63 protein-coding genes (1 of these 63 running past the window's edge) are annotated in these 57,671 nt (G+C 35.9%); 13 read left to right on the top strand and 50 right to left on the bottom strand.

Annotated elements, in window-relative coordinates; all coding sequences use genetic code 11:
* From rpmG to folA, 5 genes are all read right to left on the bottom strand, one after another.
* On the bottom strand, positions 1-22 hold the start of the coding sequence (gene rpmG / locus BJ095_RS12905; RefSeq protein ID WP_107935677.1) for a 50S ribosomal protein L33. The gene continues 128 nt to the left of window position 1, outside the view; the window shows 22 of its 150 coding nt (coding positions 1-22); its start codon is at positions 20-22; the stop codon falls past the left edge of the window.
* 218 nt (positions 23-240) lie between these two features.
* Positions 241-636, bottom strand: coding sequence for a potassium channel family protein (locus BJ095_RS12900; protein WP_107935675.1), 396 nt, complete (start codon positions 634-636; stop codon positions 241-243).
* Between the two features lie 118 nt (positions 637-754).
* On the bottom strand, positions 755-2,266 hold the full coding sequence (locus tag BJ095_RS12895; RefSeq protein WP_107935673.1) for a flotillin family protein: 1,512 nt from the start codon (positions 2,264-2,266) through the stop codon (positions 755-757).
* A gap of 11 nt (positions 2,267-2,277) precedes the next feature.
* A complete protein-coding gene (locus BJ095_RS12890; protein ID WP_107935671.1) occupies positions 2,278-2,817 on the bottom strand; it encodes a hypothetical protein in 540 nt (179 codons plus the stop codon).
* Between the two features lie 134 nt (positions 2,818-2,951).
* Positions 2,952-3,431: a type 3 dihydrofolate reductase gene (gene folA, locus BJ095_RS12885; RefSeq protein WP_107935669.1), complete on the bottom strand. Its 480-nt coding sequence runs from the start codon at positions 3,429-3,431 to the stop codon at positions 2,952-2,954.
* A 139-nt stretch (positions 3,432-3,570) separates the two neighbouring features.
* On the opposite strand from folA, the gene BJ095_RS12880 reads away from it, so the two are divergent.
* The 3 genes from BJ095_RS12880 (at position 3,571) to BJ095_RS12870 (ending at position 5,938) form a co-directional block, all read left to right on the top strand.
* Positions 3,571-4,377 carry a hypothetical protein gene (locus BJ095_RS12880; RefSeq protein WP_107935667.1) on the top strand — a complete coding sequence of 269 codons (807 nt, stop codon included), beginning with the start codon at positions 3,571-3,573 and terminating at the stop codon, positions 4,375-4,377.
* A gap of 133 nt (positions 4,378-4,510) precedes the next feature.
* Complete coding sequence (locus BJ095_RS12875) at positions 4,511-4,966, top strand: branched-chain amino acid aminotransferase (RefSeq protein ID WP_107935665.1); 456 nt, start codon at positions 4,511-4,513, stop codon at positions 4,964-4,966.
* 18 nt (positions 4,967-4,984) lie between these two features.
* Positions 4,985-5,938, top strand: coding sequence for a TRM11 family SAM-dependent methyltransferase (locus BJ095_RS12870; RefSeq protein ID WP_146223218.1), 954 nt, complete (start codon positions 4,985-4,987; stop codon positions 5,936-5,938).
* 49 nt (positions 5,939-5,987) lie between these two features.
* On the opposite strand, the gene BJ095_RS12865 is transcribed toward BJ095_RS12870, so the two are convergent.
* Positions 5,988-6,506 (bottom strand): GNAT family N-acetyltransferase, encoded by a 519-nt coding sequence (locus BJ095_RS12865; protein WP_107935663.1) that lies wholly within the window; start codon positions 6,504-6,506, stop codon positions 5,988-5,990.
* Between the two features lie 171 nt (positions 6,507-6,677).
* On the opposite strand from BJ095_RS12865, the gene BJ095_RS19420 reads away from it, so the two are divergent.
* Positions 6,678-6,812, top strand: coding sequence for an RAxF-45 family protein (locus BJ095_RS19420; RefSeq protein WP_255502527.1), 135 nt, complete (start codon positions 6,678-6,680; stop codon positions 6,810-6,812).
* A gap of 117 nt (positions 6,813-6,929) precedes the next feature.
* Positions 6,930-8,744, top strand: a complete 1,815-nt coding sequence (gene abc-f, locus BJ095_RS12860; RefSeq protein ID WP_107935661.1) for a ribosomal protection-like ABC-F family protein — start codon at positions 6,930-6,932, stop codon at positions 8,742-8,744.
* Positions 8,745-8,821: 77 nt separating this feature from the next.
* Here abc-f and BJ095_RS12855 read toward each other — a convergent pair whose 3' ends face one another.
* From BJ095_RS12855 to BJ095_RS12755, 21 genes are all read right to left on the bottom strand, one after another.
* Positions 8,822-9,781 (bottom strand): C-terminal binding protein, encoded by a 960-nt coding sequence (locus BJ095_RS12855; protein WP_107935659.1) that lies wholly within the window; start codon positions 9,779-9,781, stop codon positions 8,822-8,824.
* 2 nt (positions 9,782-9,783) lie between these two features.
* Positions 9,784-10,731: a U32 family peptidase gene (locus BJ095_RS12850; RefSeq protein ID WP_107935657.1), complete on the bottom strand. Its 948-nt coding sequence runs from the start codon at positions 10,729-10,731 to the stop codon at positions 9,784-9,786.
* Positions 10,731-11,639 carry a dihydrodipicolinate synthase family protein gene (locus tag BJ095_RS12845; RefSeq protein ID WP_107935655.1) on the bottom strand — a complete coding sequence of 303 codons (909 nt, stop codon included), beginning with the start codon at positions 11,637-11,639 and terminating at the stop codon, positions 10,731-10,733. Before BJ095_RS12845 ends, BJ095_RS12850 begins: the two co-directional genes overlap by 1 nt.
* Positions 11,640-11,651: 12 nt before the next feature.
* A complete protein-coding gene (gucD, locus tag BJ095_RS12840; protein WP_107935653.1) occupies positions 11,652-13,100 on the bottom strand; it encodes an alpha-ketoglutaric semialdehyde dehydrogenase GucD in 1,449 nt (482 codons plus the stop codon).
* Positions 13,101-13,110: 10 nt separating this feature from the next.
* Positions 13,111-13,986, bottom strand: coding sequence for a fumarylacetoacetate hydrolase family protein (locus BJ095_RS12835; RefSeq protein ID WP_107935650.1), 876 nt, complete (start codon positions 13,984-13,986; stop codon positions 13,111-13,113).
* 16 nt (positions 13,987-14,002) lie between these two features.
* Entirely contained in the window at positions 14,003-14,770 is a 768-nt protein-coding gene (locus BJ095_RS12830) for an IclR family transcriptional regulator (protein ID WP_107935648.1), read from the bottom strand.
* A 14-nt stretch (positions 14,771-14,784) separates the two neighbouring features.
* Positions 14,785-16,974: a dihydroxy-acid dehydratase domain-containing protein gene (locus BJ095_RS12825; RefSeq protein ID WP_107935646.1), complete on the bottom strand. Its 2,190-nt coding sequence runs from the start codon at positions 16,972-16,974 to the stop codon at positions 14,785-14,787.
* A 22-nt stretch (positions 16,975-16,996) separates the two neighbouring features.
* The gene (locus BJ095_RS12820) at positions 16,997-18,262 is read right to left on the bottom strand and encodes a TRAP transporter large permease (protein ID WP_107935644.1); all 1,266 of its coding nucleotides are present in this window, start codon (positions 18,260-18,262) and stop codon (positions 16,997-16,999) included.
* Positions 18,263-18,288: 26 nt separating this feature from the next.
* Positions 18,289-18,858 (bottom strand): TRAP transporter small permease, encoded by a 570-nt coding sequence (locus BJ095_RS12815; protein ID WP_181418066.1) that lies wholly within the window; start codon positions 18,856-18,858, stop codon positions 18,289-18,291.
* A gap of 67 nt (positions 18,859-18,925) precedes the next feature.
* Positions 18,926-19,975, bottom strand: a complete 1,050-nt coding sequence (locus BJ095_RS12810; protein WP_107935640.1) for a TRAP transporter substrate-binding protein — start codon at positions 19,973-19,975, stop codon at positions 18,926-18,928.
* Positions 19,976-20,161: 186 nt separating this feature from the next.
* Positions 20,162-20,830, bottom strand: coding sequence for a ribose 5-phosphate isomerase A (gene rpiA, locus BJ095_RS12805; RefSeq protein WP_107935638.1), 669 nt, complete (start codon positions 20,828-20,830; stop codon positions 20,162-20,164).
* The gene (gene dgoD, locus BJ095_RS12800; protein ID WP_107935636.1) at positions 20,824-21,972 is read right to left on the bottom strand and encodes a galactonate dehydratase; all 1,149 of its coding nucleotides are present in this window, start codon (positions 21,970-21,972) and stop codon (positions 20,824-20,826) included. Before dgoD ends, rpiA begins: the two co-directional genes overlap by 7 nt.
* Positions 21,962-22,615 (bottom strand): bifunctional 4-hydroxy-2-oxoglutarate aldolase/2-dehydro-3-deoxy-phosphogluconate aldolase, encoded by a 654-nt coding sequence (locus tag BJ095_RS12795; RefSeq protein ID WP_107935634.1) that lies wholly within the window; start codon positions 22,613-22,615, stop codon positions 21,962-21,964. The genes dgoD and BJ095_RS12795 overlap by 11 nt, the downstream gene beginning before the upstream one ends.
* Positions 22,616-22,625: 10 nt before the next feature.
* Positions 22,626-23,585: a sugar kinase gene (locus BJ095_RS12790; RefSeq protein WP_235867665.1), complete on the bottom strand. Its 960-nt coding sequence runs from the start codon at positions 23,583-23,585 to the stop codon at positions 22,626-22,628.
* A gap of 7 nt (positions 23,586-23,592) precedes the next feature.
* Positions 23,593-24,528, bottom strand: a complete 936-nt coding sequence (gene gnd, locus BJ095_RS12785; protein WP_107935630.1) for a phosphogluconate dehydrogenase (NAD(+)-dependent, decarboxylating) — start codon at positions 24,526-24,528, stop codon at positions 23,593-23,595.
* Positions 24,529-24,547: 19 nt separating this feature from the next.
* Positions 24,548-25,273, bottom strand: a complete 726-nt coding sequence (locus tag BJ095_RS12780) for a sulfite exporter TauE/SafE family protein (RefSeq protein ID WP_107935628.1) — start codon at positions 25,271-25,273, stop codon at positions 24,548-24,550.
* A 373-nt stretch (positions 25,274-25,646) separates the two neighbouring features.
* The gene (locus tag BJ095_RS12775; protein ID WP_107935626.1) at positions 25,647-26,603 is read right to left on the bottom strand and encodes a thymidylate synthase; all 957 of its coding nucleotides are present in this window, start codon (positions 26,601-26,603) and stop codon (positions 25,647-25,649) included.
* A gap of 88 nt (positions 26,604-26,691) precedes the next feature.
* Positions 26,692-27,879 (bottom strand): GGDEF domain-containing protein, encoded by a 1,188-nt coding sequence (locus BJ095_RS12770; RefSeq protein ID WP_107935624.1) that lies wholly within the window; start codon positions 27,877-27,879, stop codon positions 26,692-26,694.
* A 250-nt stretch (positions 27,880-28,129) separates the two neighbouring features.
* Positions 28,130-28,639 carry a (2Fe-2S)-binding protein gene (locus BJ095_RS12765; protein WP_107935622.1) on the bottom strand — a complete coding sequence of 170 codons (510 nt, stop codon included), beginning with the start codon at positions 28,637-28,639 and terminating at the stop codon, positions 28,130-28,132.
* Positions 28,630-30,888, bottom strand: a complete 2,259-nt coding sequence (pucD, locus tag BJ095_RS12760; protein WP_107935620.1) for a xanthine dehydrogenase subunit D — start codon at positions 30,886-30,888, stop codon at positions 28,630-28,632. The genes BJ095_RS12765 and pucD overlap by 10 nt, the downstream gene beginning before the upstream one ends.
* Positions 30,889-30,909: 21 nt before the next feature.
* Positions 30,910-31,788, bottom strand: a complete 879-nt coding sequence (locus BJ095_RS12755) for an FAD binding domain-containing protein (protein WP_107935618.1) — start codon at positions 31,786-31,788, stop codon at positions 30,910-30,912.
* A 331-nt stretch (positions 31,789-32,119) separates the two neighbouring features.
* Between BJ095_RS12755 and moaC the strand changes: the two genes are divergently transcribed.
* Complete coding sequence (gene moaC, locus BJ095_RS12750; RefSeq protein WP_107935616.1) at positions 32,120-32,605, top strand: cyclic pyranopterin monophosphate synthase MoaC; 486 nt, start codon at positions 32,120-32,122, stop codon at positions 32,603-32,605.
* Between the two features lie 58 nt (positions 32,606-32,663).
* On the opposite strand, the gene BJ095_RS12745 is transcribed toward moaC, so the two are convergent.
* From BJ095_RS12745 to BJ095_RS12680, 15 genes are all read right to left on the bottom strand, one after another.
* Complete coding sequence (locus BJ095_RS12745) at positions 32,664-33,173, bottom strand: MogA/MoaB family molybdenum cofactor biosynthesis protein (RefSeq protein ID WP_107935710.1); 510 nt, start codon at positions 33,171-33,173, stop codon at positions 32,664-32,666.
* 24 nt (positions 33,174-33,197) lie between these two features.
* Positions 33,198-33,431, bottom strand: coding sequence for a molybdopterin converting factor subunit 1 (gene moaD / locus BJ095_RS12740; protein WP_107935614.1), 234 nt, complete (start codon positions 33,429-33,431; stop codon positions 33,198-33,200).
* A gap of 19 nt (positions 33,432-33,450) precedes the next feature.
* Positions 33,451-33,891, bottom strand: a complete 441-nt coding sequence (locus tag BJ095_RS12735; RefSeq protein WP_107935612.1) for a molybdenum cofactor biosynthesis protein MoaE — start codon at positions 33,889-33,891, stop codon at positions 33,451-33,453.
* Between the two features lie 20 nt (positions 33,892-33,911).
* Entirely contained in the window at positions 33,912-35,183 is a 1,272-nt protein-coding gene (locus BJ095_RS12730) for a molybdopterin molybdotransferase MoeA (protein WP_107935610.1), read from the bottom strand.
* 12 nt (positions 35,184-35,195) lie between these two features.
* Positions 35,196-36,212, bottom strand: a complete 1,017-nt coding sequence (locus BJ095_RS12725) for a MoeB/ThiF family adenylyltransferase (protein WP_107935608.1) — start codon at positions 36,210-36,212, stop codon at positions 35,196-35,198.
* 6 nt (positions 36,213-36,218) lie between these two features.
* Positions 36,219-36,884 (bottom strand): molybdate ABC transporter permease subunit, encoded by a 666-nt coding sequence (gene modB / locus BJ095_RS12720; protein ID WP_107935606.1) that lies wholly within the window; start codon positions 36,882-36,884, stop codon positions 36,219-36,221.
* Between the two features lie 59 nt (positions 36,885-36,943).
* Positions 36,944-37,720 carry a molybdate ABC transporter substrate-binding protein gene (gene modA, locus BJ095_RS12715; protein ID WP_107935604.1) on the bottom strand — a complete coding sequence of 259 codons (777 nt, stop codon included), beginning with the start codon at positions 37,718-37,720 and terminating at the stop codon, positions 36,944-36,946.
* 15 nt (positions 37,721-37,735) lie between these two features.
* Positions 37,736-38,749: a GTP 3',8-cyclase MoaA gene (moaA, locus tag BJ095_RS12710; RefSeq protein WP_107935602.1), complete on the bottom strand. Its 1,014-nt coding sequence runs from the start codon at positions 38,747-38,749 to the stop codon at positions 37,736-37,738.
* A 20-nt stretch (positions 38,750-38,769) separates the two neighbouring features.
* Complete coding sequence (gene mocA, locus BJ095_RS12705; protein WP_181418065.1) at positions 38,770-39,366, bottom strand: molybdenum cofactor cytidylyltransferase; 597 nt, start codon at positions 39,364-39,366, stop codon at positions 38,770-38,772.
* Complete coding sequence (locus BJ095_RS12700; RefSeq protein ID WP_107935598.1) at positions 39,359-40,408, bottom strand: XdhC family protein; 1,050 nt, start codon at positions 40,406-40,408, stop codon at positions 39,359-39,361. Before BJ095_RS12700 ends, mocA begins: the two co-directional genes overlap by 8 nt.
* A 236-nt stretch (positions 40,409-40,644) precedes the next feature.
* Positions 40,645-40,836, bottom strand: a complete 192-nt coding sequence (locus tag BJ095_RS12695) for an ABC transporter permease (RefSeq protein ID WP_107935596.1) — start codon at positions 40,834-40,836, stop codon at positions 40,645-40,647.
* Between the two features lie 226 nt (positions 40,837-41,062).
* The gene (locus BJ095_RS12690; RefSeq protein ID WP_107935594.1) at positions 41,063-41,317 is read right to left on the bottom strand and encodes a hypothetical protein; all 255 of its coding nucleotides are present in this window, start codon (positions 41,315-41,317) and stop codon (positions 41,063-41,065) included.
* A gap of 322 nt (positions 41,318-41,639) precedes the next feature.
* Positions 41,640-41,816: a hypothetical protein gene (locus tag BJ095_RS19080; protein ID WP_181418064.1), complete on the bottom strand. Its 177-nt coding sequence runs from the start codon at positions 41,814-41,816 to the stop codon at positions 41,640-41,642.
* A gap of 814 nt (positions 41,817-42,630) precedes the next feature.
* Positions 42,631-43,455 carry a hypothetical protein gene (locus tag BJ095_RS12685; RefSeq protein ID WP_107935592.1) on the bottom strand — a complete coding sequence of 275 codons (825 nt, stop codon included), beginning with the start codon at positions 43,453-43,455 and terminating at the stop codon, positions 42,631-42,633.
* Between the two features lie 259 nt (positions 43,456-43,714).
* Positions 43,715-44,320 carry a YpjP family protein gene (locus tag BJ095_RS12680; protein ID WP_107935709.1) on the bottom strand — a complete coding sequence of 202 codons (606 nt, stop codon included), beginning with the start codon at positions 44,318-44,320 and terminating at the stop codon, positions 43,715-43,717.
* An 856-nt stretch (positions 44,321-45,176) separates the two neighbouring features.
* Here BJ095_RS12680 and BJ095_RS12675 point away from each other — a divergent pair.
* From BJ095_RS12675 to BJ095_RS12665, 3 genes are all read left to right on the top strand, one after another.
* Positions 45,177-45,959 carry an amino acid ABC transporter substrate-binding protein gene (locus BJ095_RS12675; RefSeq protein ID WP_107935590.1) on the top strand — a complete coding sequence of 261 codons (783 nt, stop codon included), beginning with the start codon at positions 45,177-45,179 and terminating at the stop codon, positions 45,957-45,959.
* 124 nt (positions 45,960-46,083) lie between these two features.
* Entirely contained in the window at positions 46,084-46,740 is a 657-nt protein-coding gene (locus BJ095_RS12670) for an amino acid ABC transporter permease (protein ID WP_107935588.1), read from the top strand.
* A 12-nt stretch (positions 46,741-46,752) separates the two neighbouring features.
* On the top strand, positions 46,753-47,499 hold the full coding sequence (locus BJ095_RS12665) for an amino acid ABC transporter ATP-binding protein (protein ID WP_107935586.1): 747 nt from the start codon (positions 46,753-46,755) through the stop codon (positions 47,497-47,499).
* A 257-nt stretch (positions 47,500-47,756) separates the two neighbouring features.
* Here the strand turns inward: BJ095_RS12665 and BJ095_RS12660 are convergent, their stop codons facing one another.
* The 5 genes from BJ095_RS12660 to BJ095_RS12640 form a co-directional block, all read right to left on the bottom strand.
* Entirely contained in the window at positions 47,757-48,545 is a 789-nt protein-coding gene (locus tag BJ095_RS12660) for a class I SAM-dependent methyltransferase (RefSeq protein WP_107935584.1), read from the bottom strand.
* Complete coding sequence (locus BJ095_RS12655) at positions 48,533-48,964, bottom strand: BrxA/BrxB family bacilliredoxin (RefSeq protein WP_107935582.1); 432 nt, start codon at positions 48,962-48,964, stop codon at positions 48,533-48,535. Before BJ095_RS12655 ends, BJ095_RS12660 begins: the two co-directional genes overlap by 13 nt.
* 76 nt (positions 48,965-49,040) lie before the next feature.
* A complete protein-coding gene (locus tag BJ095_RS12650; RefSeq protein WP_107935580.1) occupies positions 49,041-50,237 on the bottom strand; it encodes an MFS transporter in 1,197 nt (398 codons plus the stop codon).
* A 421-nt stretch (positions 50,238-50,658) separates the two neighbouring features.
* Complete coding sequence (locus tag BJ095_RS12645; protein ID WP_107935578.1) at positions 50,659-50,838, bottom strand: hypothetical protein; 180 nt, start codon at positions 50,836-50,838, stop codon at positions 50,659-50,661.
* 63 nt (positions 50,839-50,901) lie between these two features.
* Positions 50,902-51,249, bottom strand: coding sequence for a hypothetical protein (locus BJ095_RS12640; protein WP_107935576.1), 348 nt, complete (start codon positions 51,247-51,249; stop codon positions 50,902-50,904).
* Positions 51,250-51,364: 115 nt separating this feature from the next.
* On the opposite strand from BJ095_RS12640, the gene BJ095_RS12635 reads away from it, so the two are divergent.
* Positions 51,365-51,991 (top strand): LysE family transporter, encoded by a 627-nt coding sequence (locus tag BJ095_RS12635; RefSeq protein ID WP_107935573.1) that lies wholly within the window; start codon positions 51,365-51,367, stop codon positions 51,989-51,991.
* 29 nt (positions 51,992-52,020) lie between these two features.
* On the opposite strand, the gene BJ095_RS12630 is transcribed toward BJ095_RS12635, so the two are convergent.
* Both BJ095_RS12630 and BJ095_RS12620 read right to left on the bottom strand, forming a co-directional pair.
* The gene (locus tag BJ095_RS12630; RefSeq protein ID WP_107935571.1) at positions 52,021-53,385 is read right to left on the bottom strand and encodes an amino acid permease; all 1,365 of its coding nucleotides are present in this window, start codon (positions 53,383-53,385) and stop codon (positions 52,021-52,023) included.
* A 1,390-nt stretch (positions 53,386-54,775) separates the two neighbouring features.
* Entirely contained in the window at positions 54,776-55,327 is a 552-nt protein-coding gene (locus tag BJ095_RS12620) for a GNAT family N-acetyltransferase (RefSeq protein WP_107935569.1), read from the bottom strand.
* A gap of 92 nt (positions 55,328-55,419) precedes the next feature.
* Between BJ095_RS12620 and BJ095_RS12615 the strand changes: the two genes are divergently transcribed.
* The 3 genes from BJ095_RS12615 to BJ095_RS12600 all read left to right on the top strand — a co-directional run bounded on the left by BJ095_RS12615 (position 55,420) and on the right by BJ095_RS12600 (position 56,901).
* Positions 55,420-55,623, top strand: a complete 204-nt coding sequence (locus tag BJ095_RS12615) for a hypothetical protein (protein WP_107935567.1) — start codon at positions 55,420-55,422, stop codon at positions 55,621-55,623.
* 17 nt (positions 55,624-55,640) lie between these two features.
* On the top strand, positions 55,641-55,934 hold the full coding sequence (locus tag BJ095_RS12610; protein WP_107935565.1) for a spore coat protein: 294 nt from the start codon (positions 55,641-55,643) through the stop codon (positions 55,932-55,934).
* A 331-nt stretch (positions 55,935-56,265) separates the two neighbouring features.
* Positions 56,266-56,901, top strand: coding sequence for a pentapeptide repeat-containing protein (locus BJ095_RS12600; protein ID WP_107935561.1), 636 nt, complete (start codon positions 56,266-56,268; stop codon positions 56,899-56,901).
* A 70-nt stretch (positions 56,902-56,971) separates the two neighbouring features.
* On the opposite strand, the gene BJ095_RS12595 is transcribed toward BJ095_RS12600, so the two are convergent.
* Complete coding sequence (locus tag BJ095_RS12595) at positions 56,972-57,574, bottom strand: hypothetical protein (RefSeq protein WP_107935559.1); 603 nt, start codon at positions 57,572-57,574, stop codon at positions 56,972-56,974.
* Positions 57,575-57,671 lie beyond the last annotated feature (97 nt).

Genomic DNA, 57,671 nt, shown 5'->3' with positions numbered 1-57,671 from the left:
CTAAAGTAATTTTGGTTCTCATAGGTTCCTCCCAATAATTTAGTCGTAGTATTACAGTTGAATTCATCAATTAGTAACCATTACTATTTGATAAATAAAAAAATAATCCTGAATAATGAGGATTATGAGACTATTGTAAATCGTAACGATTACTATTTACAAGTTTTTTCTATTAAATATTTTTCGAAAAATTAAAGAAGCCCCGAAATTTATTCGAGACTTCTAGTTATATTACTTATTCTATTTTACCCTTAAGATTTTGGGTGCGGAAGGCTTATTGTTTACTTCTTTACGCAATTTATATCTCCTTGCCTTATCTTCTTTAATGATAGCTCTTCCCAAATTAACAAGTAATGCAAACATCAACCCGGTTCCAATGATTAAATAAAGTACTGTAAATAACTTCGTACCCGTTGTAGATGGCACTAAATCTGTATCTACTCCAGTTGGAATCAGACTTACAACCGCGAAATAGAAAGCATCTATTTTCGGCCAGCCTTCATACCGTGAATAGAACAATGTACCAGATAAGACAATTAAGGCAACTGTGGTTAAAATACTTAAAAATTGTGGCTCTTTTATTCCGTGGTATAATCCTTTTAATAGCCTTTTAAAGCTTAAGATGACTGATAGCATGTAATTTCTCCTTTATAAAACCTACATTGTATTACATCTATTAGTCATTATTGAATATTTGAGCCACAATATACAACTAAGAATGCACTATCAAGCTTTGGAAAGTACCAAATACTTCTTAAACTAAATGTTTTTCTTCTTCTCTTGTGTTAATTTCTTCAATTGTAGCTTGAATTGGTTGCTTTCCTACGAATGTCTCGATTAAATCCTTCATATCAATTCCTGAAGAAGCCTTTAATGTTTCTTGTAAGCTACCCATAAGATTAGTTGCATAGGAAGTGATACGATTTGCACCGCCGCCTTCCCCATTTCCTGTATCCACCACTGTAATTTTGTCGATATTCGATAATGGGCTTGCGATTTCTTTTGCGTATTCAGGCATCATACGAACAATCATATCCAAGACAGCCGCCTGACCAAATTGGTCGAATGCTTCGGCAATTTTACGTTTTGCCTCCGCTTCTGCTAAACCTTTTAGACGAATGATTTCTGCTTCTGTTTCCCCTTGTGCTCGTTCTGAATCGGCTTTTGCTAAACCGTCTAAACGTATTTTTTCAGCTTCTGCTTTTGCCAAGGACTCGATTCGATATTTCTCTGCATCAGCTTGCGCTAAATCCTTCATTTTTTGGGCAGAGGCATTTTGTTCAATTGCATAACGATCTGCATCAGCCTTTTTCTTCACCTCTGAGTCGTATTGCTTCTCACGACGTAAAATCTCTTTTTCCTCTAGTTCAATTTGCTTTTGACGTTCAATAATGCGAACCTGCATTTCCTGCTCTGTAACCTGTTGCTTAGCTCTTGCTGATTCTAGCTCATAGGCTTGGTCAGCACGTGCTTTTGCTTTATCTTGCTCAAGCTTATATTCGGCAATTTTGAGCTGGTTTTCCTTTTCTGCCTCTGCAATTTCTGTTGCTCTTTGAAGCTCGGCCTTTTGTGCTTCTTTTTCAGCTTCAGCACGTTTAATACGTGTTTCTTTTTCAGCTTCAGCTGTGGCAATATCTGCGTCACGCTTAATTTGTGCAATTCTTGGTTTACCAAGAGAATCTAAATAGCCATTCTTGTCGCGCACATCTTTAATCGTAAAGGATACAATCACTAATCCCATCTTTGCTAAATCCTGAGATGCTACTCTTTGAACTTCCTGCGAGAATTTATCACGATTTTTATAGATTTCTTCTACTGTCATAGAACCTAAAATCGAACGTAAATGCCCCTCTAAAACCTCTTTTGCTTCATTTTCACGATCTGCTTTGCTTTTTCCTAAAAATTGCTCAGCTGCTGTAGCAATTTCTGAGATAGATCCACCGATTTTAATAATAGCCGTACCATCTGCGGTAACAGGTACACCCTGCTCCGTATAAACCTCAGGTGTAGTTACTTCTAGCTTACTAGATAATAGACTTAATGGCTCTGACTGCTGGAACACTGGGAATACAAAGGTACCCCCTCCACGAATAATTTTTATGCGATTACCTGAATCGTCTGTATGCACATTTTTTGAGCCTAAAAAGCTCCCTGTAACAATCAACCCTTCATCTGGTCCCACCGTTTTGTATTTTGTAACATACACCACAATAATGGCTAAAAGTATAAATACTGCGATCCCGATAATAATTAATGTACTTGGCATTTTTCTTCCTCCTATAATTTAAATTGTAAGTGAGACTCATATTTCTTTACATAAACCGTACCTTCCTTTGCTTCTATGATTAGGACCTGCTGATCATAGTCAATCGGTTCGTTTTCAAAGCCCGTTGCTCGCTTAGATATAATTCCATTAACCGATTCGATTACAATCTCTCCGTAGCCATTGGTAGGTATCGGGACAATTACCTTTCCTACCTGCCCCTCTAGAGATTCCTCAGTATAAGCTAAGGACACTTCAGCACTTTTTAAAGGAACGAGAATAAAGAAATAAATTAAACCGCTAATAATTGCAGAAATAATACACGCAATTATGAAAATCAACGTATTGGATAGGGCTGTGAATTTTTCTAATAAGAAGCCGCCAGCTGAAGTAATTGTTATGAAGGCTAAAATAACTGCAGGATCTACAAAAGGAATCCCTTCAAACAAACCATCGAAAATTTCAGAGAAAAATAGGTACAGAATGGTAATACATCCAACGATAATGAGGGTAAATAAATAAACTGTATGAAGTTCAGCTCCAAATAGCAACAAATAACACCACCTTTACCAAATAAATCCTTACAGCTTATATACGAATCATTCGACACTTGGTTTCAAAAAATTATAATTTTCTTAATAAAACAAAAAATCCCTTTATCTTTTGGATAAAGAGAGAATTTCTTGATTTATTTATTTCTATCATAAATGCAATAGGTATAGCTATATCCATCGGGAGTTTCAATCGGTTCACTTTTTGATATTAGAGACCATCCATCACCATACGTCGGAAAGAACGTATCTCCATTAAACTCATGCTCGATATGAGTGATATAGAGACGATCAGCAATCGGGAGAACTATTTTAAAAATCTGCTCTCCACCAATAACCATTACTTCTGCTACATCACCAGCAAGTCGTAATGCTTCCTCCAAACTGGTAACAACCTCAATTCCTTCTGCTATATAGTTTTCATTTCTGGTAATTACGATATTTCTGCGGCCTGGCAATGGTCGTCCAATTGAATCAAAGGTTTTTCTTCCCATAATCATCGGTTTACCCATCGTTTGTTCCTTAAAATATTGTAATTCTCCAGGTAGATGCCAGGGCATTTTGTTTTCATAGCCAATTACTCGATTTTTGTCATGAGCAACTATTAGTGAAATCATTCTATCTCTCCTATCATCATTTCTTTTTCTATTTTATACTTTTTTATTCATATTTTTACAAAAATCTTAATATAAATAAATAATAGACTTTTATATATGCCAGTATACACAGCTTAAAACTTGTAAAGGAAGTGGAAAAATGCATACCCTTGTTAAACAAAAATTAGCAATTACTTTAGAAGGATACCCTATTCAAACAGAAATTAATGATGTGGTTTATGAGGATCTCATTGAAAGCAAAAGCAAGTATCTTCTATTAGATGAAGAGAAAAACACCCTTACATTGAAGCGTTCTTTTTTTAAAAAGAACAAGCAGGTACAAAATATAACTCGCTTTTTTGTCGAGCTCTCTGGCGATGAGATAACAATAGAAGCTCCTTCTGAGAAGAATGATTTGGTTTTAAATTCAATTTTTTGTGACGATATCATTGATACAAATTATAAAAATAAAACCATAGCTATTCTATTAGAATCCCCTCATATCGATGAGTATGAACAGAATACAGAAAAACTTATTCCTATTGGAGCAGCTCAAGGTCAAACCGGTAAAAAAATAGAAAAAAGTATAGAAAGTTTAATATTAGCTCTTAGGGAGCATCAGGCTATAGAGGAACAGCATAAATATCGCGTAATAATTATTAATGCGGTGAATTTCCAGACGTCACTTCATTTTATACATGAAAAACCAATGAACAACTATTATCGCGAGCTACGAGATAAAATGTGGCAAAAAATGTGGACAGAAATTCCACAAACAAAGAATGACTTTGTCAATCAGCTCGATTCACTTAAGAAGGACTCTATTCTTATAAACGCTTGCCCTAAGTCTTTAAAGCCGCTTATAAATCAGGAGTTAATTCAATTTGTTAATCGATTTTCACTCTTTGAGAGCAATCACCCGAGCTCCACAGAAATTTGGACAAAAAGTTTATTTAAGCTAAATTAGCTTAGAGAATAATTATCATTATTTATAAATTATGTTAAACTAAATGTTGAGTTAAGACAGTCCTTTGCTGACTGTCTATTTTTATTGGCATAAAGGTTATAATAAGGAAGAGAAATTTTGGAGGTTAGTAAAAATGACACTTAATTTATCAGAGGTTTATATTGAGCGTTGTGACAAAGATTCTGAAGAAGTAATTGCACAGGAACAGGCTGCATTTTTAAATACATCCTTAACACATTTAAAACAACATATGAATGAATTTGTTTACATTGAATCAAATTCTTTTGAACCAATCAAAACAGATAGCCTCTCTTTTGAAGTTGACGATGTTTTTAAAACGTATATGGTTTTACTTGGTTTGAAGGTACAAAAGAAGCATGCTCCCATTATTAAAGCTTATTTAGAAGAAAACCTACATGGTGAGGAAATCTACTCAAGTATGATGTTTTCTGGAGAAGACGGGCTTTGGGATATCAATATCCCCCTAGATAATATGGACGGCTTCCGTGAAGAAATGACAATACAAGACGCAACTTCACTAACTTATAGCTTCATCGGACAGTTAGTAAGTGCCATAGAACAGCAGTAGTTAAAGGATGATTACCAATTGAATAACAAACAACAGAAGGTAACTTATATTTACACATATGTACATCACAAAAATGAACACGACCTTTGTCGAATGGAGATGCGCTCATTTTTCGGCTTCGATACCGCTTTAAACTTTTTAATAAGTGATATAAAGGTGGATCCAAGTCGTAGTCCATTTATCGAAGAACGGTTGGAAGTGATGTTTGAGGCTGACAGCGTCTCTGACATGAAAATTTTAATTCAGGATATTAAGGTCAGTGCTTCGACATATAAAGTCTATTGTTTTAATAGAATGGATTTAGGCGAAACAAAGAAAATCCCTCACCCTGAGCGGAGACAGGTTGAACGCGAGCTCGGATTAGTTATCGATGGCGAACCAGATCTTGATAGTCCTGAGGTCGTGTTTGGCTTAGTGCTACTCAACAATCGTTGGTATTTTGGGAACTATACTAAAAGCAATTCAGTTTGGCATGAACATTTACATAAGCCTAATAGCTATTCCACAGCACTTAATACACGAGTGGCTCGAGCAATTTCCAATATAGCTGTACCACATGTGGACGGAATCCGTGCCATTGATCCGTGCTGTGGGATTGGTACTGTAGTAGTTGAAGCACTATCCATGGGAATTGATTTAATAGGACGTGATATTAACCCTACAGTGTGCCAGGGTGCTCGCGAAAATATCGCATATTTCAATTTAAAAGGCGAAATAACAAATGGGCCAATCTCTGAGGTCAGTGAGCATTATGATGTGTGTATTATTGATTTACCATATAATCTTTATACACATATTACACGCGAGGAACAGTTTGATATTATTAAACAAGCTCGAAGAATCGCAGATAAATGCGTCATCGTAACCATTGAAACCATCGACGATCTAGTGGAAGATGTCGGCTTCAAAATCATGGACCGCTGCATTACAAAAAAACATCTATTCGTCAGGGAAATATTATTATGTGAATAAAATTAGTACTCCCAAATGTTTGGTCCAAAACTTTGGGAGTACTATTATACTATCGTTTAACCCACTCCTCTGCTAGGATTGCATAAAAGTATTCATCCCACCATTCTTCTCCACAAGGTATGCACTTTTTAAAGTATCCTTCTCTACGCATACCAAGCTTTTCCATAATACGATAAGAAGGTATATTTTCAGGCTGACATGTTGCGATTATCCGATGCAGCTTCATATCAGTAAAGCCAAAATTTAATAGCACTTGCGCTGCTTCTGTTGCAAACCCTCTATTATAATAATCCGGGTTAAATACCCAACCAATTTCATATGTATGCTCTCCGAAATACCTGAAAAATTCCATATGGCCTATTAGGATATTTTTATTTTTTAATATAACTGCAAATTTCTTAGGATTCTCTCCCATATTTCCGAGCACAAGTTTCTTTGTTTCTTCTTCATTCATAACCCCTTCAGGCATGTATCTCATTACTACTGGAGATGAAGTATATTTACTTACCTCCTGCACATCATCCATAGAAAATTTGCGAATAAGTAATCTGTTACTTTCTAAATACATTTTGATAATCTCCAATTCAATATACTTTATTGCCTTAAAATAATTCGATTAGTATAAGCTGTATACCTTCATTAAAATAATATTAATTTTCCTCTATAAGTAGGAAACGATTGACATTTTACAAAAAAATGAATATACTGAAAATAATTATTTTGAACGGAGGTGAAGAGAATGAATACATTAGCTGTGACGACATGTGTAAATAATGACCGTTTCCTTTATTTTTCACGTGTCATTACTTTCGATTTTGCGACTAACGGGATTCGTATGCCCTTTTTTAGACAAATAAATCGAAAACACAGCTGATTAGCCATTCTTTTCACAAACTTTAGAAAAGACTGCTTGTTAATCGAGCAGTCTTTTTTATGTATAAAAATACATTTAAAGATTGGCTTCACTGTGTAAAAATTGGAGGAAAACACAGTGTCCATAAAAGCAGAGAATATTACGAAAATTTACGGTGGTACGGTTATCTTTGAAGGTTTAACAATAGATATTCATAAAGGAGAGCGTGTTGCAATAGTAGGACGCAATGGCTGTGGCAAAACAACTCTTCTCAAGCTTTTCTCTGGCATAGAAAAGCCAGATGCTGGGAGAATTATTAAAAGAAAAGGCACAACAATTGGGTATTTGCACCAAATTCCACCCTATGAGAATGTATCTGCTATCGATGTGCTTAAAGAGGCTTTTTCAAACATTTTATCTATGCAAACACAAATGCAAAGTTTAGAGCAACAAATGTCTTGTACAGCCCACCTTGATAAGCTACTTAAACAATATGGTGAAATACAGGAACAATTTATAGCTCTTGGTGGCTATGAAATAGAAGCTAAAATTCAAATGATTGCTAACGGATTAGGTATTACTCCCCTACTCCAGTCCCCATTCCAGCTTTTAAGTGGTGGCGAAAAAACAAAGGTCATGTTAGGTCAAATTTTATTACTCAATCCACAAATTTTATTATTAGATGAACCAACAAATCATCTGGATATGAATGCAATCGAATGGCTTGAAAATTATCTAAAAAGCTATGATGGGACATTAATTGTTGTCTCTCATGATCGACAATTTATGAATGAAGCAGTTACGAAAATTATTGAAATTGATAATGGCGAGCCCTTTTCTTACATCGGAAATTACGATACCTTTGTAAAAATGCGCGAGGCTAGAATTTTAAACGAATTTGCTCAATATGAAGAGCAGCAAAAGAAAATTACCAAGATGAAAGAAACTATCAAAAGGTTAAAAACATGGGCAAATGAAGCAAATCCACCCAATGCTGCCCTACATCGCCGCGCAAAAAGTATGGAAAAAGCCTTAGCTAGAATTGAATTAGTAAAGAAGCCGATTGTCTCAAAGAAAATGCAGTTAAAGCTTGAAGCAAATGAACGAAGTGGCAAGGATGTAGTCCTATTTGAAAAAGTAAAAAAGCAATATGACAAAGTTCTGTTCGAAGAGCTTTCCCTTCAATTACGCTGGCAGGATCGTCTCGCAATCGTTGGTTTAAATGGAACTGGAAAATCCACATTACTGAAAATGGTGACAGAAGAAGTTTTACCTGATGCCGGCAAAGTAATTGTCGGAAGTAATGTGAAAATCGGCTATTTATCGCAGAGCTTTGTTTACGAAGATGCCAATGCCCGGTTAATTGATGTTTTCCGGAAAGAAGTATCCATTACCGAAGGAGAAGCACGTCACGTTTTAGCGAAGTTTTTATTTTATGGCTATGATGTCTTTAAAAAAGTGAAGGATTTAAGTGGTGGCGAGAAAATGAGGCTCCGCTTAGCCCAGCTAATGTATGAAGATATTAATCTCCTAATACTTGATGAACCGACCAACCATCTAGATATTGAATCAAGAGAGGTCCTGGAGGAAACGGTGCAGCATTTTGATGGTACCGTATTAGCCGTTTCGCATGATCGCTACTTCTTAAACCAGCTCTTTTCCAGAATTGCATGGATAGAAAATCAAAAGCTCTATTTATATGAAGGCAATTATCAATGGGCTCGAGAGAAGCATGGACAGTATGAAGTCAATGTAAAGACAGAACTGCCACTAAAGCACAAAACTGATAGTATACCTATCGATCAGCAAATCGAAAAACTTGAACAAAAAATAATAGAGAAAAAAGCCAAGTTCAATAAGACAAATAATAATACTTACGAAAATGATCTTAAAAAACTAGAATCCCAGCTTGAAAATCTTTTGTCAATTTGGGTAAATGAATTTGAAAAATAGAATTCATTTATAAATAATTTTCTTTTAAACAAGAAAAGACTTAGTTCTATTTTCCAGAACTAAGTCTTTTTAAGTTGTTATTTAACTAAATATTCTACTTTTTCGCCCTCTAATACTTGAACAATATTTTTTGCTGTTTTTGTTCGAAGCTCTACAATCGCTTCTTCCGAATAAAATGCACTATGAGGTGTTAAATAGACATTCGGAAACTGAATTAACTCACTCGAAAGAGGAATTGGTTCAATTTCAGCAACATCAAGTGCTGCTCCTGCAATTTTGCCACTTTTCACCCCTTCAATTAATGCACATTCTTTAATGATTGGACCACGAGCGGTGTTAATGATTAAAACACCATCTTTCATATTAGCAATTCTGTCTTCGTTAATTAAATGATGTGTAGTTTCGGTAAGCGGAAGATGTAAAGACAAAATATCAGAAGTTTGAATAATTTCATCTAGTTCAACTTTTCTAACATTATATTTACTCATTTCTTCAGCAGTAACAAACGGGTCGTATGCAACTAATTGAAAACCGAATGGATTCACCTTTTCAATTACTCGTCTTGGGATTTTTCCAAAACCTAATACACCAAAAATTCGATTTTCAAATCTATGGATTGGAACTCCTACCTTAAAATCCCAAACACCATTTTTTACCGCTTCATTTAATTGAACGATTTTTCGTGATGAGGCCAATAGAAAAGCTACAGTATGGTTGGAAACTTCCTCAATTCCATAATCGGGGACATTTGTAACTGTTATACCTTTTTCAAGGGCAGTAGGCAAATGAATTGTGTCGACCCCTACTCCATATCGAGAAATCACCTTGCATTTTTCCAATTGAGATAATACTTCTGCATTTAACGGAGCATATTGATTAATAATACCATCCGCATCTTTACAGATATCAATAACTTCCTCAGGTGTTCGACATTGAGCAGCAACAAACTCAATGTCGAGATTTGACCCAGAAAGAACTTCTTCTTCAATCTTCAAATCATGATACTCATAATCTGTAACCACAATTTTATATGTCATGACTACACTCCTCTATCCGCCGTTACTTTCGAGATACCTAATCCTTCTGCACCTAGTTCAGACATGACTGCATCTGGACAGTATCGGTTGATAATCTCCATCCCTATTGAAGCTCTACGCACACGTTCACGAACTAAAGATATGTTCGTTGCTTCCCACTGCTTTCCAGAAGGATAAACATCTGGATGGTTTCGAAGACCAAATTTAATATAAACAGGAGCTAATACACGAATCAACTCTGGGATTTCATAATATCTTAAGAATCCACCGAAATTATCAGGAACTTCAACATAAAGATCGATTGGTATATCAATTGTTTGTCGTATCGCCGCTAATTTATGTAAAGTTAGCGATGATGGAACATTGTAAGTACCTGCTCCCAGCTCTTCCATTATTTTTACTGAAACAGGATTACATGCACCCATTTGTACAGAGACTTTCACAACAAAATCTTCTGGTAATAGGCCTTCTTCTTTCATTTTTTTTGTCATTAATAATAATCCTTCATCAGCTACTAAAGCACCTCGTAAACCAAGATCTGCGCCACGTTTCAAATCTTCCATTGCATACACAAGTTGATTAGCGCCTTCGTGACGTAATGCTTGTGATTTACCTGCAGATGTTAACGGACCTGCACTTATATCCCATGTTCCTCTTGGTCCAACAAATAGACTAAGCTCCATTCCGCGCTCAGCTGTTAATGCACACATTTCCTTTATTTCATCATCCGTCTGTAGCATAATGCCACTACCTTGAGAAACACGATGAATCGTCAGTCCGTATTCATCAATCGCCTTTAACGTTTCTTTTAGCGCAACTGGACCTTCGACACTTGGTATTTCAATACGATATTGTGCACCATCAGGGAATCTTTTTTTTGATGATGGTAAATCCGTATAATCTGTATGTGGATATCCTAATTTCTCTAATAGCTTTTGAGATTCATTCATTAATGAAACACCCCTTGTTCAATAATAGAATCAATTAATTTCCCAGCTTTTTTGCGTGTATCTTTGTCATACTTACTGAATGGCTTTCTCACACCTGTTTGTAGATCATTGAACCAACGATAATAAGCACCTTCTTTAAATGTCGAGAAGAGTGAATTATTAATATCATAAACTTCCATTAGGGAAGATATTTGAACTTGGTATTTTTGAATTTGGTCAAAATCCTTTGAATTTAAAGCTTTTAATAAATTGACTGTTACTTCCGGTAAAAAATTGGTGGTTCCGTTAATGCTGCCAGCAGCACCTATTAAGTAGCCATCAACTAGATGTTCATCAAATGCCGTAAAAACATCGAATTGTGGATGTTTTCCTTTAATCTCTTTCAATACTTTACGAATTCTTCCAAAATCCGATACTGTTTCTTTGATTCCACGGATATTAGGTTGATTTTCTACTAAGGTCGAAATAACTTCGATTGGGATTTCTTGCCCCGTTAATTGCGGAATATTATATAGATAAGTATTAATTGAAACCGCGTTAGCAATTTCACTGAAATACTCAACCATTTGGTCATTTGTTAATTTCCAATAATACGGGTTAACCGCCATTACCCCTTCTATCCCGACAGATTCTGCGTATTGTGCTAATTCAATAGATTCTTTCAAAACCGTATTACCTACACCAACTAAAATTGGTACACGACCATTTATATGCGGAACGATTTCTTTCAAATATTCCATCTTTTCTGATAGTTTTAGTGATGAAAATTCTGAAGAACTTCCTAATAACAAAACACCATCAATTCCTGAATCGATTAATTTATCAATATGTGTTTTATTCAATGAATAATCGATTTCACCATTTTGATCGAAAAAGATTACAACTGGTGGAATAATCCCTTTAAACATTACCGCACCCCCTTATTCTGCTTTTACAAATACCGTTTTAACAGCCGTATAAAATTCTTTCGCAGATTCTCCTTGCTCACGAGTTCCTGTACTTGACATTTTCATGCCTCCGAATGGAGCTTGAAGTTCTACCCCCGCACTCTCAGCATTCACACGAACTAAACCTGCTTCAATTTCTTCCATGAACGTTAGAGCTGAACCAATATTTGTTGTAAATATTGATGCACTTAGACCATATTGAGTGTCATTTGCAACTTCAATTGCTTCTTCAGTTGTATCCACTTGAATTAATGAGATAACAGGTCCAAATATCTCTTCTTGAGCTATACGCATATCCGAAGATACATTTTCAAAAATTGTCGGTTCTACGTAGAAACCATTTGTATTTGATTCTACAGGTTTTCCACCGTATATAATGTTAGCTCCTTCTTCCTGCCCAATTTGTATATACTCAAGAACCGTATTATATTGACTTTCATTCGCACAAGGGCCCATCCAAGTATCGTTTAACAAACCGTCACCAACCGTTATTTTACTCGCTTCCTCAAGTAACATAGATTTAAATTGATTGTAAATACCTGATTGAACGATAACACGGCTTGAAGCAGTACATTTTTGTCCAGTTGATTTAAAAGCACCACTTAGTACGGCATTTACTGCATTATTTACATTTGCATCATTTAATACAATGACAGGGTTTTTACCGCCCATTTCTAATTGATATTTCACACCATTTACCGAAGCAGCTTTTGCTACTAAATGCCCCGTATTTTCAGACCCAGTGAATGTAATCCCATTAATGTCCTTACTATTAATTAGTGCATTTCCCACTTGGGAACCACTGCCTGTAATGAAATTCAGTACCCCTTTTGGAAGACCTGCTTCTTCAAAGCATTTCACAACTTTTGCTGCAGTAACAGCTGCTTCTGAAGCTGGTTTAAAGACAATCGTGTTACCATAAACTAAAGCTGGAGCGATTTTCCAGATTGGAATAGCTACTGGGAAATTCCATGGTGTTATTATTCCTACAACTCCTAATGGTGCACGTTTTGTAAACATTAGCGCATCTTTATCTGATGCAGGAATAACATCTCCTTCTTTACGAGCGCCTTCTGAAGCATAGTATTTTAAGATTGCTATACCTCGTTGCGTTTCACCAATTGCTTCTGGGAGGGTTTTACCCATTTCTTTTGTTAATGTCTCCGCTACATCCTGTAGATTATTCTCAAGCGCTTCTGCTGCTTTATACAAAATTTGCCCTCGGTTGAATTGACCTAATTGGCGCCATTCTTTTTTAGCTAGTTTTGCAGCATCGATTGCTTCAGTAACTTCTTCAATTGTTGAAAATTGAACAGAGCCTACCACTTCGAGATTTGCCGGGTTAATGCTATCTATTAAATTGCCACTCTTACTTTCTCTCCATTCACCATTAATATAATTTGAATATACTTCTCCCATCATGCTTTCCCTCCTACTGGTTTTGATAGACTTTATTTTTCAACGTACCGATTTGTGTACTTGAAATAACAATTTCATCTCCAATTTCCAATGTGAAACTATTCGGTGGAACGATACAAGTACCTGTTAATAGAACTGTTCCTGGTATAACATCATTTTCATAAACTAAATAGTGAACAAGTTCTTCTAGTTTTCTTTTTAATTGACTAACAGAGGCACTTCCAGTAAATAGTTCTTTCCCGTCACGGTAAATTTTGCAATTGAGTTCAATAGAATAAGGATCATCAATCGCTTCAGGTAATAGAATCGCAGGACCAAGCGCACATGAGTTTTTCCAAACTTTCGCTTGTGGTAAATAAAGTGGATTTTCTCCTTCAATATCCCGGCAGCTCATATCGTTACCAAGTGTAAATCCGATAATCTCTTCGCCTTCCCCAATCACTAACCCTAACTCCGGTTCAGGTATTTGCCAGTTTGAATCTCTTCGAATATATACATTGTCGTTTGGACCTACAGTTCGACGTTTTGTGGATTTCATAAAAATTTCTGGACGAGGTGCATCATATACTTTGTCATAGAACGTTTCACTATTTAATTTCCCATCTGTCGCTTCGTAATTACGCGCATGTTTACTTTGTAAATACGTCACACCAGAAGCCCAAACTTCATCTGCTTCAATTGGTACGACTAAATCAAGTGAATAAATTTCAATATTGGATTGTCGTTCTAATTGATTTTCATCAATATAGATTTCTGCAGACCATTGATTTTCTTTAAGTAGCTTGTAAAAAGTTACATAATCAATGTCACCAATTTCCACAAATTCATTTTGACTTGTGATTAATGCAGATACTATACGTTCCCCTTGTTTGAAACGAATAAATTTCATCCTAATCCCTACCCCTTCACAAGACAATTTTTTTATAACCTAAATTGCTAGAAACTATTTCTACGCATTCTTTTAAATATTGATAATTTCTTTCGGCAACCTCATCATTAATGTGAGATTTCGGCGTTGAAACACTTATCGCAGCGATTACTTCCCCAGAAAAGTCATGTACTGGCATGGCAATACAAATGATTCCAGGTTCATTTTCTTCAAAATCCGCTGCATAACCTTTTTCTCTTACTCCTTCTAATTCCTCAACAAATGATTTATATGAATCTATTGTATTGACTGTAGTTTTCTCGAAAATATAGCCATCCATCAGAGATTTCAACTGACTCTCATCAAGAAATGCAGCTAACACTTTACCAACACCACTTGAATGCAAAGGTACTCGTTTTCCTATTCTTGAGTAAATCACTAATGCGGAATGTCCATTGATTTTATCAATATAGATTGCTTCTTTACCTAGCAAAGTAACTAGGTGGACAGTTTGATTTGTCTGTTCATTTAATTTTTCCAAATGAACCCTTGCAACATTTCGGATATCCAATTGACTTACCATTAAATGGCCTCTTTCATATAATTTCCAACCTAATGAGTAGTCCGTTGTTTCATTATTCTGAGAAATGTAGCCATATTCTTTCAATGTTTTTAATAAGGAATGTACGGTACTTTTATTTAAATCTAGTTTCACACTTATTTCTTTAATGGATAGCTCTCGATTTGTATCATCAAATAATTCCAATATCGCTAGTGCCCTAGCTACTGATTGAATGATAGGCATTTTACTCACGTTCCTCAAGGAAGCAGCTGATGAGAATAATGGTCCTTATAAACTAGTTCTGCTTCTTCAAATACTTGAATAGGTACTACACCACAAGAAGCATCAGTATGACCAACCATTCTATTTACCGCTGCAACCAATTTTTGTCTTTGTTTAATATTTGATAAACGATTTTGATATAATAGTTGGCGATTTTCTTCCTGTTTTAAATCTTCTACATAGATTAGGCTATTTTGGTTGACTAATGAATTGCTATTAATTAAATCAATTCGTTTATTACGTAATTGCAAATGCAGTACATCACCAGTTTTCAAGTAGCCAATTCCTCCACCTTGTATTGATTCTGGAGTCATATGACCAATCGCTGCACCGTAAGTTACACCAGAATATCGCCCATCACTGATTATTGTACAAACTCTTTTCAGAATTCTATTTGCATTGATATGTTGCATAGGGGTAAACATTTCAGGCATGCCAAATGCAACAGGACCTTGACCAGCAATAATAACAGCAATTTTTAAAATACCTTCTTTCGCCATTACATCAAACAATTCATCATAAGAAGTATTTTTTAACTCTTCAAACCTTTCTGGTGCATTATACTTTAGCGTTTGAATCAGTTCTTTTTCCTCAAAATGTCGTTTTCCCTTAATTTTTTCTATTAATTTTGAATCTAGTAAACTTTCATTCGCTTGATCTTCATTTTCAAAATATAGTACAAATGCTAACTTATCATCAAACTGATTTAATTGAGGGGTTGGCATTCCACTAATTTTTACAACTGCACTTTCAAAGAAATTCCCACGTAACACATCGACTCCACTAAACGAACGACGAGGTCTATTTAAAATCACTGGATTTTCTTTTATATTGCCTGAAGGTAGTGCATCAGAGTATTGTATCCTACTACGCCAAGATGTACCTGTCACTGTTAGTGCATCTTCATCCATTGGTACACTATTGTTTAATAATTCATAAAATAATGTTTCCATTCCTCGACTATTCCCACTGCAGCATTGCATTGCTAAAGCAAATATGTCGCGGCCTTCAGTCAGGCTATAATCAAATAAATCGGGAATTGGATGTTCTTTATGAATCTTTTCCACATCCCATAATGTAAATTTATATCCTGCGTAGATCATCGCCGATACCATATGCATCATTAAGTTTGTTGAACCACCTGATGCACTATGAATACGGATGGCGTTTTTAATGTTTGCATGTACAATTTCCGCAACTCCAAATTCAGGTTTATTAATGATTGTTGCTAGTGCATCAATAGTTTCATTGATTTGTTGTTGATTTGGTGGTTGAGTTAATAACTCAACAGCTGGATGAACTAGACCTAAACCAGCAACAACATGACGAGAACTATTCCCTGTACCATTAAATGCACAAATACCTCCTTGAGTATCACAGGTTGCAACCGCTAATCGCATTTCAAAATATTTATGCTCCTCTTTTGTGATAATGTTTCTTTCTAATGCACGTTCGAAAACGCCTTGGAAAGATGTATTTGAAGAGCATTGTAAAATATAACTCATGGTATCTTTTAAATCATTTGCAATATCTTTATGTCCCATTACAATTGCTTTGTCATAAACTTTATTTAATTGAATAACGACATCTTCAGGTATAGTACCACCCTGCAATACATGTGCCGGTGCAAAGGTTGCAAAAAACGGTGCATCACCACGAGACTGACGTAATCGATCTAAATGAGCAAGACCGCTTACTACACCTAATGGCTGTTTGTCACACCCTTGAATAACAAAAGCACCATGATAACTATGTGCTTCTAATTGATTTACTATCATTTGTGCAACTGCATTTCTACTCTGTAATGAATAGCTCATTCCTTGATTACTTTGCGCTGTTCCATCACACATTACTGGTGTGGAAAAGTAGAACGGAACACCCCCATTTTGCCAAATACGAATAGCTGCTCTCGAAGAAGTTAAATAATCCATAATATGTGCAGGGTGATCTGGTGAACCGCCAATAATTGCAATACGTGGTGCGTTATTTTCTAATCGATCATAAATTGCATCTAACGTCCAATCTGGTACTCCGCCTTCATATAAAGGTCCTAGAATTTGTTTAGCACGGTCTAATAAGCCTGCAACCGTAATTGGCTCATTGGCTTTTCCTTGTACATTTTCAGAGTAGGGATTCACACCCTTTTCAATTTTTGGAAATAACATTTACTCTCCCCCAATTTGCTTCCTATAGTAAAAGTAATGATAAAGCTGGAATAAACGTAACAATCAATAAGATGATAATCATTACAACAATAAACGGTAAAATTGCCTTTGATAACGATTCCAACGAGATGCCTGAAATACCCGCACCAACAAATAAGTTCACTCCAACCGGTGGTGTGATAAATCCGATTGCAAGGGCAACAATCATAATAATACCGAAATGTATTGGATCATATCCGACTAGTGTAGCAACCGGAAGCAAAATAGGTGTTAAAATAATAATTGCTGCAATTGTGTCCATGAAACATCCAACTATAAGTAGTAATAGAATCATAGATAACATAATAATTATGGGGCTAGATGATATTGACAACATACTTTCAGCTATTTGATTTGGAATTTGCTCCATTGCCAGCAACTTACCAAAAGCAGTGGCAGTACCTACAATAACTAAAATTGTGGCGGTCATTAAGGCAGATTCGATAAAAACATCTGCTAGTTCTTTTAATTTAAGTTCTCGATAGAAAAAGAGTCCAATTATAAACCCGATAAATACTGCTGCAGCTGCAGCCTCGGTTGGTGTGAATATACCACCATAAATTCCGCCCAAAATAATAACAGGTATTAATAAAGACCATTTTGCATTCCAAACTTCTCTCCCTATATTCTTAATGGAAATCTTCTTACCATTTCCTGCATAGTTGTTCTTTTTCGAGTAGTAATATGCATAAATCATTAAACCAAAGCCCACTAAAATTCCTGGGATAATACCCGCAATAAACATATCACCAATTGAAACACTGCCTGATACACCGTACATAACCATTGGAATTGAAGGTGGTATAATTACCCCTATTGATCCAGCAGAAGCTACTACAGCAGTAGCAAACTTACGATCATAACCTTTACTAACCATTGCCGGAATCATAATTCCCCCAACTGCAGCTACAGTAGCAGGACCTGAACCTGATATAGCTGCAAAAAACATACACGTTACTATTGATGTCAAAGCTGTCCCACCTACAACAGATCCTACTATAGATTCTGCAACGTTAATCAGTCGTTTTGATATTCCTCCACGCCCCATAATTTCACCTGCAAGGATGAAAAATGGAATTGCTAAAAGTGGGAAGGAGTTAACTGAGGTAGTTAATTCTTTCATTAAAAACTCTAAAGGCATTCCACCATCGATTAAAAGTGCTATCATGGCCGCTAATCCTAGTGCTATACCAATAGGAACAGCAGCAACTATTAGAATTCCGAAAGATGCAAACAATGTAATTCCCATTTACTGATAACCTCCCTTACATTCACTTAAGAAATACCCACTTCTTTTTTCGTTTCTAATTCAGGTTCTTGCTGGACTACTTGTGCACTTTCTAGAGGGGTATTATCTTGAATTTCTTTCCCATCTTTAAATATTTTTGTTTCATAAATAATTCGTTGTACTAAGCGAATGGTTGTTAAAAACATACCGATAGGCATACCCAAATACATAATTGACATCGGGATACCAATTGAAGGTGCTATTTGACCTGTTGATTGAATAGTTTTCATAATTGTAAAACCATAGTAAGTAGCATAAATAGCAAAATATAAGAATAAAACATTTGCTATTAAATTAATGATAAATTTCCCTCTTCTTTTAACTATTGAAAAAATGGCTTCTACACGGACGTGCTTAGCACGTTTTACTCCGTAGCTTATTCCTATGTAGACAAGCCAGATGAAACAGAACCTCGCCAATTCTTCGGACCATGTTAATGAATTTTCCATTACATATCTCATAAATACTTGAAGAACCGTAACGACTGTCATTACGACTAACAATATTAATAAGATGACTCTTTCAATATTGTTATCTAGCCATTTGATTATTTTCATGCATTCATTCATCCCCTTGTTTTAAAGTGGAAAGGCTGTATTATTCAACCTTTCCACTACTAATTCATTATTCTTTAGAATACTTTTCAACTTCCGCTAAATATTGATCGACAATTTCTGTACCAATTTGACTCTTATATTTATCTATAACTGGTTGTACAGCTTCCTTGAATTTTGCAAGTTCCTCATCACTAATTTCTGTAAATTCCATTTGTGACTTCAATTCTTCCAATGCTTCCTCTGCCGTCTGACGCGTTAATTCTCTGTTATATTCTCCTGCTTCAATCGCAGCATCTTCTATTATTTCTTGTTGTTCAGGTGTAAGTTCGTCCCATACCTTTTTTGAGAATAAGAATAGGAATGGTGAATATACATGATTTGTTTCTGTTAGATATTTTTGAACTTCTGGATACTTTTCTAATAAAATGGATGGATATGGATTTTCTTGACCGTCAACCGTTTTTTGTTGCATTGCTGTGAATAATTCCGTGAAAGCCATTGGTGTTGGATTTGCGCCAAGTGCTTTCCATGAAGCAATATGCGTTTCGTTTTCCATCACTCGAATTTTCAATCCTTTTAAGTCTTCTAAAGTTTTAATAGGTTTCGAGTTGTTGGTTAATTGTCGAAAACCATTTTCCCACCAAGCTAATTGAACAACTCCTTGAGATTCAACCTTTGCTGCTAAATTTTTCCCGAATTCACCTTGCAATACTGAATCAACCATTTCTGTATCCGTAAGTGTGAATGGTAGATCGAATACACCGTATTCTGGTACAAAAGGAACAAAAGGTGCAGAAGATGGAATTGTAATATCTAAAGTCCCAAATTGTAACATTTCTATCGCTGAACGGTCATCTGCAATTTGCCCAGAATGATAGATTTCTATTTTTAAAGAATCTGTTTGACTCTCAACAATTTCTTTAAACTTTTCAGATCCTTTATAAAGTGGATGTTGATCGTTTAAACCTAAGCTAATTCTTAAAGTACGAGCTTCCCCATCGCTCGATGCAGGTCCACTTACTGCTGTTGTACCTTCTGACGAATTTCCCCCACAAGCTGCTAAAATCGTTATTACCATTAAAAGTAATAATGTGAAAAACATTTTTTTCTTAAACATCTTAATCCCCCTTAGTTTTATAATGTAAAACGCCGTTTTCATTTCTGATTTTAAAAAATGAAAACGCTTAATATTATTGCTAACCGTATTATATTGTTAAAATATTACAGTAGTCAATATTAATTTGTAAGAAAATTTGTAAAATTCAAATTATATTAAACTACTATTTCAATATATCATCATACTTTAACTAATAAAGTTAAACTCCATACCATAAAAAACTCCTGTATCGACTACCCCTTGAATACTTTTTAACTCTTCATGAATGGCCTTCCAGTTATAAATTCCTGAAAACTTTGTATCTAAAATATAATTAAAATTATCTGTTACAAAGTTTTCTTCATCCTTATTTTTCCTAATAAAACATGTACCACCTATTTTTTCAATTGACTGCAGTGTCTTCGTATAACCAAAAGGTATAATTTCAATTGGTATGATACATTCACTTAACGAATCAATATATTTTCTTTGATCTGCTAAAATGCAAATATTTTTAGCGTTTAATAAAATTTTCTTTTCCCGAAACAACGAACCACCTCCACCTTTAATTAAAATTTCCTTACCTATAATCCAATCTGCACCATCAAATGCAATATCAATTTCTTCAATCTCATCAATTGATATCATATTCAGATGATACTCAATCGCTTTTTTTTCAATAAATTTAGATGCTGGAACAAATCGAACTGTTAATTTTTCATTTTTCATTCTTTTTGCAATCGCTTCCACAAAATAAGCCATTGTCGAGCCAGAGCCTAATCCAATTGTCATTCCATCTTCCACGATAGCCACGCTTAATTCAGCAATCTTTTTCTTTTGATCTAGATTTTTAGATTTATCAAAAAAATTTACCATTCAGCAACCGTCCCATCCTGATGTCGCCACACAGGGTTTTTCCAATTATGTCCCACCAATTGTTGCTCACGTACAAACTCTTCATTAATTTCGATTCCTAAACCAGGTTTTGTTGGGTTTGATACAAAGCCATTTTGATATTCAAATACAGTTTTATCCGTTAGGTAGTCTAATAAATCACTTCCTTGATTGTAGTGAATTCCTAGACTCTGTTCTTGAATAAACACATTATATGATGATGCATCTACTTGTAGACATGATGCCAAAGCAATAGGTCCTAACGGGCAATGTGGAGCAACAGCTACATCATAAGCCTCCGCCATTGCAAAAATTTTCTTACACTCCGTTATTCCTCCAGCATGTGATAAGTCTGGCTGAATAATATCTACATAGCCATCTTGTAAAATTTTTTTAAAATCCCATCTTGAAAACATCCGTTCACCAGTAGCAATTGGAATATTACAATGTAATGCAACTTCTCTTAATGCCTCATTGTTTTCAGGTAGAACAGGCTCTTCAATAAACATTGGATGATACTGCTCTAATTCTTTAGATAAAATTTTTGCCATTGGTTTATGCACCCTGCCATGAAAGTCAACACCAATGCCAAAATCCGCCCCTAAATTCTCTCGAATAACTGCGACTCGTTCTAAAACAGCGTCGATTTTAGAATGCGTGTCAATGATTTGAAGCTCTTCTGTCGCGTTCATTTTAATAGCGGTAAAACCATTTTCTTTCGCTAACTTTGCTTGTTTCAAAATATCATTTGGACGGTCTCCGCCAATCCATGAATATACGCGTACTTTATCTCGACATGCTCCACCCATTAAATCGTAGATAGGAGCATCGTAGTATTTTCCTTTTATATCCCACAGTGCTTGATCTATCCCTGCAATTGCGCTCATATGAATCGGGCCACCTCGGTAAAAACCAGTTCGATATAACATTTGCCAAATATCTTCAATACGCATTGGATCTTTGCCGATAAGATATTCGCTTAATTCGTGTACAGCTGCTTCAACTGTTGCAGCTCTCCCCTCGACAATCGGCTCTCCCCAACCAACGAGTCCATCATCAGTTGTAATTTTTAAAAACAGCCACCGTGGCGGGACAATAAACGTTTCGATTTGTTTAATTTTCAATCTCTTTCACCTCTTTAAACAACGTTACATACTGATTTGCCAAAGATTGTATTCCATTGAAATCTCGATTTGTGATTAATTCTTTATCCAATAATGAACTACCAATTCCAACTGCCATTGCACCATTATTTAAAAAAGTTTTCAAATTAGTTAAATTCACACCACCTGTTGGCATCAAAGGAATATGCGTTAATGGCCCTAATACATCTTTAAAATAATTTGTACCTAATGCAGCTCCTGGAAACACTTTTAAAATATCTGCACCCGCTGCATATGCATTTAGTATTTCAGTTGGTGTTAATACACCAGGAATAGATATTCGACCATATTGATTTGTCATTTGAATGGTTTCTTCGTTAAAAGTTGGTGAAAAAATAAAATCTGCACCAGCATCAATTGCGGTTTTAGCTGTAGGTGCATCAAACACTGTACCCGCTCCAACAAGTAATTCGTCACCATACTTCTCTTTCAACTTAGTAATAGATTGATAGCTATTATCACTATCTACTGTGATTTCGATAACTTTAATCCCACCAGATACTAGCGCATTGATGACATCCACTAAAATCGTCAGTTCAATTTTTCGAATAACTGCTACAATCCCGTTTTGTTCAATAAACTTTAACTTATCCCATTTACGCATAAAATCCCCCTTAGCGAACTACATCAGAAGTTTCATTATCATTTTCTAAAAATGCATATAAAACATCTTTCGTTGGTAATCCCTCAATATCTCCAAATTGTTGAATAACAAGTGCCCCCATTGCATTGCCTATTTTCGCACAGTTAATGATATCTGTGCCTTGGAGTAATCCGTGCGTAAATCCTGCAGCAAAAGCGTCACCTGCACCTACCGCATCTACAACTGTCTTTACGGGGTAACCTGGTACATGAGATAGTTGACCATCATATACGTAACTTCCATTCGCGCCACATTTTAAGACGATGACTTTATCATTATTCACATCGAGCTTCTTACACATTTCTAATGGATCTTGCAAATTTGTTAGGAAATAAGCTTCTTCATCTCCAATCAAGACATAGTCAGATAGTGCACTAATTTCATGGAGCACCTTAAATGCTTTATCTTTTGACCATAGTTTAAATCGAATATTTGGATCAAAAATAATTTTTACACCATGGTGTTTTGCTAATCGAATCGCATGCATTGTCAGTTCATAACAACTATCACTTAATGCAGGCGTAATACCTGTTACATGAAGATACTTTAAGCTCTCAAATGGAACATTATTTAATATCTCTTTTGTCATATAACTTGCCGCAGATTGTTTTCGATAATAGTAGACATTCATCTTTTCAGTGGTAATTTGCTCTTTAAATAACAATCCAGTTGGTCCTTTATCTGAGAAGACAACATGATTATTGTATACACCCTCACCTCTGACTCTCTTCAAAATAAGCGAACCAAAACTATCGTTTCCAAGTTGACTAATCCACTCAACAGACTCTCCCAGCCGCGCTAATCCAATTGCAAAATTTGATTCTGCACCACCAATTTTAGGAGACACACTCGTAATATTTTCTAAACTTCCGATTTGATTAGATTGAAAAATAACCATTGTTTCTCCAATTGTCAAAACATCCCGGTGCATTTGCACTCTATTCACCTCCTTCAAATTCTTCTTTTTTTACAACAGCATGACCTCCAAATTGCTGACGTAACGAAGCTACAACTTTACCGGAAAACGTATCAGTTCGTAATGAGCGATTCCGCATCATTAAAGAAAGCGCGATAATGGGTGTTGGAACATTTAAATCTAATGCAGTCTCTACTGTCCATTTTGCTTCACCTGATGCATGCATTACTCCAGAAATCTTTTCTAATTTTTCATCTTCACTAAAAGCATCAATCATCAGTTCCATTAACCATGATTGAATAACAGACCCACTATTCCAAAGTGTAGCAACCTCTTTATAGCTAAACTCAAACTCACTCTCGTTTAATAATTCAAAACCTTCAGCGATAGACTGCATCATTCCATATTCAATGCCGTTATGGACCATTTTTAAGAAATGACCACTACCTGCAGGACCAGTATATAAGTATCCATTTTCTTGGCTAATTTGTTTTAAAATCGGCTCAATTTGGTCATAAGCTTCTTTATCGCCACCTATCATCGTACATAAACCATGTCTTGCACCTTTTAATCCACCACTTGTGCCACAATCTAATAAAAATAAACCCTTCTCTTTATACCGTTTATACCAATATTGCGAATTTTTATAATGAGAATTTCCTGCTTCAATAACAATAATATGTTCAGGCAATATATTAACTAACTCATTCAACATCTTTTCTGTTTCTTCACCATGAGGAACTAATAGAAATACTGCAGCTTCTGCCGAAAGAGATTGTACAAATTGATTTAATTCATCAAAAAATTCAAAATTACCATTTTTGAATAATAGATTATTATTAATTTTATTTAACACGTTTAAATCGATGTCGTACCCTTTTACTTCTATATTCTTTTCCAACATATTGCATGCTAAATTAAAGCCCATCTTACCTAATCCAATAATTCCAACTTTCATTTCCATTCTCCCCTTGAGATTAGATCATTAATTGCAACATCATAATGACCGTTACAATTCTTAAAAGAATAGTAACGTGCTCTTTTTTAATGTAATTCGTTAGCTTTAATCCTATTTGCCCACCAATTATTGCACCGGCAGTTAAGGAGAACGCAACTAACCAAATCATTTTTCCACTTGAAATATAAGGGATTAGCGCCCCGATACACCATGCAAGTAAACTTGCCCGTGTATAAATTACGCTTTTAACATACTGAATATTCTGACTTGAAAATACATAAAGAGATAATGTACTACTACCAGGGCCAAATATACCATCGTAAAATCCTACCCCAAAAAGTGTCGGTATAATTTTCCACTTATTTGAGATTTCTTCTTTATCTCCAAAACCTTTAGTCCCCAAAAAAGAGACAATTAGCGCAAATCCCATTAAACATATTGCAATAATTGTTAAAGTACCTTCGCTTACTTTAACAGAAAAAAATCCCCCACTTATTCCACTCAAGAGTCCAAGCGCAAATAGCCAACTAATATCCTTAATCGATATTCCTTTAGTTATAAGTAGATAGATGCAATTTAATAAACTACTACATGCCGCCCCTAATTTTTCAGCTGCAATTGCAGAATGAATTGGTATTCCTAAAAACAACATTGTCGGTAATGAAATTAATCCCCCTCCCCCTACTAATGTCCCGATTAGATGACTTAATAAGCCCACACAAAAGATAATAAAATAGTCCAGCATACCCCTCCCCCTAACCAACTACCCTTGTCGATTCGTGAAATTTTTTGCGCAAAATAGAAATAATGCGCTCTAAAGAGAATAAGTATAATACTGGATTTTCCAAATTTTATATCAATTTAATTGGAAATTCAATACAATATTGGTATAATTATGGTCTCTTATTAAGTAATTACAATATTATAATATCTATTTTCGATAATTAGAATAATATTAAAGAAAAGGTCGATGAAGCTCTACATGTTTTTTTCTAAACTAAAATGGGAATTATCGAAAGGATTAAAAATACTTAAATAATGATTTTACTTTCTTATGATTGATTTATAATCTAAAAAAACAGCAGCCAATATTGGCTACTGTTTTTTATTTTCTATCGTTATACAGCGATCGGTGCCTTGATGGATGGATGTGGCTGATAGTTTTCTATCGTAATATCCTCTAATTCCATGTCAAAGATTGACACTTTATCTGAATTAATTTTTAAAGTTGGTAAATCCTTAGGCTCTCTAGTCAGCTGTTCATTTACCTGGTCTAGGTGATTTACATAAATATGAGTATCCCCGAAGCTATGTATAAATTCCCCAACTTCTAAGCCACACTCATGGGCAATTAAATGTGTCAGCAATGCATAAGAAGCAATATTAAATGGTACTCCTAAAAATACATCCGCACTGCGTTGGTGAAGCTGACATGAAAGCTTTCCGTCCGCTACATAGAATTGGAAAAATGCATGACATGGTGGTAAAGCCATATCGTCTACCTCTGCAGGATTCCATGCAGTGACGATTAAACGACGTGAATCTGGGTTATGTTTAATTTGATCAATGACTTTTTTTAATTGGTCGATGGACTCACCATTTGATGTTGGCCAAGAACGCCATTGTTTACCGTAAACAGGCCCTAAATCTCCATAATTGCTGGCAAACCGATCGTCATTCAGCACTTTCTCATTAAAAATTGCCATTTGTTCTTCAAGGACTTTAGCAAAATCCTCGTCTTTTGTGGCACGCAATCCGAAATCCTTCATATCCGGACCTTGATATTCATCAGACTCTACCCATTTTTTGAAGGCCCATTCGTCCCATATATGATTATTATTTTGTAATAAATATCGGATATTTGTATCTCCTTTGATAAACCATAGCAATTCACTTGCAACTAGCTTAAAAGGTACACGTTTCGTTGTTAATAATGGAAAGCCCTTTGAAAGATCAAATCTCATTTGATGACCGAAAATACTGATTGTTCCAGTGCCTGTTCGGTCTTCCTTCTTAACACCAGTTTCTAAAATACGTTGGACTAGATTTAAATAGCTTGTATCTGGATGCTGCATTTCTACCACACTCCTTACTCTACTTCTGATATTATAACAGAAAACTAGAGCATAAAAATAGGATGATTAGTTGATTCAAAACAACCTTTTAAGCATGGATTTGATGGCGATATTCGAAGCTATTCCGGCCATTTTCTTTTACAGAATAAAGCGCTGCATCAGCTTCACTTATACATTCGTAAATCTCGTTTAATTCTGTTATAAATTTTGTACACGCCCCCATACTTACTGTCACTACTCTGTTAATAGTAGAGGACTCATGCTCTATATCTAACTCATGTACACTTGCTTTAATCTGTAAACAAATTCTTTCTACAACCTCCTCTGTAGCATTAGGTAGTATTAATACAAATTCCTCGCCGCCCCATCTCGCTGCAAAGCATTTATATTCGGCTGATATATCATGCAAGAGTCTTCCAATTTTACTTAAAACATGATCCCCTTTGGAGTGACCATATGTATCATTAAACAATTTAAAGCAATCGACATCCACCATAATAACGGAAACTGATTGAGGTGTTACTAAAATTCTTTGTTGAAGCTCAATCAAATAATCATTATATGCTCTCCGGTTATATAAATTAGTTAAGGGATCCAGAGTGGCATCCTGTTCAAGCTGTCGATTCGCTTCCTTTAAAAGCTCAGTTAAATTACTTAAGCGCTGAATTTCTTCAGCTGTTTGCGTCCGAAGCTCAAGGGAAGCCAAATAATTATTATAAGCTGTTCGAGATATAAAAAATGCTATTGCTGATAAAGTAAGAACATAAATTCCCTGTATGCTATAAATTGCATTAAAACCACTTTGAATTCCTAACCCAATTCCCCATAATAGACTAGAAATTGAGAGTGTAATAGCAATCTCCTTTGACTTCATAACTAAAAAAGGAACGGTAGAAATGAGTACTAAAGTGTAAAAGAAGTTTGGCATGTATGCTGTATGATTTATGTTCGAAAATAGTATTGTGGCACTTAAAGAAAATGCAATATAAAAATGCACTAGATATTTTGCCATTGTAGACTTTACTTCTTTCATTTTCTTGATATCTAGTAAAAACACATAAAATGAATAAACAACCAATAAAATAGAATATTGAAACCAGCTACCGCTGAACGGGTATTCAAAATGAATAGTAAATACCTTTTCTAAGGTATAAATAATGAAAATTATTGAAACTAAGATTGTTAGATAGATTTTATTAATAAAACTTAATCTTTTAAGATTATGCTTTTGGGCTTCAAATTCCATCGCTTCTGCTTTGATATCATAATTGTTCATCTACTACCCACCTTTTCTATCTATTAACGAATCTATATTCCATATACGACATTTTTTAGAATTCCACTCGAATATTTAATTCTATTTATTATATGTCTCCTACCTAGTAATAAGACCATATATTTAATAATGTTCACATGCCAAAAGTCAGTTGTAATAACAGCAATTATTAGTAAAAATCCCTATAAAATAAAAGGCAGCTGAATGCTCGGTTTTGCCAAGCTCAACTGCCTTTAAATGTAATGCAAACCTAGATACCTATTTTTTTAGCTGCCAAGCTTTGAACAGAGCGAATAATGCCCCCATATCCTGTACATCGGCATAGATTTCCTGCGAGAGCTTCTTTAATATCTGACTCTGAAGGATTGGGATTCAAGGCTAATAAATACTTTACAGCCATAATCATGCCTGATGTACAATACCCACATTGGAAGCCGCCTTCTGTTAGAAAAGCTTCTTGAACTTCGTCTACTGTTACACCGCCGAGACCTTCAATCGTAGTAATAGATTTACCGTTCACTTGATAGGCCATAACGAAGCAAGCATTCACTAATTCGTTGTCTATCAAGACACTACAGGCTCCACAACGTCCAATACCACAAGAAATTTTTGTTCCGACAAAGTTCAATTGCTCTCTTAATATATTAACTAGCTTTTCTGTTGAGGCTGTTTGAATATCAATTTTTTCTCCGTTGACTGTTAATGTTATCGTCATCAAAGCATCAATTGGGTTATCTAATACTTTATTGTTTATATCCATGACAGCATCCCCCTTGCCTCCGCTTTTTCAAGAATATCCTCAGAGGAAATTGGCAGTTTTGTTACCCAGCATCCAATTGCATCATGGATAGCTTTGATGATTGCTGGCGTAATGGCAATTGTACCAATTTCTCCAACACCTCGGGGTCCATAAATGTCGCCCTCATAAAGCTCTTCAATTGCATAGACATTTGTATCAAATGGTATATCCACAATATTAGGCATTAAATACGTATCAAAGTTTTGAGTAGCATATTGAGAGTTCATCATTTTAACTTCTTCCATTAAGGTGTAGCCTAACGACATGACACCACCACCCTCAATCTGTCCTCTAAAGCCTTTTGGACTGACAACAGGTCCAGCAGAAATAACATGATCAATGGACATTACCTTTACCATACCAGAAAGAATATCCACCTCCACATCGACTTTTACACCGCCAAAGGAATATAAAAAGTGACCCCCATTGACTGCATCAGGTGTAACCGGGAAGTGAAAGCTTGTTAACACAGTAGAATCCAATAAACCTTCAGCACAGGTCTTATAAGTCATGCAAGGTCCCTCTTCTTTTCCAAGCTCCCAAATTCCTGTGGGACCTAGATATAGATTTTCAGCTGGAATTGATAGACTTATTGATGCATGCTGAATTAATTTATTTTTAAAGGGCTCCTTCATTTTTTGCATGGATTGCCAAACGATACTTGTTCCTCTAGAGGCCGTTGAAGAACCTGATACTGGTACGACAGATGTATCACCAATTACAATCTGAATATCTTCTGCGCTACAGCCAATTTCTTCAATCGCGATATTTTCAATGACCGAGAGTAGCCCTTGCCCACATTCTTCAAAACCAAAGGAAATTTCGATTTTGCCCTCCTTATTTAGAAAGATTCGCCCACCAGCACTGTCTAATCGTCCGAAGCCAAGACCTCCACCATGCATGGCAATGGCAATACCTGATCCATAGCGTTTCCAATTCGAATCCTTACTTGGAGTATTAGATTTCTGATAAAGCCTCTGAATCTCTTTTAACACTAATGCCGCACTATCTGTTGGTGCTATTCGATGCCCTAAAGGTCCTAAGTCTGTGGCATTCCTTAAATTTATTTGTCTAAGCTCTATTGGATCCATATTCAATACTGCAGCCAAACGATCCAATTGTCCTTCTAAGGCAAAGGTGATTTGATTGCCACCAAATCCTCTAAATTCACCAGTAACACCATTATTAGTAAATACAGAGACACCCCCTGTTTCAATATTAGGAATGATATACGGACCCGCTGCATGCTCAACGGCAAAGTCAAGAACTGCAGGACCTAGCGTTGCATAAGCACCTTTGTCTGCAATAATTTTCACTTGATGAGCTAATATTTTCCCTAAACGATCTGTTCCTGTTTTCGCCGTAATTTTCATGGGATGACGCTTCAAGCTAGCTCGCAAGGATTCTGCTCGAGTATTGTGAATTTTTACCGGACAATTCGTTTTAAGTGCTAAAAGGGCTGCATATGGCTGTATATTTAACTCATCTTTTCCTCCAAATGATCCACCCATCGGACTTGAGAAGATACGAATCATCCCTTCAGGAATACCAAGTATTCGAGAAAGCTGGAAGCGATCCTTGAATCCATGCTGAGTTGCTGCATAAACAGTTATTCCTCCATCTTCCTGTGGAACTACTACTCCGCCTTCTGTTTCCATATATCCATGCAGCTGTCTAGGAAGCTCATAGGTCTCTTCAACAATTACTTCACAAGCTTTAAAGGCTTCTTCGATATCTCCATTTATATAAGAGGAGCGATGACAAATGTTGCCTGCAGGATGTAACTTGATGGCATTAGGTTCTAGCCCTTTTTCTGGAGTATCAATAATTGGCAGCTCCTCATATTCCACTTGAATGAGCTTTAATGCCATTTCAGCAATCTCATATGATGTTGCAGCTACTGCAGCCACTGCATCTCCCACAGTGCGAACTCGTTCCTCACACAATACCGGCTGGTCAGGGATGATGATTCCAAAACGATTCATTCCTGGTACGTCTTTATATGTAATAACGCTTGCTACACCAGGTAGTTTTTCGGCTTCTGCTGTATTAATCGAAAGAATTTTAGCGTGTGGGTAGGCGCTTCTCAAAATTTTGGCGTATAGCATATTCGGGAAAGTTAAATCGGTTAAATATTTTAACGCTCCAGTAACTTTGGAAAGACCATCTGGACGCACTCGATCTTCTTTTTCTTGGATATTTGATTTCATATACTCTCCTCCCTTATGCTTCTACTCTTTTGCAAATTGGCTTTGAAGCTCTGCCACAATAAGATTTGCGGCTACTTTTTTACGATAGCTACTTGATACAAAAGCATCTTCAGCTGCAACAAATTCTTCTGCAACAGTTGAAAAAATTGTCTTCCAATCTAAATGGATAGCATTTCTACCAATAATAAGCTGCTCTGTTTTTTCTAAGCGCATCGGTTTGTTATCACCACCACCGACTGCAAGCTTAGCATTTATGATTTTACCTTCTTCATCCCACTTTATTTTTCCAGATACAGTTAATATCGCAGCAGTAAAGGTTTCTCTTCTTCCAACTTTCCGATAGAAGGTGTGACTTTCCAGCATATCCCTATCTAGTGGAATCAATATATGACTTAATAAAAAATCACTGTTCGAGGTTTGTTGGAACCAATCCCATATTTCAATCTGTTTTACTCCCTTCACATCCTGAAATACAAGCTTTGCACTTAAGGCACTCAGGAAGGGTATTAAATCACCTACTCGCCCCATAATATTGCCTCCGATTGTGCCACGATTTCGAATGCCCGGTGCAGCAATCGATTTTAATGCAGTACAGATGATCGGAAACTCTTTTAAAATTTTATGAGTTTGATAGCTCCCAAGCGGAGTGAGTGCCCCTATGGATAACTCTCCCTTATGCTGATCAAATTGAATTGATTTTAATTCAGTAAGCTGTTCGAGACTTATTATTTGTTCTGGGGTTTTCCGACCATTCAACCACTGTAACTGTAATAAAGTAGCGCCTGACACAAATTCCCCATTTAATCCATAATGACTTTTTAGCTCCACCGCTTTTTCGATTGATGTAGGCATCAATATTACAGGTGACTCAGCACTCAATGTATCTACTTGATTAGACATGTTTTATCCCCCTTTTGGCATTTGGCAAACAAATGTGAAAATCATCGGTCCAGATATGTATGTAAGTAATAATTATTGTTTTTGTAGTAAAATTAATCAAATAACAAACGAACCTCATGTAATATTATCTAACATCTTAACAAGGAATTTTTTGGTTGTCACTAACAAATTTTCCTAATAATCAGAATTATTTTAGTGAAAGTAACCAAATCTACTTATCTCTCTAAATAATCGTGTAATAATACATAACATATTTTTTAAAAATCAAAATTTCCATTCTCAATCTAGCTGAATTTCTTTATACTTAGAGACAACAATTGGGAGGGATTAGATGTCAAAATTAACGCATTTCAACGAACAAGGAAGAGCTCAAATGGTCGATATATCTGAAAAAAACGAGACTGTTAGAACAGCAATCGCCCACTCCTCAATCAAAATCAACAAAGATATCTATGAAGAAATAAAAAACGGAACAAATAAGAAGGGTGATGTCCTTGGGGTTGCTCAGATTGCTGGCATTATGGCTGCAAAACAAACCTCCAGCATCATTCCCATGTGCCATCCCATTTCTTTAACAGGTGTCAATATCTCATTCGATTGGCAAATAGATGAAAAACAAGCACAATATGAAATTACCATTGAAGCTGAAGTAAAAACAAAAGGTTCTACCGGAGTAGAAATGGAGGCGTTAACTGCCGTAACTGCTACTGCGTTAACGATTTATGATATGTGCAAGGCTGTCGATAAAAATATGATTATCGGACCAACCATGCTTATGAAAAAAACTGGCGGCAAAAATGGTGAGTTTCTTCGCTAAAGGAAATATACAAAAAAGCCAAGCTCTCATGATTTTCATAAGAACTTGGCTTTTATGCTTAGTTATCTTTTTTTAGTTCATTCACTATATGTACAAGCTCTGGTAAAATTAATTTTTCCATAGCAAGCTTTACGGCACCTGTTGAACCCGGAGTTGAAAAAATAGCTGTTTCATTTGCAATTCCTGCAATAGCTCGAGAAAGCATACTGGCTGAACCGATTTCCTCATAGCTTAATATGCGAAATAATTCTCCAAAACCAGGTATTGGTTTATCTATTAACTCCTCGACAGCATTAAAAGTAACATCTCGATGTGATATACCTGTTCCACCATTCGTTAGAATAACATCCACATTACTATCAAGAATCCCTGACTTAAGTGTAGATGCAATATCTTCTATTTCATCCTTAATGATTTCATATCTCGTAATTTCAAAGAGATTTTTTGATAGTTGCTCACACATCACTCGACCACTTTTATCGGTTTCATACGTTCTTGTATCACTAATGGTAACAACCATCACTTTTACATTCTTTAATTGAACCTTCTTATGCTCTTCTATACTCATCGTTTCAGTTTCCTCTCCTTGCATTCATCCACCGCTAACAGGTGGAAGAAAAGCAATAATATCACCTGACTTCACGATGTCATCTCCATTTGAGAATTCTTCATTTACAGCCGCTATTACTTGCTGTAAATCAACGTTAGGATAAATCGATTGAACATATCTTTTCACTTCCTGTACAGTCGCTTCAGCACTCTCCATCATAAGAGAATCAGAATCAATTTCTTCCTGAAGTCCTGCAAAGAATAATATTTTAATCATATTCCACCTCAATTATTGTCTATTCGTAAGAAACCTTTTGAAGCTGATCACCAATCCATTTTGTTCCATCTTCCCAATATTCTTTTTTCCAAATTGGCACCATTTCTTTTATTCTTTCTATAGCATACTCATTCGCTTCGTAGGCTTCTTTTCGATGAGGGGAGGAAACCGCAATTACTACTGCTACATCAGAAATTTCTAACCTTCCTACACGATGTGTAATAGCTGCAATCGTTCCTGGCCATTTACTTTTGATCTCCTCACCTATTTCAGCGAGCTTTTTTACAGCCATTGATTCATATGCCTGATATTCTAGATATAGTGTTCTTTTTCCATTAGTTAACTCACGCACCGTTCCGATAAATACGGTAATCGCTCCAGCATTAACTGACTGAACTTGTTGAATGACATCATCCACAATGATAGGATTATCTACTATCGAAAATAATTCAGCTTTCATTTATAACACCTCCAAAAATTCTAGGTTAAGAAGAAGCACTCGCTTTGCCCTTCCTCTGATAACAATAAAATATCTACCAAACTTCCTTTTTCATAGCCGCATTTACTTGGAGGAAGCAGAACAAGCGAATCTGCACCTACTAATGAAGTAATAGAGTTAGACATATTCAAACCGTTTGAGAAAGCAAATATATCGGTCCCTTCTACTTTAACCTTTGCTCGGATTAGCTGAGTAAAGTTATTTGGAACCAGGAAGTTCTCCGTTAATATAGCCTTATGTGTATTGAGATAGGGCTGTTTATTTCCTAGTAAAGTTCTAAGGACAGGCCTTACAAACAACTCAAAGCCTATAAAGCTAGCAGAGGGATTTCCTGAAAGTCCAAATAAAAATTGATTTTTCACCTTAGCAACTGTCGTTACACTACCAGGTCGCATAGCAAGCTTATTAAATAATACTTGTGCACCTAAGAGTTCATATATTTCTGGTAAATAGTCAAAATCTCCAACTGAAACACCACCCGTGGTAATCAATACATCAACTTTCTCTAATGCCTGCTCAACTGCATTAAAGCTTTGCTCCAAATCGTCCTCTAATTTGCCTAGAAAGACTGGAGTGGCACCTAACTGTTCAATCTGAGCCATCAGCATATAGGAATTACTATTTCTGATTTTTCCCGGAGCTAGTGGCTCTTCGACATCTAACAGCTCACTTCCTGTAGCAAGGACACCCACTTTCGGTTTCGCACCAACTAGAACCTCGCTATAACCAAATGTCGCAAGCAAGCCGATGATTCCCGGTGATATGCGCTCTCCTTTTTTCACTAGTTGCGAACCCTCTGTAATCTCAGCTCCTTTTTTAAACACTTTTTCATTTTCTGCGATTTGTTTATCAATCGAAATATAAGACTTCCCGTCTACCATTAGTTCCTTCACATGCTCAAGCATAATAACAGCATCACAGCATTTTGGCATTTCTGCTCCTGTCATAATACGGACTGCCTGATTATCACTTACCTCACCCTGAAAAACTGCTCCTGCCCCAATATGTCCTACTATTTCAATCAGAACCAGTTTCATCTGGTTTGCATTTATCGTATCTTTTGCTCTTATGGCAAAGCCGTCGTATAAAGAACGATCAAAAGCTGGCACATCTTGATTAGCCCTGATATCCTGAGCCAAGTACCTCCCACTAGCCTCCATTAAAGGTACACGCTCAGCAACACCTGTACACACATCACCCATTATTTTTTCGATTGCTTCTCCGATTGAAATAGCTTTTCTAGCTGTTAGCATGTACTTCACCTCTTAACCTATTAAACTATAATAAAGCTTTTTCGCCTTTTGGATATCATCTATTCCATGGATAAAAACTCGTCCATCCTGGAAGAAAACAAATCGGTGATCCTCATATTCACAGCTGAGTAAGAATGGATTCCGTTTAACATTTAGCTGTTTGTTCAGTTTATATTCCAATAAATCTAAGCTGAAATTTGTATTAGCTGGCGGTCTTAGCTGCACCGTGTTACGGCCGCATAGTACCGAGGTTTTTGTTTGAGAATCATATTGTAAATAGGGATAAGTAGCGTAAGCTCCACAGGATAAGCACTCCTCCCTTTTTGCTTTTTCAACACGAAACGTATAGTGTTGGTTTTTCCATAAATCTACCGATAAAAAGGTCGCTCGAAGTGCAGCAAAATCCCCTACTAATAGCTTCATGCATTCAGCCACCTGATACACTGCGATCTGTTGCACAATCGGATTAATAACCCCAACAATATCGCAGGTAGCACCTGACATTGGTATTTGTTTTAATAAGCAATGCAGACACGGGGTTTTACCTGGTAGAACCGTATAGGTCATGCCATAGCTCGACACACAGGAGCCGAAAATAAATGGAATCTGATATTTTTGAGCTAAGTCATTTAAAATAAAACGAATATCGAAATTATCCGAAGCATCAAGGATGACATCTACGTTTTCTAGATAAGGAAGTAAATTGGTTGCATCAGCATCCATTACAAGCTCATTAATATTAACTTCGCTATTTATAGCAGATAATCTTCTTTTAGCAGCAACTACCTTTGGAATTTCCTCCTCACAATCCGCTTCACTATACAATTGCTGTCTATGTAAATTGCTTAGCTCCACATAGTCACGGTCAACAATTGTCAACGTACCGATTCCTGCACGAACCAGCATTTCTGCACTGGCACTACCTAGAGCTCCTACACCAATAAGCAGAACATGCTTTTCCTTAATATTACTTTGTCCTTCAACACCTATAAAGGAACACATTTCTTGTTTATAATATCGATTGTTCATCTTCGATTAGTCCCTTCTATTTTCTTTTGAACGAACAAAATATAATAGGATAAAGGATAAAAGCATCATTGTAAGCACCCAAGCCCATGCAAAAAACATCTCTCCATTATCAATAGCCATATAAATAGCCGTTGGTACGGTCTGAGTTACACCAGGAATATTGCCAGCAAACATTAACGTTGCACCAAACTCTCCTAAGGCTCTCGCACCACTTAGTACACATCCTGCGAGTAAAGCTTTCTTCGCAAGGGGCAATGAAACCCGAATAAATACCTGCCTTGAATTTGCACCTAAGTCTATCGCTGCCTCTTCTATTCCTTTTTGAACCCCTTGAAATCCTGCTTTTGCTGTTTGAAACATTAATGGAAATGCAACAACGCTAGCCGCAATCACTGCCGCATACCATGTGAAAATTAAAGACTGTCCAAATATCGACTTGATGATATTACCTATAGGACTTTGATTGCCAAAAATGACTATTAACAAAAAGCCTATGACAGAGGGTGGAAGCACTAAAGGCAACATAAAGAGCGTTTCAAGGAGCACTTTAAATTTAAAGGCCTTTCTAGCAAAAACGAATCCTAGTAATGTACCCAATAGGATTACTAGAGTACTTGCAGCAAGTGTTACAGTTATCGATAATTGAATCGGTTCCCAAAACTGATTCCACATATTCTTCACTTCTATTCCTAATCAAATTCGATTTACCAATAAATCCTGTATAACTAGATTTAAGGAATGAGGGTAAATCCGTATTCAACCCAAATCTCCTTGGCTTCTTCACCTTGTAAAAATTCATAAAACTGTTTTGCTTCTGATAGGGAATCCGTATTTTCTAAAATTCCAATTGGATACGTAATTAAATCATGACTAGCAGCATCAACAGTCTCAATTATCTGTATTCTATCCGAGCTAATGGCATCTGTTTTATAAACAAAACCTGCCTCAACATTTCCAGTTTCCACATATGTCAGCACCTGTCTTACATCCTTTGCATAGATAATTTTATTCTCAATTTTGGACCATAGATTAAAGTGCTCCAAAGCTTGTTTAGCATAGGCACCAGCTGGAACAATAGAGGGTGTCCCAATTGAAATTTTTTCAACTTCAATAGAAGCCAAATCTTCAGTTTTATCGAGCGTCACATCTCCTGACTTTCCCGTAATTAAAACAAGCTCATTGCTTATAAATGTTGCACTCTCTTGAATAAGACCGAGAGAGTTTAACTTTTCAAACTTGTCATTGGAGGCGGATAAAAAGAAATCCACTGGAGCACCCTGTTCAATTTGCTTTGACAGGGAGCCAGAAGCTCCAAAATTAAATTGTATATCTATCTCTCGATGATTCTTTTTAAATTCATCCCGTAATTCCTCTAACACATTTTGTAAACTTGATGCCGCAGAAATGGTTAATACTAGTGAATCATCGTCTTTTCCTGAAGTGCTTTGGGAGCAGCCCCCCATTATAGCTATCAAGCATATAAAACAAATCTTAACGAGCTTTTTCATATAAATCTCCTTAAACTAGCCGCCAATATATGACATTTCGATTTTCTGCTTGGACGGTTGTTTGCTCAATTCAACTCTTTGGTCGGAGTAACGGTCCTCTCTTTTATTCCAAAGTTCTGAGATGAAATCAGTTAACTCTTTATTTGCTAATGCTTCATCTCTAATTTTGCCAACTAAATCCGTTCCTTCTGTTGCAAACAAGCATGTATAGAGCTTTCCATCGGCAGAAATTCTTGCTCGGTTACACGTTGAACAAAAGCTTTCTGTAATCGATGAAATAAAACCCACTTCTTTGTCCGTATTCTTATAGCGATAGCGTTTTGCTACTTCACCAATGTATTTTGGATTTATAGGTTCAAGTGGAAACATTTCCTGAAGGGTATTGAGGATTTCTCTACTAGGTACGACCTTCTCTAAATTCCAGCTATTTGTATTTCCAACATCCATGAATTCAATAAATCTCAACGTATAGCCCTTTTCAAAGCAATACTTGGCAAGAGGTAGGATATCTCCATCATTTACACCTCTTTGTACCACCATGTTTATTTTAATATGCAGTCCGGCAGCTGCTGCTTGTTCTATGGATTTTAGAACTCTTTCCACAGGGAATTTACGTCCATTCATCTGGCCATAAGTTGTTGAATTTAGACTATCTAAGCTCACATTTATACGCTTCAGCCCGGCTTCCTTAAGCTGCTTTGCATAATGACCTAACAAAATTCCATTGGTTGTAAGGGCAACATCCTCTATTCCTTGTATGCTGATGATACGTTCAATCAGCTGTGGTAATTCCTTTCTTAAAAGAGGCTCACCACCTGTTATTCGAATCTTTTTTACACCTAGGGAGCTGAAAATTCTTACAAGATCCTCAATTTCGTCAAAGGTTAATAGTTTTTCAGAAGGAAGAAACGCATAATCAGCCCCAAACACTTCCTTTGGCATGCAATATGTACAGCGAAGATTACATTGGTCCATAACAGATATTCTTAAGTCTCGGAGTGGTCTCTTTAAAGTATCTTTTATAGTCATGAAGCTTCACACTCCTCTTGTTATGATTTTAGAAGCAATTCGTAATCCTGTGGGGTATCGATATCTAAGTTCAATTTTGTATTTTCAAAGTCTACATAAAGCAGCTTTTCTTCATTTGCTTTAATAATACTTTTTCCACCCTCATCCCCACATAAGGCATGAAATTTTGAAAAAAGACTTTTATCAAATAAAATCGGGTGCCCGGGCTGCATTGAGTAGCGCGGACGAACAATTTTCGAGTTCCTCAATTGCTTAAATTCTCGAATCAGCTTTTGAATGACGTCTTTTGAAGCAAAGGGCTGATCTCCTAAAAAGATTAAAACACCATCTAATTCATCCTCTATGGCAGTTATACCTGCCTTTAAAGAGGAGGACATCCCCTTTTTATATTCTGTATTGTGGATTATCGTTATCCGATTTGAAAATTCACTTAATTCACTTTGTAATTGCTGGATATGCTCTCCACCGACAACAATAATCCTCGCGAAATCCATCTCAACTGCCAGTGATACGGGGTAATGGATTAGGGGACGATTTAAATAAGGTAAAAGTAACTTTGGCTTCCCCATTCTTACAGATTGACCAGCCGCTAAAATAATAGCCCCTATTTTACACATGTATTTTCCCTTTTCCATGTAAATGATTTTGAATACGTCCTGCTCTTAAACTCATTAGCTCTGAAACAATACTAATAGCCACTTCTTCACTAGCTTCTGCACCAAGGTCTAAGCCTACTGGTGAATGTATGGGAGCACTTAATAAGGAATACCCAATGTTTTCGAGCATCTCATCTGTCCGATAGGCCGGCCCCAAAACTCCAATATACTTCGGACTCTGTTCAATGGCGAATTTAAGACTAGCTTCATCCTTTTCTTGATGGTGATTCATAATAATCCACCAGCAATTAACTAGCTCTTCCTTTGATATATTTTCTAAATCCTCAGTAATATGGGTGCACCGAGGAAAATATTGTTCATTGTTAAAGTGAGCACGGCCATCTAATACCGTTACTGCATATCCTGCTTTATTTGCTAGGTCAGCTACTGGAATAGCATCTCTCCCTGCTCCTGCAACAATTAATCTCTCACTTGGTTTTACTACATCTATATAATATCGTTGATTGTCACTTGATAGAATTGCCGCACGAGTTTGCTTATTCTTTACACTCATTGCGTAATCTACTACTTCTTCTGGGAAAATACCATTATAGGAAACTTCATTATTTCGAGCTTCTATAACATCCATTTCACCATTCTTCATATCTATTATAAGAGTAAAAGGAAGATTTAGGGATAATAATTGATCGATTTTTGGGAAAAGTGGAATTTGTGGCTGTATTGGAAGAAAGATAAACTCAAGGTTTCCTTTACAACCGATTCCCAAGCTCCAAATTTCAGTTTCACTTAGGTCATATTGTAAAGTCATTACCTTTTTATTTTCAAATACTTGCTGTGCCCATTCATATAAGTCATTCTCTAAGCAGCCTCCGCTAATCGTCCCGACCATTGCTCCACCAGAAGTCATAAGCATTTTCGTCCCAGGCAGGCGATAAGCAGAACCCTTTGCAGCAGCTAGAATTACTAAAACTGCTTGCTCATTATTTCCATGCGCAAGGCGTATATGGCGAAAAAGCTCCTGAAATTCTTGCAATCTAGACATAGAAATAGCCTCCTTCACCAAAAACTTTTCATTATATTAACAAAATTCTAAATTGTTAGTCAACAAAAAGATTGGATTTTTTGGGAATGAGTGTATACGTAAACTAACACAGTTATGTTAATTATCTATTTTTAAGCAATAGAAAAGGCGCTGCTCGTATTACCATTACTCGCTGAGCAGCGCCTTTAATCAAATGTGTCTAAATCATCATACAATTCAAGTTGTTTTTTCAATTGTTATGTTGCCTCCCGTAGAATTTGTTTGTTGTTTTCAAGTAGTTGTAAAATTTGTTGCAAAATCTTTTCTTCTGTTTTAGGAGATGAATTGACCTCCTTCATAATAATTTTGTTTAACTCCAAAATTGTGCTTACGTCGAGTTTATGTTTCTCTGCTAATTGAAACGCTCGCTCTAACTGACCGGTTATCATCGGCATCCTCCTCAAAAAATGTTATACATTCATTTTACCTTGAAATGAAATATTTTTCACTATTCAAAACAAAATAAATTATTTAATTGTAATTTACTCATTTTATGCAGAAGTTATTCATCATGTCCCTGCAGTTATCTCTAATGAATTAATTCCAATTGGACAAAAAAAATACATTGCTAAAAAAATAATAACCACACTCCGCTTGAAATGTGACTTAAATATTTTAGTTATTTGGTTTTACTCGGCTTCTCTCATATTCACTAATTTTAATTTCGGAGTCAATAAAAATTCGATCAAGCTGTTCCGTAGTTAGATTGTATTTTTCGCACGCATACCGAATGACGATTTCATTATATTCATGCTTATAATTTCGTCCATCATCCGTAAGCTCCCCATACTTGGCGCGAATATCTTTATAAATATGACCATTTTCTAAAGTATTAATATAAGCCTCTGTATCCGCATCGCGCGTTAACACCCCTTCACACACCCCCTTCCTTATCATAATGCCATTCAAAAAATTTGTATGTAACATTTTTTTGATAAGTTTGAAAAATGCATAAAAATAAAAACACCCGTAACTAAACGAGTGCACTGTTCTGATTTTATACAGCTGTAAATATTTAGGAATTACTTATCTGATGTCACTAAAATTCTATTAACAGTTATAGAACCTCACTTTTTGCAGCACCAACTTTTAGTGATCCGTTCAAAATTAAATGTGCCATAATTAATATTACACTAAATAGTATCTTAAATATTTATCTAAATAATACAAAAATAACATTTTATATAATCCATTAATTTAAAAAAGGTAATATAAAGAAAAGTAATAAAGACATAAATAGAATTAGAGCGACTAAATATCCGAAAATCCTTAAAAATACAGGTAGCTTCTTCAACGAAATTTTATCTGGTATCCCTATATGTTTTTTCAAATAATCTACCGCATCATTAAAAGAATTATTTTTATCCATTTCGGTCACTCCCTTTCTATATTTATTAATACAATTTCGCAACTTATAAAATTTTGTATGCTCAATCTTTACGGATAAGTCATCAAAAAGTTTCAGTATTCATTAAAGTTATGAGGAGAATAAGCCTTAACTTTTAACTGGTATGAAAATCGCGAATTTCGAGCTTTGAGCTCTTGTAGGAGATACTTCAATAAATATTAACTTCTTCAATACGTTGATATATCAACATTTCCATGAAGAAGCACCCGTAACTGAATGGATGTTTTAGGATAACCATTCACAGAGTATTTTTGGTCCAGAGCACGTTCCAATTTGTTATAGAATGTTTTCAATTTGCAATACCATTTAGAATCAATGTTTTTATAAGTCTTAGGTTTCAAACTTTTTCATATTTAGTATATTAGAGTAAATTTTGCTTGGTAAAGCAAAACACTACAAACGAACCATCTAAAACTCTTCTAACTTTAATGCACCTTTTGCGATTTCACCAGATTTTGAGACGTAGATAAAATCCCTAGCAGATTACGTTGCATAGCTTTTAACATCTGACTCTTCATAACTACCCCAAAAAAATCCAACACACATTCATATTTTAATTACAGAACTAATGATTTTATTTTTCAATAAGAAAAAACCAGGAAATAAATACCTGGTTTTACTGCTTAATGACTGCGTATTAAGATTGAAATATATTTATAATGGTGTAGAAATAACTAGGGATGGTATATTCTTCAGAGTATGATTTACTTAACTATATATCTTTGTAAAATCATCCTATTCATAGTGATGGCTCCAAAAATTTATTTTAAATCGTTTAAATACTACTATCTTTTAAAAACCGTATACTATCTATTTTCCATGCATCTGCGGGGGAAAAACGGACTAAGTAAATATTCCCTTTAAAGTATTTTCTTTGTGAATTATCACTCATCCATTCGATTTCAACTGGCACTTGAAGACTTATTTCATTTACTAGATCTTCAACAGGAAAAATAGATATGTTTTTTAAATTTATATTTTCAATCGATTTAATATACTCTTTCCAGTCAATTTGCTGATGGGAAATGATTGAGATTATGCGGGAATCCTGCTGCTTAAATCCGGCTACATATGCATTAATTAATTCATACGGGTCTGCGCTGGCAACATACTCTTGAAGTTTGCCTGCTGCTTTTAAAATCATTAGTTTATGGGATAAATCCATAGAGTTTGTGCTGTGGGTCTTACTTCCATAAAAATGGATGCAAAAATGACCAGGAAAATTATTTTCTAAAGCACCAGCCCCATGTGGCATCCCATGCATTGAAGCCGCAATCCATTGATCGTGATGAATGACAATAATAGCTCTTCGCTTCCAGCTCCATTTGCCGCCATATATCTCTTTCATTATTTTCGTATCTTTCGAAGTCAAGGGCTGAACGTCCGCATGGCGGTTTCCTGCACGTCTCTGCACCTTAAACATTTTCCCTGTCTCCACATCCAATACTGTAAACTTGCTGTACTTTGGCAAAATCCCATTCGCTTTTTTCCAAGGGAGCATTTCTATCTGAATACCCACACCTTCTTCATTTGCTAAAACACTGGAACAGTTTATGAACAAGGTAATTGTTAAAAGAATGACTGTAATAACAGCTCGCATATATTCCACTCAATTTCATTTTATTTTAAAGATTTTTAGCATACAGAAAGTTTTCCTAAAATAGTTTGGATGTATTCATCAAGAACGATAAATGTGTGACTAATTAAAAAACCCAGCGATAATTAGATTTTGGGGTACAATTTGGGGTATATGATATTTTTGCCATTTTCACATCAACTAACAATAAATGTTAATTTCTTCAATATGTTGATATATTAACAATTTCCATGAAAAAAACACCCGTAACTGAACGGGTGTTTTAGGACAACCATTTCGGCGGTGTATTTTTGCTCCAGTAAATATCGCCTAATGAGTGGTGTGAGATGAAATTGTCTTCAGATGTGTGATAATGGAAATTATAGTAATAGCCTTCTTGTGGTCGTTTTTCAGTGCGTACATGGAAGCGAATTAAGTCTTTACCGCTTGTCCCATCTGAGATATTGAAAATCTTCTCGTTGTACTCGCCACTTGGCTGATTTGAAATTGCTACATATTTAAAGGAATCATTATCAAGGCGTGATAATGTTAGGTCGAGTACTTCTTCTAATTTCGGGTAAATTCTTTGTTCGAATTCATCGCTAATAACAGGTGCTATTCTTGAACCAAATTTTATGTATGATTGTTCTTTTGCTGCGACTAAGATAGGTTCTAGATCAGGTGTATCAATACTTTCAACTTTGGAAAAACTATCTTCAACTATGGTTGATGATAGTTCTGTATTATTACTTTCGACATTACTACCCTGAGAACCGTTATTGGAATGGTTGTTCTCTAAACTATCCCAAATTTCATGATTCGGAGTTATTAATCCAAATGTTAATAATGCTACTGTTATGACTAGGGTTTTCTGCATCCATTTTTTCATGAAATCACCTTCAATATCGCACAATTTTGTAAAAACCTTCTATTAATTAGTACGTTTAAATCATTAAAAGGTTTCATCTTTTACTATTTCATTGTACAATAATATTGTAAATAAAGCGTGTTTTTTTTATCAAGGGAGGTTTGCAATATGGAAATCGCAGCAGGATTTGGTTTATTACTTTTACTAGGTTATTTAACATCTATGTGCTTCACTGACTAATTCACATAGTAAGGGAGTGTCTTAAAATTCATTGAGACACTCCCTTTTTTGACGAAATCTTGCTCTAAAGAGCTACTTTCTAGTTACATTTTATTTCTAAAATTAGACAAGGGGTATCCGATTATTCGGATACCCCTTTAGTATTTCTATGGAAAAATATAAATAAAGAATGTCTCTACCCTATCATCAGGGGAATTTTATAATATAATGCAACCTCGTGCATTTACCAACCGCGGTAAAATTCCACTAAACGCTTTCTAACCTAAGCAACGCAAACCCTACCTACTTTTGCGTCCTTGCAAGCCTCAACTTGCGCCAGTGTGAATAAGTATCTTTAAAAACTCTAGCGAAACGCCAAATTTATTTACATCAAACCTAAAAATAACATAAAACTACTATAACATATCTTAAGTGTAAAGTAAAACCCATTGATAGCTACTTCCCATATATACATTATGTAATAGGAAGTTTATATTTTTCTGAACAATTTGTTTTTATTTTATACAATCCGACCTTTATTGACACAAATCTAGCAATATGCTATCCTTTAACACGTTAGTAATTTAGTGAGTGAAAGCGTTATTCACAATTAAATAGATAAATAAAATAATATAAACAACAAGGGAGACAGATTATTATGAAACGTAAATTTTCACTAGTTTTTATCCTAGCATTAATTTTAACGGTAGTTGCCGCTTGTGGAGCTGATGACAAATCAGAAGGTGCTTCTGGTAAGGATTCCTTAATTATTGGTATAGATGACACGTTTGCGCCGATGGGATTCCGTGATGATAACAACGAAATCGTAGGATTTGATATTGATTTAGCTACTGCTGCTGCAAAGCACATGGATGTAGACGTAAAGTTCCAGCCAATTGATTGGTCTACAAAAGAATCTGAATTAAGCAGTGGACGTATTGATTTAATCTGGAATGGCTATACAGTTACAGAAGAGCGTAAACAAAAAGTCTTATTTACAGAGGCCTATTTAGAAAATGCTCAAGTTGTGATGACTTTAGCCGATTCAAAAATTACTTCATTAAATGACCTTGCTGACAAACAGGTAGGCATACAGGCTTTATCTTCAGCATTAGATGCTTTAAACGCTAATCCTATCAGTGAAAAAGTAACTTTAAATGAGTATAAAGATAATGTTTTAGCTTTGACTGATCTAAAAGCAGGTCGTGTAGAAGCAGTTGTAATCGACAAAGTTGTTGGTGAATACTTCATGACTCAGCAAGCTGATACCTTCAAAATTTTAGAAGAATCCTTAGCGCCTGAACAATACGCTGTTGGTGTGAAAAAAGGTAATGAAGAGCTTCTAGGAAAAGTACAAGCTGCTTTAGATGCTATGAATGAAGATGGCACTTCAGCTGAAATCTCTACAAAATGGTTTGGCGAAGACATTGTACTCAAATAATTTCACAGACTAATTAAATGAAAATCACTTGATAAGAGTTTCCATATCCATGTGAAGCTCTTATCTTTTTGAATCTAAGATCGAATTACAACACGATTTTTTAACAACTCGAGGAGGAAATACAATGGTTGAATATTGGAATAAGATTATTTGGCCAATGCTTGAAGGAGCTCAAATGACGGTACTCCTTTTCTTCATTGCAATAATTGTTTCAATTCCACTTGGTTTCTTGCTTACTTTAGCAGTAAAAAGTAGCTTTAAACCATTATCGTGGCTTGCTCAGAGCTATATAACTATCATGCGTGGGACACCACTCTTATTACAGCTTTTATTAATTTGCTTTGGTTTACCAATGCTACCAATTATCGGCGAGTATTTAGTATTCGATCGCTTTGTTGCAGCATGTATCGGATTTGTATTAAACTATGCTGCTTATTTTGCAGAGATTTTCCGCGGAGGATTACTTGCTATTGATAAAGGGCAATACGAAGCGGCTCAAGTGTTAGGCTTATCAAAATGGCAAACAACCACTCGTGTAATCCTGCCACAAATGTTCCGTGTTGCTTTACCAGCTGTTTCAAACGAATCTATTACCCTTATTAAAGATACTGCCTTACTTTACGCAGTTGCGGTACCAGAGCTTTTACACTTTGCACAAACAGCTGTAAACAGAGACTTTACCATTGTTCCCTACTTCATTGCAGGGGTTATTTACTTAATCATGACGTTAATCTTAACTATGTTCTTTAAATGGCTAGAACGTCGATATAAATTTGAATAGAGGTGAAATAGCATGTCACTAATCCAGGTTTCTAATTTAAAAAAATCCTTTGGTACAAACGAAGTACTCAAGCAAATTTCCTTTTCACTAGAAAAGAATGAGGTTGTTGCAATTATCGGTCCATCTGGATCCGGTAAAAGTACATTATTACGTAGCTTAATCAATCTAGAACAAATCAATGGTGGGAGCATCCAAATCGACAATGATTATTTAGTACACGATGGAGTTTACGTAAAACCTAATGATATTAAAAAAGTAACTGGCAAGATGGGGATGGTATTTCAGCATTTCAACCTATTCCCCCACCTAACTGTAAAACAAAATCTTGAAATGGCACCTAAGCTACTAAATCATCAACCAGCTATTGAAATTGAAACCCATGCAAAAGATTTGTTAGATAAAGTAGGTTTAACGGAGAAGGCGGATGCCTACCCTTCCAACTTATCTGGTGGACAAAAACAACGTGTTGCTATTGCTCGTGCGCTCATGTTAAATCCAGATATCTTATTATTTGATGAACCAACTTCTGCCCTAGACCCAGAGCTAACAGGAGAAGTATTAAAAGTTATGAAGGATTTAGCAGAAGAAAGCATGACAATGATTGTAGTTACCCATGAAATGGGCTTCGCAAGAGAAGTTGCAGATCGCGTTGTCTTTATGGATGGCGGAGAAATCATTGAATCTGGCATCCCAAAAGACTTCTTCTCTAACCCACAAGCCGAGCGGACAAAAATGTTTTTACAGAGGAATTATAAGTAGATAGAGTAGTGAAGAAAACTTTGATTTTCTTCGCTACTTTTTTGTTTTAGTGTTTTTGACGGATATGAGGATTGTGTGGGGGTTTTGAGATGAAGCTTGTTACGTATCAAGATTTTCTTATAATGAGTTTCAAGAACCGGATGAAAATCGTTTCACTCCTTACTCCTTCTCCAAACAAGTTTCATTCATATTCCTCAAAATAAAAAAAGAGATGAGAACGCCAACACCGCTCTCATCTCCTACTGCTTTCAAATTCACTATTCCTTAACCAAAACCCCATAATGAAACTTGGAGGTTAAGCGTATTTCTCTTTTAAATCCGAAATCCTCAAAAAATGTTGACCGAAAGTGTGCTTTTAAAACGACTCGTTTTCTAGCTACTCGTAATGCCTCGTCTACCCATTCCTGCGAAAGCTGTACATGACTGCCGGCTTCACGGAGTGCTTCAAAATTGTTGGATTCTTCGATAACCTCTTCAAACATGGGATCCATGTATACTATATCAAAGGAGTTATCCTTTTGTTGTTTTAAATACTCTATTGCTTCACTTTGGACAACTTCAATATGACGCATACAGCTAGTTAGGGGTAATTCAGTAGTATCATAGGTTTTCATACCGTTATCGACAATAAATGCAACATTTTCATCATCCTCTAGCCCCACTACTTTACCAGTTTCTCCTGCTATAAACGCAGCTAGCATTGCGTCAGCACCCATGCCTAATGTGCAATCCAAGAGGGAATCTCCCACAGCCATGTTACATGCTTCCAAGAATGGGTCTGTCTCTCCCCTTGCAACTCGCTTTAAACGAAAAGCTGCAGAATTAGGATGAAAAAAGAAAGGTGCAGTTGCACCTTTCGGATAATATTCATAACGATTTTTACCAGCAACAATGATATTTGCATCAAATTGCTGACTGATTTTCGTAACGGACCTTTTATTACGAGGCTCGAAACGGATATTTAATTTCTCACAAGCTTTTTTTGCCAGTGTCATAGATAGGTCATCTGGTCGACCAGCAGTTGTAACAAGAGTTATTGTGCACATGCTTGCTTTAATACACCTGTTAAATGCTCAGTAATTTGTTCTACTGGATAGCCTTCGATTTGATCACGAGGGATGAAGTACTCTAATTGCCCATCTCTTAACACTGCAATAGATGGTGAACTAGGTGGTACTTCTTCAAAGAATCCACGCATAGCCATTGTTGCATCCTTGTCTTGACCAGCAAAAACTGTAGCCTGATGATCTGGTTTTACTGCTTCAACAGCTTGGCGAACTGCTGGACGTGCTAAACCGGCAGCACATCCACAAACAGAGTTAATTACTACCAATGAAACTCCTTTAGCAGAAGCCATAAATTCATTTACAGCATCAGGAGTTGTTAATTCGGTAAAGCCTGCATCTACCAATTCTTGGCGCATTGGTTGCACAATGCCCTTCATATATTCATCATAAGCGTTCATAGTATCTACCTCTTTCATATATACTCACTAATCCTTATTATACCAATACAACATTTGTAATTTCAAAGTTTGTGCCTTACTTTGTTGCGCTTACTGTTTCGGCAGGTTGCTTGAGTACTGGTTTTTTCCATACTAAAGCAATTCCTAACGCGACTGCTAAAAATACAGTTGCTAGATAATATGGATAGTCAACATCAATATCAAATAGCATACCACCCAAAATTGGACCAATTGCATTTGCAAGTGAAGTAAACATAGAGTTCATGCCACCAACAAAGCCTTGGTCATTTCCTGCTATTTTGGATAGATATGAGGTTGCAGCCGGACGTATTAAATCGAATCCAACGAAGCACATCGTAATAACAAAAATAATCATTAAATAACTAGACACTTGCGTGATAGCAAATACAAAAATTGCTGAAATTACAAGGCAAAGACGAATTAACTTAATTTCACCCCACCATTGTGTCATTCGATCGAATAGTAAAACCTGTGATAATGCACCAATAAGAGCAGAAACAGTTATTACAATCGCAATATCTCTCGGTTCAAAGCCAAATTTATGGTCTGTATATAAGCTAATAAACGATTCCACCACGGCTAGACCAAATGATGAAATAAATAATATTAAAAAGGCAATTAAGAACATTGGAATTAAGATCTTCTTTAAAGGAGATTTCGATTTAGCATGTTCCACAACTTCTGGTTGCTCCGTACGTTCAGGCTCTGTTAAAAATAGTATCGATAACACAGTAGCGACTACACCTAACACAGCTGCGGCAAAGAATGGCACACGTGTACCTATTTCAGCAAGAAAGCCCCCAACACCTGGTCCAATAATGAATCCTGTACTAATTGCAGCAGACATGTAGCCCAGTGCTTTTGGTCTTGTTTCCATAGTTGTTATATCGGCAATGTACGCCATTACAGCTGGCATGATAAATGCTCCACTAACACCGCCTAAAATTCGTGAAATAAATAAAACTTCAACTGTTTTACCTAATCCAAATAATAGCTCCGAAACAGCAAAGGTAGCGAGCCCCAATATTATCATAATCTTGCGACCATATTTATCGGCAAATCGCCCTGCAATTGGTGATAATACAAGAGATGTTAACGCAAATGCGGCAGTTAAATAACCGACAACAGTTCCGGAAATTTGTAATTCATTCATGATTGTAGGCAACACTGGAATAATCAAGCCAATGCCTAAAAATGCGATAAACAAATTCCCTAATAAGATTGCTAAAACAACCTTTGTATTTTTATTCATAATAATACTCACTTTCTTTTAAATTCTCTCTAAAGCCTTTTTTTATACCTGCGTATGTTTTGATTAAAAAATCATCCTTTCATTCCCCCAACAAAAGAAAATCGATTTTTATAAAAATCCCTTCATACACATAAAAAATGTACAAATGCCTACTCTCTAAGCATTGTACATTTAAATAAGAGCTCAACTTTAACTATATCTAAATTAGACGTCCAAGCATTTAATATGCCTTCAGACTATATATTGATTCAGAATGCAAAATTCCTCTCTTCGATAGTATAATACAGGATTGACATAAATAGCTAACCATTTTATTTTTTTCTTAAATAACACATTAAAAGAGCGCTTATTCCTATTATCGGAATAAACGCTCTTTTTAGGCCAAACTTAGTTCAGAGTTAAATTCATTTTTGGTTTTTAATTAACAACCTTCACAGTTGTCGTCGTTTTGGTTTTGGTTATTACGGTTGCGGTTGTTGAAGCTTGCTTCATCAGCAAATTCCTCTTGGTTGCGGTTGAAGTCTAAATCCTCCGCGAACTCTTCACGATTGTTGTTTTGGTTTTGTTGATGACGATTATTATTGTAGTTTCTTTTTTCCATTGTCACTCACCTCCGTCTTTTTATTTTGAGTAAAATCGCTTTATTTATGCGTTTTAATTTTAATCATTCTTCACTTTTTTTCTCATCCTTACTAGACACCTTCTTATTGATTCCACGATAAATCTGAGTAACCATTGTTCCTTGAACAACATGCTCAAGGAACAATTTTCCGACTAGTTTTAAATATTCATCATCATCAAACATTTTTCTATCCTGAAATTCCATCTCGGCTAGTCCATCGTAAGTTGCCATAATGGCGTAAGTATAATCGTATCCCGTAATAGGAATTAGCACTTCTACCTCATGATCATAAGAATCATTTCGATATTTTTTGATTTCCTGTAAATTCTCGATTGCCTCTTTAAATTTATCTTGTTTAATTTCAAAGGTTTGATATACATGAACAGACATTGTTTCTACTCCTTGAATGTATTTAGAATTTAATAAGCATTAATAGTTGTCCTACTTCTGCTCCATAACGAATAAGATGGTACAAACCATTTTTAGTTACTAAAGGAGTTTTGAAATGAGTGCTTTTTTCGGATATGTCATACTAGGGATTTCGCTTGCAGCTCCAATAGGTCCTGTAAACGCAGCTCAAATTACGAAAGGAATTTATGGTGGATTCGGACATGCTTGGCTAGTCGGTTTAGGTGCAATGTTAGCTGACGCTATTTATATGGCCATAGTATATTTGGGTGTTTTTCATTTTCTTGAAACTCCATTTATGCAAACATTACTTTGGTCATTCGGTTGTTTTGTACTGATTTACACCGGCGTAGATAGCATTATCAACGCAAAAAAAGAAATCAAGATGAATAAGATGAAAAACGATTCACTTAAAAAATCATTTTTCTACGGTTTTTTACTTTCTATTACTAATCCATTATCGATGATGTTCTGGTTAGGTATCTTTGGTTCAGTATTGGCCAAAACCGTTACTACCTACGATCTTGACCATGTGATTTTATATAGCCTTGCAATTTTCGTTGGGTTATTTATATGGGATGTTACTATGGCTTTTATTTCAAGTAGCTTCAGAAAGGTTTTAACAGCAAAGCTTCTAGGTTTGATTTCGGCAATTTCAGGCCTGTCCCTTATTGGCTTCGGGTTATATTTTGGTGTACAAGCCATTAAATTATTGTTTTTCTAACATACTTAATTTTGCTTTCTGAATGTCTGCTAAATTCCACGAGGCAGCTCATTCTTGTTCTTTTTCTTCCCTTTTCTCATAAATAAAATAACAACTATAACAAGTACTATGAAAATTACACTTACAAAAAAGCCCATACGATTTGCTTTATCTACCAAGGTTCCACTTACTGCAAGTAGTATAAGGAGCATGGCTAAAAATCGCTTTACATGATCAAACTTTGTCGCTTTTATAAGCTTAGGAAAAGAAATAAGTATGAAAAACCAATTGTATATAAGCATTAACCCTGCAGCAGTTGTGATATATTCGTAAACTCGATCTGGTACAATGCGTGAGACGATTATAGAAATAACTAACACAGAAATGGTTAATGCTAATGCAAAAGGTGGTACCTTTAATTTACTTTTTTTAGAAAATACCTTTGGCGCATCCCCTTCCTCAGACATTGTAACGAGCATGCTTGTTACAGCAAAAAGTGATGCTGCCATTGTTGAGAAGCCCGCTATAATAACACCTGCATTAAAGACATAGGGGAAAAATGCTAAATTATACTCTGCCAAGGAAATGACAAAGGGACTTTCCTCTGCATTAAATTCATCATAGGCAACTAAGCCTGAAGCTAATATTATTGAGATTATATAAATTGACGTTAAGATAATCAGCATAACAGTAGTAGACTTGATAACCTCTGTTTTCTGTTGGAGCCTAACTGAGAGTATCCCCATGATTTCTATACCACCAAAAGCATAAAAACCAAATATAAGGGATGACCATAAGCCGATCATACCTTCAGCAAAGAACTCATTTGCTGTATTAGGTATATCAAAATCATCTCGATTTCCGCCGAAAAATCCAAATAATACTAAAATCGCTAAGATGATAAACATAAAAATAGCGGCCACTTTCATTACTGCGAATAAGTTTTCGGTTCGTTCAAAGCCTTTTGTTCCGATAAGAACGACAATTATTCCAAGTGTTGCGTAAATTGATGCAAGTATCCAAATCGGTATATTGGGGAACCAGAAGCGAGTTAATATAGAAAGTGCGGTCAATTGACTCCCGGAAATAAGCATTTCGGAGAACCAATATACCCAACCACTACTAAACCCTGCCCATCTTCCAAAAGCTTTTTTAGTATAGGAACGAAATGACCCTTTTTGTGGGTCCTGGATAAACATTTTTCCAAGCTGCTCTGAAACAATCATGGCTGTAATGCCGGCAAGTATAAATGAGATGACAATGGAAGGACCTGTTTTTGAAATACCTATACCCGAACCAAGAAAGTAACCAGTTCCAATGGTACAGCCAACACCAATCAGGGAGAGTTGCCACCATTTCAACTTTCCTCCACCGCTCTTTTCACTTTTCCCTCCTGCACGTGCTGGTATTTCCATCAAAAACTCCCTCCTTAAAATCCTATTTATTATGAGCGATGAAAAAAAGTTTATGCATTTTTTAGATAGGGACTAGAGTTGTTAGTAGAAGTTAATTGGTGTGTTTGATAGTGATGAAGGATTGAGTGTTAGAGATTTGAATTGGGATGGGAGTGGACGTGGCGAGCGTTATTAATCCCCAGTGGAGTGAGTTTACTTTTGGTTTGTCGTAATCATGTTGACTTTGATAGCTTTTGGAGCGGGGTTCTTATTGCTTCGTCGTAATAACATTGGCTTTGCTACCTTCTGAAGCAGGTGTCCTCTTGGATCGTCGTAATATCTCCCGCTTTGCTACTTTTCAAATCAAAATAACTCTTACATCGTCGTAATAACGCTGGTTTTGCTACCTTTTGGAGCGGGTTTCCTGATACTTCGTCGTATTAATGCCAGCTTTGCTACCTGCTGAAGCAGGTGTCCTCTTGGATCGTCGTAATATCTCCCGCTTTGCTACTTTTCTAATCGAACTAACTCTTACATCGTCGTAATAACACTGGCTTTGCTACCTTCTGAAGCAGGTGTCCTCTTGGATCGTCGTAATATCTCCCGCTTTGCTACTTTTCTAATCGAACTAACTCTTACATCGTCGTAATAACACTGGCTTTGCTACCTTCTGAAGCAGGTGTCCTCTTGGATCGTCGTAATATCTCCCGCTTTGCTACTTTTCTAATCGAACTAACTCTTACATCGTCGTAATAACACTGGCTTTGCTACCTTCTGGAGCGGGTTTCCTGATACTTCGTCGTATTAATGCCAGCTTTGCTACCTTCTGAAGCAGGGGTCCTCTTGGATCGTCGTAATATCTCCCGCTTTGCTACTTTTCAAATCAAAATAACTCTTACATCGTCGTAATAACGCTGGTTTTGCTACCTTTTGGAGCGGGTTTCCTGATACTTCGTCATATTAATGCCAGCTTTGCTACCTTCTGAAGCAGGTGTCCTCTTGGATCGGCGTAATATCTCCCGCTTTGCTACTTTTCTAATCGAACTAACTCTTACATCGTCGTAATAACGCTTGCTTTGCTACCTTTTGGAGCGGGTTTCCTCTTGCTTCGTCGTAATAACACTGGCTTTGCTACCTTCTGAAGCAGGTGTCCTCTTGGATCGGCGTAATAACTCCCACTTTGCTACTTTTCAAAGCAAACTACCTCTTGCTTCGTCGCAATCTCCTCGGCTTTGATACCTTTCAAAGCAAATTTCCTCTCATCTTGTCGCAATATCCCCGGCTATACTACCTTCAGAAGCATGGTTCCTCTCGAAAGGTCGTGATATCGGTTCTATTTTGCATCCTTCCCTTAATTCAGAAAAAAAAAAGCGTCCATCCTTTCTCTAGGATCAACACTTTTACCTTCCCTTTATTTACTTTCATATTTTACAATTCCGTAATATACTAAGTCTTCGAAATGACCATCTTTTTTGATTTGGTCGATGAGGATTCCTTCTTTTTTCATGCCTATTTTCTCCATAACTTTACCTGAAGCAGGATTAGAACCAAAGTATCGAGCAAAAACCTTGTGATAATTCTTTATTTCAAAAGCAAATTCCACCATTGCTTGGGCGGCTTCTGTTGCATAGCCCTTTCCCCAGTACTCTTCCCCAACCCAGTAGGCAAGCTCTCCTTGCTGGAAGGTTTCATTATTAGAAAGTCCTATGGCTCCATATAATTCACCACTTTTTTTATCTGTTATCGCAAGCTCATATAATCGATTCGCGTTAAAATTCTCCAGATGCTGCTCAATCCAACCTAAAGCATCTGCTTCCTCATATGGATATGGCAGATATAAGGTACTTTTATAAATATTATAGTTATTGCACAATTTGGCAACTGTTATAGCATCTGATTTTTGGAAAAGCCGTAGTATTAATCGATTGGTAGAAATAGTTTTATTTTGATTATTAAAAATCATATACATTCCCCTTCTTTAAAAATCTAAGATGGATAAAATTGCTTTCTCCAAACAATACTAACTTCATAAATAAATTGTTCGGAGGTGAAATGATGACCGAACTTACGCTTAAGGAACTGGCATTTATTGAAGATGAAATTCGCGCAGAAGAAATTACCGCAAAAACAATGAATTGGTGTGCTGCGCAATGTGACGACCAGGAGCTAAAGAAGTCCCTTGAAGAAATGGCAGAAAAGCATCAGCTAAAAATCGTTGAGCTTTCCCAATACTTCAACAGAACAAAGAATATTCAATAACGTAAAGGGTGAATTAAATGCCAAATAATATTGAAGGACGTGGTTTAACTGACCGCGAAATGCTACAGCTATGCTTAGAGCTAGAAAAAGGACGTTGCCGCAGCGTCAGCAATACTCTGTTAGAAACAACACACCCCAAACTGCGTGAAATTTATGAGCATTGCTTTGAAAATGCTAGTAATAATCAATTTCAGCTCTTCGAGATTATGAACAAAAAAGGCTGGTATAAAACAGAGCTGGCAACTAAAGAACAAATCGTTAATGTACAGGAGCTTATGCAAAATAACCTCCATCCAGATAATCAATTTTGACCAAATGTCAGGTATTCGACCCTTCCTTCGAATACCTTTTTACTTTAATGTAAACCCATAAATGAAAAAACCATTGATAAAGTAAAGCCCGCACTCCAGGCACAACCTAATATTTTTTGATTATGATAACTTTTTCCCTGTTTTACTTTATCAATTAGCTGGACTAAATTATAGAACCATAATATTGAAAAGACAGTTGGTATAATGAACATAAATAACTCCAAACCAATCCCTCCTATTTCTTAGTTTTTATGTAATCATATTTATCACTTCGCCGTCAATCTACAAAATGTTATAGTTTAATAAACTAAAATACGGCGGTGATCCTTATATGAAAATTGATTTCCCTAAAATTCCAGCTGATTTAACAACTAAAAATTTTCATGATATCTTTCATGAAGAAGATCCAGAGTTAGAATATTGCGAGATACAGCATTCTAATTTTGAAAATGAAGTCGTTCATCGTGCTAGATTAACTCAAATGACTATTAAAAATTGCCGATTCAATAATACAGATTTTGAAAATATCGATTTGACTGATGTCTTATTTGAAAAATGTGATTTGTCTAATGCCAATCTAAGTAAGTCCTCTATTCATCGTGTAAGATTTGTAGATTGCAAGCTATTAGGCGTTAATTTTACAGAATCGAGTCTTGGAAATGTACAATTTGAAGATTCAGTTTTAAACCTATCAATGTTTGGTAACTCAAAGCTCGATAAAGTGATTATTAATAATTGTTTATTAAAAAATACGGATTTCTATGATTGTAAGCTTAAAAGTATCGAGCTTAAAAACTGTCATTTAGACGGTGCTAATTTTGAAGAAACCTCTCTAAAAGGCATTGATTTAAGCACTTCTACTTTTGATGATTTAAATGTTTCTCTTTCAAATTTAAGAGGCTGCAAGGTTTCATCAAATCAGGCGATTCAATTTGCTTCATTACTAGGACTGATTATCAAGGATTGATTTAAGCAATATCAAAAATGTCTAGTAAGTTATGTTTACTGGACATTTTTACAATTAAAATTAATTTAATTTAATTCGAAATAACATATATTGCTGGAATTTCTTCAGTAAGCTGAATTTTAGACGCCATCGGGTTTACCGTTTTCCAATGTTCTTTATTGAAGCCTGGTAATGTCGCCATCACATAATAATTTTTGTTGCCAGATGGTGATACTTCCATTTCAATAGTATTATTCTCACCAGGAAGATTCCATTGTTGTAAAAAATATTGTCCGTTTTTTATTAAATAATTCGCTAAGATGAAGTTTCCCTCAATAAGAACTAAACGTACTAAAAAAGTATCTTCCTCATAATTGGCAATTTCCTCAACCTTCACTTCTTTTTCAAGATACTCGAAAGGTGCTTCGATAACTACTGAGTTAAACAATAATTGATCAATCTCATCCTTATTTGCTTTGTCCATTGTAGAATAAGAGGTAAAGGTAACTGTATGATCTGAATCAACTTTATAGTATTCATTTCGGTATTTGTATCCGTTGGCAACAACTCGATATTCATAAGGCTGGTAACCTTCTTCAAGAATTTTAGGTGTTATCTCAAACTCATGCTTTGGGTAGTTCTCCTGTAAATAATCGACTAAAATGCTGTATCGCTTTGCATGCTGCATTTTCACATAGGAGCATTCCTGTTAGAAGGATTTTCGGGGACTTGAAATAAAAAAAGCCCTCTTGTATGATGCTTGAGTGTCAACCGGAAAATTGACTCGAACA

The organism is Ureibacillus chungkukjangi, assembly GCF_003217295.1.
GTDB classification, from domain to species: domain Bacteria; phylum Bacillota; class Bacilli; order Bacillales_A; family Planococcaceae; genus Ureibacillus; species Ureibacillus chungkukjangi.
This window is presented reverse-complemented; position numbering and strand designations above follow the sequence as displayed.

Excerpts from the sequence above, each read along its gene's own strand:
- BJ095_RS12680 (WP_107935709.1), bottom strand. The coding sequence starts at position 44,320 with ATGAAAAAATGGATGCAGAAAACCCTAGTCATAACAGTAGCATTATTA.
- BJ095_RS12765 (WP_107935622.1), bottom strand. The coding sequence starts at position 28,639 with ATGGATATAAACAATAAAGTATTAGATAACCCAATTGATGCTTTGATG.
- BJ095_RS12755 (WP_107935618.1), bottom strand. The coding sequence starts at position 31,788 with ATGTCTAATCAAGTAGATACATTGAGTGCTGAGTCACCTGTAATATTG.
- BJ095_RS12675 (WP_107935590.1), top strand. The coding sequence starts at position 45,177 with ATGAAACGTAAATTTTCACTAGTTTTTATCCTAGCATTAATTTTAACG.
- BJ095_RS12775 (WP_107935626.1), bottom strand. The coding sequence starts at position 26,603 with ATGCAGCATCCAGATACAAGCTATTTAAATCTAGTCCAACGTATTTTA.
- BJ095_RS12825 (WP_107935646.1), bottom strand. The coding sequence starts at position 16,974 with ATGTTATTTCCAAAAATTGAAAAGGGTGTGAATCCCTACTCTGAAAAT.
- BJ095_RS12815 (WP_181418066.1), bottom strand. The coding sequence starts at position 18,858 with ATGAAAATAATCAAATGGCTAGATAACAATATTGAAAGAGTCATCTTA.
- BJ095_RS12645 (WP_107935578.1), bottom strand. The coding sequence starts at position 50,838 with ATGGAAAAAAGAAACTACAATAATAATCGTCATCAACAAAACCAAAAC.
- mocA (WP_181418065.1), bottom strand. The coding sequence starts at position 39,366 with ATGTGTAAAATAGGGGCTATTATTTTAGCGGCTGGTCAATCTGTAAGA.
- BJ095_RS12685 (WP_107935592.1), bottom strand. The coding sequence starts at position 43,455 with ATGCGAGCTGTTATTACAGTCATTCTTTTAACAATTACCTTGTTCATA.
- BJ095_RS12615 (WP_107935567.1), top strand. The coding sequence starts at position 55,420 with ATGACCGAACTTACGCTTAAGGAACTGGCATTTATTGAAGATGAAATT.
- BJ095_RS12855 (WP_107935659.1), bottom strand. The coding sequence starts at position 9,781 with ATGACATATAAAATTGTGGTTACAGATTATGAGTATCATGATTTGAAG.
- BJ095_RS12695 (WP_107935596.1), bottom strand. The coding sequence starts at position 40,836 with ATGATAACCGGTCAGTTAGAGCGAGCGTTTCAATTAGCAGAGAAACAT.
- BJ095_RS12610 (WP_107935565.1), top strand. The coding sequence starts at position 55,641 with ATGCCAAATAATATTGAAGGACGTGGTTTAACTGACCGCGAAATGCTA.
- BJ095_RS12745 (WP_107935710.1), bottom strand. The coding sequence starts at position 33,173 with ATGAGTATAGAAGAGCATAAGAAGGTTCAATTAAAGAATGTAAAAGTG.
- rpiA (WP_107935638.1), bottom strand. The coding sequence starts at position 20,830 with ATGGTAAATTTTTTTGATAAATCTAAAAATCTAGATCAAAAGAAAAAG.
- BJ095_RS12640 (WP_107935576.1), bottom strand. The coding sequence starts at position 51,249 with ATGTCTGTTCATGTATATCAAACCTTTGAAATTAAACAAGATAAATTT.
- BJ095_RS12850 (WP_107935657.1), bottom strand. The coding sequence starts at position 10,731 with ATGAATGAATCTCAAAAGCTATTAGAGAAATTAGGATATCCACATACA.
- BJ095_RS12795 (WP_107935634.1), bottom strand. The coding sequence starts at position 22,615 with ATGCGTAAATGGGATAAGTTAAAGTTTATTGAACAAAACGGGATTGTA.
- BJ095_RS12700 (WP_107935598.1), bottom strand. The coding sequence starts at position 40,408 with ATGTCTAGATTGCAAGAATTTCAGGAGCTTTTTCGCCATATACGCCTT.
- pucD (WP_107935620.1), bottom strand. The coding sequence starts at position 30,888 with ATGAAATCAAATATCCAAGAAAAAGAAGATCGAGTGCGTCCAGATGGT.
- BJ095_RS12620 (WP_107935569.1), bottom strand. The coding sequence starts at position 55,327 with ATGATTTTTAATAATCAAAATAAAACTATTTCTACCAATCGATTAATA.
- BJ095_RS12725 (WP_107935608.1), bottom strand. The coding sequence starts at position 36,212 with ATGAACAATCGATATTATAAACAAGAAATGTGTTCCTTTATAGGTGTT.
- moaC (WP_107935616.1), top strand. The coding sequence starts at position 32,120 with ATGTCAAAATTAACGCATTTCAACGAACAAGGAAGAGCTCAAATGGTC.
- BJ095_RS12655 (WP_107935582.1), bottom strand. The coding sequence starts at position 48,964 with ATGAACGCTTATGATGAATATATGAAGGGCATTGTGCAACCAATGCGC.
- BJ095_RS12900 (WP_107935675.1), bottom strand. The coding sequence starts at position 636 with ATGCTATCAGTCATCTTAAGCTTTAAAAGGCTATTAAAAGGATTATAC.
- BJ095_RS12880 (WP_107935667.1), top strand. The coding sequence starts at position 3,571 with ATGCATACCCTTGTTAAACAAAAATTAGCAATTACTTTAGAAGGATAC.
- BJ095_RS12780 (WP_107935628.1), bottom strand. The coding sequence starts at position 25,273 with ATGCTGGACTATTTTATTATCTTTTGTGTGGGCTTATTAAGTCATCTA.
- BJ095_RS12820 (WP_107935644.1), bottom strand. The coding sequence starts at position 18,262 with ATGGGAATTACATTGTTTGCATCTTTCGGAATTCTAATAGTTGCTGCT.
- gnd (WP_107935630.1), bottom strand. The coding sequence starts at position 24,528 with ATGAAAGTTGGAATTATTGGATTAGGTAAGATGGGCTTTAATTTAGCA.
- BJ095_RS12670 (WP_107935588.1), top strand. The coding sequence starts at position 46,084 with ATGGTTGAATATTGGAATAAGATTATTTGGCCAATGCTTGAAGGAGCT.
- moaA (WP_107935602.1), bottom strand. The coding sequence starts at position 38,749 with ATGACTATAAAAGATACTTTAAAGAGACCACTCCGAGACTTAAGAATA.
- BJ095_RS12830 (WP_107935648.1), bottom strand. The coding sequence starts at position 14,770 with ATGCCTATCATTCAATCAGTAGCTAGGGCACTAGCGATATTGGAATTA.
- BJ095_RS12865 (WP_107935663.1), bottom strand. The coding sequence starts at position 6,506 with ATGTATTTAGAAAGTAACAGATTACTTATTCGCAAATTTTCTATGGAT.
- BJ095_RS12635 (WP_107935573.1), top strand. The coding sequence starts at position 51,365 with ATGAGTGCTTTTTTCGGATATGTCATACTAGGGATTTCGCTTGCAGCT.
- modB (WP_107935606.1), bottom strand. The coding sequence starts at position 36,884 with ATGTGGAATCAGTTTTGGGAACCGATTCAATTATCGATAACTGTAACA.
- gucD (WP_107935653.1), bottom strand. The coding sequence starts at position 13,100 with ATGATGGGAGAAGTATATTCAAATTATATTAATGGTGAATGGAGAGAA.
- BJ095_RS12895 (WP_107935673.1), bottom strand. The coding sequence starts at position 2,266 with ATGCCAAGTACATTAATTATTATCGGGATCGCAGTATTTATACTTTTA.
- BJ095_RS12845 (WP_107935655.1), bottom strand. The coding sequence starts at position 11,639 with ATGTTTAAAGGGATTATTCCACCAGTTGTAATCTTTTTCGATCAAAAT.
- BJ095_RS19420 (WP_255502527.1), top strand. The coding sequence starts at position 6,678 with ATGAATACATTAGCTGTGACGACATGTGTAAATAATGACCGTTTCCTT.
- folA (WP_107935669.1), bottom strand. The coding sequence starts at position 3,431 with ATGATTTCACTAATAGTTGCTCATGACAAAAATCGAGTAATTGGCTAT.
- moaD (WP_107935614.1), bottom strand. The coding sequence starts at position 33,431 with ATGATTAAAATATTATTCTTTGCAGGACTTCAGGAAGAAATTGATTCT.
- BJ095_RS19080 (WP_181418064.1), bottom strand. The coding sequence starts at position 41,816 with ATGGATAAAAATAATTCTTTTAATGATGCGGTAGATTATTTGAAAAAA.
- BJ095_RS12875 (WP_107935665.1), top strand. The coding sequence starts at position 4,511 with ATGACACTTAATTTATCAGAGGTTTATATTGAGCGTTGTGACAAAGAT.
- BJ095_RS12650 (WP_107935580.1), bottom strand. The coding sequence starts at position 50,237 with ATGAATAAAAATACAAAGGTTGTTTTAGCAATCTTATTAGGGAATTTG.
- BJ095_RS12730 (WP_107935610.1), bottom strand. The coding sequence starts at position 35,183 with ATGCTAACAGCTAGAAAAGCTATTTCAATCGGAGAAGCAATCGAAAAA.
- BJ095_RS12660 (WP_107935584.1), bottom strand. The coding sequence starts at position 48,545 with ATGTGCACAATAACTCTTGTTACAACTGCTGGTCGACCAGATGACCTA.
- BJ095_RS12790 (WP_235867665.1), bottom strand. The coding sequence starts at position 23,585 with ATGCACCGGGATGTTTTGACAATTGGAGAAACAATGGTTATTTTTCAA.
- BJ095_RS12665 (WP_107935586.1), top strand. The coding sequence starts at position 46,753 with ATGTCACTAATCCAGGTTTCTAATTTAAAAAAATCCTTTGGTACAAAC.
- BJ095_RS12630 (WP_107935571.1), bottom strand. The coding sequence starts at position 53,385 with ATGGAAATACCAGCACGTGCAGGAGGGAAAAGTGAAAAGAGCGGTGGA.
- BJ095_RS12600 (WP_107935561.1), top strand. The coding sequence starts at position 56,266 with ATGAAAATTGATTTCCCTAAAATTCCAGCTGATTTAACAACTAAAAAT.
- BJ095_RS12770 (WP_107935624.1), bottom strand. The coding sequence starts at position 27,879 with ATGAACAATTATGATATCAAAGCAGAAGCGATGGAATTTGAAGCCCAA.
- BJ095_RS12810 (WP_107935640.1), bottom strand. The coding sequence starts at position 19,975 with ATGTTTAAGAAAAAAATGTTTTTCACATTATTACTTTTAATGGTAATA.
- modA (WP_107935604.1), bottom strand. The coding sequence starts at position 37,720 with ATGAAAAAGCTCGTTAAGATTTGTTTTATATGCTTGATAGCTATAATG.
- BJ095_RS12735 (WP_107935612.1), bottom strand. The coding sequence starts at position 33,891 with ATGAAAGCTGAATTATTTTCGATAGTAGATAATCCTATCATTGTGGAT.
- BJ095_RS12835 (WP_107935650.1), bottom strand. The coding sequence starts at position 13,986 with ATGAAATTTATTCGTTTCAAACAAGGGGAACGTATAGTATCTGCATTA.